Origin of the sequence: Tepidimonas alkaliphilus (assembly GCF_007556595.1) — a bacterium.
GTDB classification, from domain to species: Bacteria; Pseudomonadota; Gammaproteobacteria; order Burkholderiales; family Burkholderiaceae_C; genus Tepidimonas; species Tepidimonas alkaliphila.
The window spans coordinates 1-50,778 of sequence record NZ_VJNB01000015.1 but is presented as its reverse complement, the minus strand read 5'-3'; the positions used below and the strand labels follow the sequence as shown (position 1 = coordinate 50,778).

The 50,778-nt window shown below is 69.1% G+C and carries 47 protein-coding genes and 1 other RNA gene; 21 read left to right on the top strand and 27 right to left on the bottom strand.

Annotated features, from left to right (window positions below; all coding sequences use genetic code 11):
- Together Talka_RS11255 and soxB are read left to right on the top strand one after the other, a co-directional pair.
- Nucleotides 1-134, top strand: a 134-nt coding sequence (locus Talka_RS11255) for a thiosulfate oxidation carrier complex protein SoxZ (protein ID WP_185970029.1), incomplete at its 5' end; no start/stop codon positions are given.
- Between the two features lie 147 nt (nucleotides 135-281).
- Nucleotides 282-2,012, top strand: coding sequence for a thiosulfohydrolase SoxB (gene soxB / locus Talka_RS11250; protein WP_143891419.1), 1,731 nt, complete (start codon nucleotides 282-284; stop codon nucleotides 2,010-2,012).
- A 175-nt stretch (nucleotides 2,013-2,187) separates the two neighbouring features.
- Here the strand turns inward: soxB and Talka_RS11245 are convergent, their stop codons facing one another.
- From Talka_RS11245 to Talka_RS11235, 3 genes are all read right to left on the bottom strand, one after another.
- The gene (locus tag Talka_RS11245) at nucleotides 2,188-3,342 is read right to left on the bottom strand and encodes an alpha-hydroxy acid oxidase (protein ID WP_143891418.1); all 1,155 of its coding nucleotides are present in this window, start codon (nucleotides 3,340-3,342) and stop codon (nucleotides 2,188-2,190) included.
- Nucleotides 3,343-3,482: 140 nt separating this feature from the next.
- On the bottom strand, nucleotides 3,483-3,980 hold the full coding sequence (locus tag Talka_RS11240; RefSeq protein WP_143891417.1) for a hemerythrin domain-containing protein: 498 nt from the start codon (nucleotides 3,978-3,980) through the stop codon (nucleotides 3,483-3,485).
- A 74-nt stretch (nucleotides 3,981-4,054) separates the two neighbouring features.
- A complete protein-coding gene (locus Talka_RS11235) occupies nucleotides 4,055-7,123 on the bottom strand; it encodes a ribonuclease E/G (protein WP_143891416.1) in 3,069 nt (1,022 codons plus the stop codon).
- A 620-nt stretch (nucleotides 7,124-7,743) separates the two neighbouring features.
- On the opposite strand from Talka_RS11235, the gene Talka_RS11230 reads away from it, so the two are divergent.
- The 4 genes from Talka_RS11230 (at nucleotide 7,744) to ylqF (ending at nucleotide 10,868) form a co-directional block, all read left to right on the top strand.
- Nucleotides 7,744-8,733 carry an RluA family pseudouridine synthase gene (locus tag Talka_RS11230; RefSeq protein WP_246100671.1) on the top strand — a complete coding sequence of 330 codons (990 nt, stop codon included), beginning with the start codon at nucleotides 7,744-7,746 and terminating at the stop codon, nucleotides 8,731-8,733.
- 45 nt (nucleotides 8,734-8,778) lie between these two features.
- Nucleotides 8,779-9,081 carry an H-NS histone family protein gene (locus tag Talka_RS11225; protein ID WP_143891414.1) on the top strand — a complete coding sequence of 101 codons (303 nt, stop codon included), beginning with the start codon at nucleotides 8,779-8,781 and terminating at the stop codon, nucleotides 9,079-9,081.
- A gap of 107 nt (nucleotides 9,082-9,188) precedes the next feature.
- Nucleotides 9,189-9,893, top strand: a complete 705-nt coding sequence (locus Talka_RS11220) for an HAD family hydrolase (protein WP_143891413.1) — start codon at nucleotides 9,189-9,191, stop codon at nucleotides 9,891-9,893.
- Nucleotides 9,894-9,914: 21 nt separating this feature from the next.
- Nucleotides 9,915-10,868, top strand: coding sequence for a ribosome biogenesis GTPase YlqF (ylqF, locus tag Talka_RS11215; protein WP_143891412.1), 954 nt, complete (start codon nucleotides 9,915-9,917; stop codon nucleotides 10,866-10,868).
- Here ylqF and Talka_RS11210 read toward each other — a convergent pair.
- The 11 genes from Talka_RS11210 to Talka_RS11160 are packed head-to-tail and all read right to left on the bottom strand — an operon-like array spanning nucleotide 10,865 to nucleotide 21,435.
- Nucleotides 10,865-12,442 carry a cryptochrome/photolyase family protein gene (locus tag Talka_RS11210; RefSeq protein WP_143891411.1) on the bottom strand — a complete coding sequence of 526 codons (1,578 nt, stop codon included), beginning with the start codon at nucleotides 12,440-12,442 and terminating at the stop codon, nucleotides 10,865-10,867. The two genes, ylqF and Talka_RS11210, sit on opposite strands and share 4 nt — an antisense overlap.
- The gene (locus tag Talka_RS11205) at nucleotides 12,439-12,597 is read right to left on the bottom strand and encodes a DUF2256 domain-containing protein (RefSeq protein WP_143891410.1); all 159 of its coding nucleotides are present in this window, start codon (nucleotides 12,595-12,597) and stop codon (nucleotides 12,439-12,441) included. Before Talka_RS11205 ends, Talka_RS11210 begins: the two co-directional genes overlap by 4 nt.
- 8 nt (nucleotides 12,598-12,605) lie before the next feature.
- Entirely contained in the window at nucleotides 12,606-14,297 is a 1,692-nt protein-coding gene (locus Talka_RS11200) for a cryptochrome/deoxyribodipyrimidine photo-lyase family protein (RefSeq protein WP_143891409.1), read from the bottom strand.
- A gap of 9 nt (nucleotides 14,298-14,306) precedes the next feature.
- Nucleotides 14,307-14,765, bottom strand: a complete 459-nt coding sequence (locus Talka_RS11195) for a nuclear transport factor 2 family protein (RefSeq protein ID WP_143891408.1) — start codon at nucleotides 14,763-14,765, stop codon at nucleotides 14,307-14,309.
- 12 nt (nucleotides 14,766-14,777) lie between these two features.
- Nucleotides 14,778-15,548 carry an SDR family NAD(P)-dependent oxidoreductase gene (locus tag Talka_RS11190; RefSeq protein ID WP_143891407.1) on the bottom strand — a complete coding sequence of 257 codons (771 nt, stop codon included), beginning with the start codon at nucleotides 15,546-15,548 and terminating at the stop codon, nucleotides 14,778-14,780.
- Nucleotides 15,545-16,132, bottom strand: coding sequence for a DUF3833 domain-containing protein (locus Talka_RS11185; protein ID WP_143891406.1), 588 nt, complete (start codon nucleotides 16,130-16,132; stop codon nucleotides 15,545-15,547). Before Talka_RS11185 ends, Talka_RS11190 begins: the two co-directional genes overlap by 4 nt.
- The gene (locus tag Talka_RS11180; protein ID WP_143891405.1) at nucleotides 16,129-17,445 is read right to left on the bottom strand and encodes an MFS transporter; all 1,317 of its coding nucleotides are present in this window, start codon (nucleotides 17,443-17,445) and stop codon (nucleotides 16,129-16,131) included. The genes Talka_RS11185 and Talka_RS11180 overlap by 4 nt, the downstream gene beginning before the upstream one ends.
- Nucleotides 17,442-18,059, bottom strand: coding sequence for a chalcone isomerase family protein (locus Talka_RS11175; RefSeq protein WP_143891404.1), 618 nt, complete (start codon nucleotides 18,057-18,059; stop codon nucleotides 17,442-17,444). Before Talka_RS11175 ends, Talka_RS11180 begins: the two co-directional genes overlap by 4 nt.
- Nucleotides 18,028-19,284 (bottom strand): SAM-dependent methyltransferase, encoded by a 1,257-nt coding sequence (locus Talka_RS11170; protein WP_143891403.1) that lies wholly within the window; start codon nucleotides 19,282-19,284, stop codon nucleotides 18,028-18,030. The genes Talka_RS11175 and Talka_RS11170 overlap by 32 nt, the downstream gene beginning before the upstream one ends.
- Nucleotides 19,281-20,144, bottom strand: coding sequence for a DUF1365 domain-containing protein (locus Talka_RS11165; RefSeq protein ID WP_425472684.1), 864 nt, complete (start codon nucleotides 20,142-20,144; stop codon nucleotides 19,281-19,283). The genes Talka_RS11170 and Talka_RS11165 overlap by 4 nt, the downstream gene beginning before the upstream one ends.
- On the bottom strand, nucleotides 20,131-21,435 hold the full coding sequence (locus tag Talka_RS11160) for an NAD(P)/FAD-dependent oxidoreductase (RefSeq protein WP_143891401.1): 1,305 nt from the start codon (nucleotides 21,433-21,435) through the stop codon (nucleotides 20,131-20,133). Before Talka_RS11160 ends, Talka_RS11165 begins: the two co-directional genes overlap by 14 nt.
- Before the next feature lie 103 nt (nucleotides 21,436-21,538).
- Here Talka_RS11160 and Talka_RS11155 point away from each other — a divergent pair, with 103 nt between their 5' ends.
- On the top strand, nucleotides 21,539-22,516 hold the full coding sequence (locus Talka_RS11155) for a MerR family transcriptional regulator (protein ID WP_143891400.1): 978 nt from the start codon (nucleotides 21,539-21,541) through the stop codon (nucleotides 22,514-22,516).
- Between the two features lie 67 nt (nucleotides 22,517-22,583).
- Here Talka_RS11155 and Talka_RS11150 read toward each other — a convergent pair whose 3' ends face one another.
- Nucleotides 22,584-23,525, bottom strand: a complete 942-nt coding sequence (locus tag Talka_RS11150) for a LysR family transcriptional regulator (protein ID WP_143891399.1) — start codon at nucleotides 23,523-23,525, stop codon at nucleotides 22,584-22,586.
- Nucleotides 23,526-23,610: 85 nt separating this feature from the next.
- On the opposite strand from Talka_RS11150, the gene Talka_RS11145 reads away from it, so the two are divergent.
- The 9 genes from Talka_RS11145 to Talka_RS11105 all read left to right on the top strand — a co-directional run bounded on the left by Talka_RS11145 (nucleotide 23,611) and on the right by Talka_RS11105 (nucleotide 33,586).
- Nucleotides 23,611-24,357 carry an HAD-IA family hydrolase gene (locus tag Talka_RS11145; protein WP_246100670.1) on the top strand — a complete coding sequence of 249 codons (747 nt, stop codon included), beginning with the start codon at nucleotides 23,611-23,613 and terminating at the stop codon, nucleotides 24,355-24,357.
- Nucleotides 24,358-24,403: 46 nt separating this feature from the next.
- Nucleotides 24,404-25,486, top strand: a complete 1,083-nt coding sequence (locus tag Talka_RS11140) for a class 1 fructose-bisphosphatase (protein ID WP_143891398.1) — start codon at nucleotides 24,404-24,406, stop codon at nucleotides 25,484-25,486.
- A 47-nt stretch (nucleotides 25,487-25,533) separates the two neighbouring features.
- Nucleotides 25,534-26,418 carry a phosphoribulokinase gene (locus Talka_RS11135; RefSeq protein ID WP_143891397.1) on the top strand — a complete coding sequence of 295 codons (885 nt, stop codon included), beginning with the start codon at nucleotides 25,534-25,536 and terminating at the stop codon, nucleotides 26,416-26,418.
- A 59-nt stretch (nucleotides 26,419-26,477) separates the two neighbouring features.
- Nucleotides 26,478-28,514 (top strand): transketolase, encoded by a 2,037-nt coding sequence (gene tkt / locus Talka_RS11130; protein ID WP_143891396.1) that lies wholly within the window; start codon nucleotides 26,478-26,480, stop codon nucleotides 28,512-28,514.
- Nucleotides 28,511-29,236 (top strand): phosphoglycolate phosphatase, encoded by a 726-nt coding sequence (gene gph / locus Talka_RS11125; RefSeq protein ID WP_246100669.1) that lies wholly within the window; start codon nucleotides 28,511-28,513, stop codon nucleotides 29,234-29,236. The genes tkt and gph overlap by 4 nt, the downstream gene beginning before the upstream one ends.
- A 59-nt stretch (nucleotides 29,237-29,295) precedes the next feature.
- Entirely contained in the window at nucleotides 29,296-30,318 is a 1,023-nt protein-coding gene (gene gap, locus Talka_RS11120) for a type I glyceraldehyde-3-phosphate dehydrogenase (RefSeq protein WP_143891395.1), read from the top strand.
- Nucleotides 30,319-30,405: 87 nt separating this feature from the next.
- On the top strand, nucleotides 30,406-31,611 hold the full coding sequence (locus Talka_RS11115; protein WP_143891394.1) for a phosphoglycerate kinase: 1,206 nt from the start codon (nucleotides 30,406-30,408) through the stop codon (nucleotides 31,609-31,611).
- Between the two features lie 31 nt (nucleotides 31,612-31,642).
- Entirely contained in the window at nucleotides 31,643-32,710 is a 1,068-nt protein-coding gene (gene fba / locus Talka_RS11110; protein ID WP_143891393.1) for a class II fructose-bisphosphate aldolase, read from the top strand.
- A gap of 162 nt (nucleotides 32,711-32,872) precedes the next feature.
- Nucleotides 32,873-33,586, top strand: coding sequence for a Crp/Fnr family transcriptional regulator (locus Talka_RS11105; protein WP_143891392.1), 714 nt, complete (start codon nucleotides 32,873-32,875; stop codon nucleotides 33,584-33,586).
- Between the two features lie 9 nt (nucleotides 33,587-33,595).
- Here Talka_RS11105 and Talka_RS11100 read toward each other — a convergent pair whose 3' ends face one another.
- From Talka_RS11100 to gyrA, 9 genes are all read right to left on the bottom strand, one after another.
- Entirely contained in the window at nucleotides 33,596-34,744 is a 1,149-nt protein-coding gene (locus Talka_RS11100) for a lipopolysaccharide assembly protein LapB (RefSeq protein WP_143891391.1), read from the bottom strand.
- Nucleotides 34,734-35,039: a lipopolysaccharide assembly protein LapA domain-containing protein gene (locus tag Talka_RS11095; RefSeq protein ID WP_143891390.1), complete on the bottom strand. Its 306-nt coding sequence runs from the start codon at nucleotides 35,037-35,039 to the stop codon at nucleotides 34,734-34,736. Before Talka_RS11095 ends, Talka_RS11100 begins: the two co-directional genes overlap by 11 nt.
- Nucleotides 35,036-35,335 carry an integration host factor subunit beta gene (locus Talka_RS11090; RefSeq protein ID WP_143891389.1) on the bottom strand — a complete coding sequence of 100 codons (300 nt, stop codon included), beginning with the start codon at nucleotides 35,333-35,335 and terminating at the stop codon, nucleotides 35,036-35,038. The genes Talka_RS11095 and Talka_RS11090 overlap by 4 nt, the downstream gene beginning before the upstream one ends.
- Nucleotides 35,336-35,507: 172 nt before the next feature.
- Nucleotides 35,508-37,187, bottom strand: a complete 1,680-nt coding sequence (gene rpsA / locus Talka_RS11085) for a 30S ribosomal protein S1 (RefSeq protein WP_143891388.1) — start codon at nucleotides 37,185-37,187, stop codon at nucleotides 35,508-35,510.
- A 168-nt stretch (nucleotides 37,188-37,355) separates the two neighbouring features.
- Entirely contained in the window at nucleotides 37,356-39,386 is a 2,031-nt protein-coding gene (locus Talka_RS11080; protein WP_143891387.1) for a bifunctional 3-phosphoshikimate 1-carboxyvinyltransferase/cytidylate kinase, read from the bottom strand.
- 9 nt (nucleotides 39,387-39,395) lie between these two features.
- The gene (locus Talka_RS11075) at nucleotides 39,396-40,295 is read right to left on the bottom strand and encodes a prephenate dehydrogenase (protein ID WP_143891386.1); all 900 of its coding nucleotides are present in this window, start codon (nucleotides 40,293-40,295) and stop codon (nucleotides 39,396-39,398) included.
- A complete protein-coding gene (gene pheA / locus Talka_RS11070; RefSeq protein ID WP_143891385.1) occupies nucleotides 40,292-41,416 on the bottom strand; it encodes a prephenate dehydratase in 1,125 nt (374 codons plus the stop codon). The genes Talka_RS11075 and pheA overlap by 4 nt, the downstream gene beginning before the upstream one ends.
- Nucleotides 41,417-41,434: 18 nt before the next feature.
- A complete protein-coding gene (serC, locus tag Talka_RS11065) occupies nucleotides 41,435-42,577 on the bottom strand; it encodes a 3-phosphoserine/phosphohydroxythreonine transaminase (RefSeq protein ID WP_143891384.1) in 1,143 nt (380 codons plus the stop codon).
- Nucleotides 42,578-42,581: 4 nt separating this feature from the next.
- Nucleotides 42,582-45,206, bottom strand: coding sequence for a DNA gyrase subunit A (gene gyrA / locus Talka_RS11060; RefSeq protein ID WP_143891383.1), 2,625 nt, complete (start codon nucleotides 45,204-45,206; stop codon nucleotides 42,582-42,584).
- A 347-nt stretch (nucleotides 45,207-45,553) separates the two neighbouring features.
- On the opposite strand from gyrA, the gene ompA reads away from it, so the two are divergent.
- The 5 genes from ompA to Talka_RS11035 all read left to right on the top strand — a co-directional run bounded on the left by ompA (nucleotide 45,554) and on the right by Talka_RS11035 (nucleotide 49,512).
- On the top strand, nucleotides 45,554-46,231 hold the full coding sequence (gene ompA, locus Talka_RS11055; protein ID WP_143891382.1) for an outer membrane protein OmpA: 678 nt from the start codon (nucleotides 45,554-45,556) through the stop codon (nucleotides 46,229-46,231).
- A 128-nt stretch (nucleotides 46,232-46,359) separates the two neighbouring features.
- On the top strand, nucleotides 46,360-47,076 hold the full coding sequence (gene ubiG, locus Talka_RS11050; RefSeq protein WP_143891381.1) for a bifunctional 2-polyprenyl-6-hydroxyphenol methylase/3-demethylubiquinol 3-O-methyltransferase UbiG: 717 nt from the start codon (nucleotides 46,360-46,362) through the stop codon (nucleotides 47,074-47,076).
- Complete coding sequence (locus tag Talka_RS11045) at nucleotides 47,073-47,747, top strand: HAD family hydrolase (protein ID WP_246100668.1); 675 nt, start codon at nucleotides 47,073-47,075, stop codon at nucleotides 47,745-47,747. Before ubiG ends, Talka_RS11045 begins: the two co-directional genes overlap by 4 nt.
- A 15-nt stretch (nucleotides 47,748-47,762) precedes the next feature.
- Nucleotides 47,763-48,140, top strand: a transfer-messenger RNA (tmRNA) gene (gene ssrA, locus Talka_RS11040).
- A 145-nt stretch (nucleotides 48,141-48,285) separates the two neighbouring features.
- On the top strand, nucleotides 48,286-49,512 hold the full coding sequence (locus Talka_RS11035; protein ID WP_143891380.1) for a DesA family fatty acid desaturase: 1,227 nt from the start codon (nucleotides 48,286-48,288) through the stop codon (nucleotides 49,510-49,512).
- Between the two features lie 180 nt (nucleotides 49,513-49,692).
- Here the strand turns inward: Talka_RS11035 and rpmG are convergent, their stop codons facing one another.
- From rpmG to Talka_RS11020, 3 genes are all read right to left on the bottom strand, one after another.
- Nucleotides 49,693-49,863 carry a 50S ribosomal protein L33 gene (rpmG, locus tag Talka_RS11030; RefSeq protein WP_132963502.1) on the bottom strand — a complete coding sequence of 57 codons (171 nt, stop codon included), beginning with the start codon at nucleotides 49,861-49,863 and terminating at the stop codon, nucleotides 49,693-49,695.
- A gap of 26 nt (nucleotides 49,864-49,889) precedes the next feature.
- A complete protein-coding gene (gene rpmB / locus Talka_RS11025; RefSeq protein WP_132963501.1) occupies nucleotides 49,890-50,123 on the bottom strand; it encodes a 50S ribosomal protein L28 in 234 nt (77 codons plus the stop codon).
- Nucleotides 50,124-50,469: 346 nt separating this feature from the next.
- The coding region (locus Talka_RS11020; RefSeq protein WP_185970146.1) for an integrase core domain-containing protein at nucleotides 50,470-50,778 on the bottom strand (309 nt) is incomplete at its 5' end.

Here is a 50,778-nt window from a genome sequence, read left to right as displayed (position 1 = left end):
CCTGGAGCGGGGCGGTGTCGCAGAACCCGTTTTTGAGCTTTAAGTTCAAGGGCGCCAACAAGGGCGACAAGGTGGTGGTCAAGTGGACCGACAACAAGGGCGAGTCCCGCACCGACGAGGCCACCATCGCCTAAAGGCGCGGTGACCGCGGCACGCCACGCCGCCCCGCCGCGCCCGCCGTGGCGCGGCGGCTGGCCAAGGGCCAGTCAGCGCCATGCCGGTGGCGCGCTGGCTCTTTCTTTTTTCGTGCCTCCCTTTTCCCAACCCAGGAGTCCGTATCCATGAGTTTTAGCCGTCGTGAGTTCCTGCAAGTTCTGGCGGTGGCCAGCGCTTCCGGTATGGCCATCGCATCCGAAGACGCGCTGGCGGCCAAGCCTGGCGCCGGCGAGCGCCTCTACCACGTGCCCAAATACGGCAACGTGAGCTTTCTGCACTTCACGGACTGCCACGCTCAGTTGATGCCGATTTATTTCCGCGAACCCAGCGTCAACATTGGCGTAGGCGAAGCGTTTGGCCGTGCCCCGCACATCGTCGGCGAGCACTTGCTGAAATATTTCAACATCAAGCCGGGCACGGCGGCGGCGCATGCCTTTACCTACTTGAATTTTGAGCGCGCGGCCAAGACCTACGGCAAGGTGGGCGGCTTTGCCCATTTGCGCACGCTGGTCAAAATGCTCAAGGCCGACCGCCCGCACGCGCTGTTGTGCGACGGCGGCGACACCTGGCAAGGCTCGGCCACCTCGCTGTGGACCAACGCGCAAGACATGGTCGATGCCTGCAAGCTGCTGGGCGTCAACATCATGACGCCGCATTGGGAATTTACGTTTGGCGCCAAGCGCGTCAAGGAAGTAGTCGAAAAGGATTTCAAAGGCCACATCGATTTCGTCGCGCACAACGTCAAGACGGCCGATTTCGAAGAACTGGTGTTTGAGCCGTATGTCATCAAGGAGCAAAACGGCATTCCGGTGGCGGTGATCGGCCAGGCGTTTCCCTACACCCCGATTGCCAACCCGCGCTACATGGTGCCGGATTGGACGTTTGGCATCCGCGACGACCATTTGCAGAAGATGGTCGATGAGGTGCGGGCCAAAGGCGCCCAGGTGGTCGTCGTGCTGTCGCACAACGGCATGGACGTGGACATCAAGATGGCCTCGCGCGTGCGCGGCGTTGACGCGATCCTGGGCGGCCACACGCATGACGGCATGCCGGCGCCGGTGATCGTGAAAAATGCGGGCGGGCAGACGCTGGTCACCAACGCAGGCTCGAACGGCAAGTTCCTGGCGGTGTTGGACTTTGACGTGCGCGGCGGCAAAGTGCAGGGCTATCAATATCGGTTGCTGCCGGTGTTTGCCAACCTGCTGCCCGCCGACAAGGAAATGCAAGCCTACATTGACAAGGTGCGCGCGCCTTACAAAGACAAGCTGGAAGAAAAGCTGGCGGTTACCGAAGGCTTGCTGTATCGGCGCGGCAATTTCAACGGCACCTGGGATCAGCTCATCTGCGAGGCGTTGATGGAGGTCAAGGGCGCGGAGGCCGCGTTCTCGCCGGGCGTGCGCTGGGGCACCAGCCTGCTGCCGGGCGACGTCATCACCTACGAGCGCATGATGGATCAGATGGCCATCACCTATCCGACGACCACACTCAATGAGTTCACCGGCGCTCAGATCAAAGAGATCATGGAGGACGTGGCCGACAACCTTTTCAACCCCGACCCGTATTACCAGCAAGGGGGCGACATGGTGCGCGTCGGCGGCATCGAATACACGATTGACCCCGCTGCGCCGATGGGCCAGCGCATCCAGAACCTGATGATCCGCGGCAAGCCCATGGAGGCCGACAAGAAATACAAAGTGGCTGGATGGGCGTCGGTGCAAGAAGGCGTGCAAGGCACCGCCGAGCCCATTTGGGATGTGGTCAGCAAATACCTGCGCGACAAGAAGGTGATCGGCAAGCTCAAGCTCAACCAGCCCAAGCTGATCGGCATGGAGAAAAACCCCGGCGTGGCGCTGTGACCGCCGGGTGCCCTCGGCGCGGGGCTGCGCTCTGGTTGTCGGTGCGCAGCCGCCGTCGCTCCTGCCGTGCAGGCGGCGTGTGATCGAGACGCAACGAACCCAAAGCGAGCGCCCCCTTGGGGTCGCTCGTCGCTGTTGGGTATGGCGCTGAGGCTGTGGCCGCCGCGGGGTTCGCTCACGCGGTCGGGAAGGTGCCCGGGATCAGGATCGAGCGGTCCACCGTTTCGATGTCGGTGTGGCCGGTGAAGGCCATCGTGAGCTCCAGCTCCTTGTGGATGATCTCCAGCGCCTTGGTCACGCCGGCCTCGCCCATGGCGCCCAGGCCCCACAGGAAGGCGCGACCGATGTAGGTGCCCCGCGCGCCCAGCGCCCGGGCTTTGAGCACGTCCTGCCCGCTGCGGATGCCGCTGTCCATGTGCACCTCGATGCGGTCGCCCACCGCCTCGACGATGCGCGGCAGCGCGCGGATGGTCGATTCAGCGCCGTCGAGCTGGCGCCCGCCGTGGTTGCTGACGACCAGCGCGTCGGCGCCGCTTTCCACCGCCAGGCGCGCGTCCTCGGGGTCCATGATCCCTTTGAGGATCAGCTTGCCGCCCCAGCGGTTCTTGATCCACTCGACGTCGCGCCAGTTCAGCGTCGGGTCGAACTGCTGCTGCGTCCACGCCGACAGGCTGCTCATGTCGTCCACCCCTTTGACGTGGCCGACGATGTTGCCGAACTGACGGCGCGGCGTGCGCAGCATGCCCCAGCACCAGCGCGGCTTGGTGGCCAGGTTGAGCAGATTGGCCAGGGTCGGCTTCGGCGGCGCCGACAGGCCGTTCTTCAGATCCTTGTGCCGCTGGCCGAGGATCTGCAGGTCCAGCGTCAGCACCAGCGCGCCGCAGCCGGCGGCCTTGGCGCGGTCGATCAGGCGGCCGACGAAGTCGCGGTCGCGCATCACGTAGAGCTGGAACCAGAAGCCCGGCCCGGCGTGCTCGGCCACGTCCTCGATCGAGCAAATGCTCATGGTGGACAGCACGAACGGCACGCCGAAACGCTGCGCGGCGCGGGCCGCCAAAATTTCGCCGTCGGCGTGCTGCATGCCGGTTAGGCCGGTGGGCGCCAGCGCCACCGGCATCGCCACCGGCTGGCCGACCATCGTCGTGCGCGTGCTGCGCGGCTCCATCGGCACGGCCACGCGCTGGCGCAGCCGGATCGGCTGGAAGTCGTCCTGGTTGGCGCGGTAGGTGCTCTCGGTCCACGCGCCGCTGTCGGCGTAGTCGTAGAACATGCGCGGCACGCGCCGCTGCGCCAGGCGGCGCAGGTCTTCGATGCAGGTGATGACGGTCATCGCGGCGGATTCCTCCTGGAGACGTCGTGGAAAGGGTCATCGTAGCGCCGCCAGGAACCAGGGCGGCGTGAAAATCCACCGCGGTTCTTTGAAACTTGGCCCAACCCGTGGGGGCGTGGAAAGGCCAGGATGGCGGGTCGCTAGCGGCAGTGCACGCTGCCGCAGCCGGTCATCGTCGCTGGGCGCACCCGGCTAGGGTCCGCCAGCCGTTCAGTGCGCGAATCGAAGCCGACCGTGCGCATGTGCTGCGCCAGCCCGGCGTCCATCGTCTGCGCGTGCGTCGGGAACCACTCCGCCAGGGCCGCCGCCATGCGAGCGATGATGTCGGTGTCGCCGTCGAGGTAGTGGCGCTCCACCGCGCGCATCATGTCGAGGATCTCGCGGTGGTGGCGCGCGTGGCAGTTGTCCGGTGCGAAGCCGACTGCCACCATCCAGCGTTCCTCGCGCGCGAAGTGCGCCTCGGTGTGCGCGATCAGCGCGCGATAAGGCTCCAGCTGAGCCTGGGGCGGCAGCGCGCGCAGGGCCGCCAGCTGCGTGACGAACTCTTGATGGGTTTCGTCCATGCACGCATCGCCGGTGGCCAATTCGGCGCTCCAGGCAAGGGGCGGCACCTCAGGATGGGTTTCGATCTCGGCCATGGCGGCGGCTAGCGTAGGCGGATGGCGGGCGACAGGGCTTGACCTGCGTCAAGCCCCGTCCGTCCCGCGCTACGTCAGACGGCGTCAAACGGAAAGCGCATCGCGCGCAGGTCGCGCTTGGTCTCCACCAGCACCAGCGGGCCGTCATCCACTTGCACCGGGATGGGGCGCGGGCGCGGCGCGGGCGCTGGCGGCAGCTCGGCGGCGATGGCGGCCTGAGCCGCCGCGACACGCTCAGGGTCGGATTGGATCCACTCCAGACCCGCCGCTTGGGCCATGCGCCTCAGCGACTCCACCGGTAGCACATAGCCTGTTGAGGCGGTTGCCTCTACCGGCGCGGGTGAGGCCGCCACAGCGGCGGCTTCGGCCTGCACGCTCGCCGGGGCTTGAGCCGTCCCTTGGGCTTCGACGCTCTCTTGCACGGGTTGCACCGCAGCGTTCGCCTCAGGCTGGGACGCTGCCGGCTCTGCCGCAGCGTCCGCATGCTCGACCGGTCGCTCAAAATACGAGCGACGAGGATGGGCCGAGGCTTCCGCCGCCGCGGCGCCGACCGCCTCCGGGCTTGCGGCAGGCTGCTGCGAGTCCGCGGCGACGCTATCCGCAGCCTGGCGTTCACGGTTGCGTTCGCGTCCGTAACGTTCGCGCGGACGTCGCTCGCGTTCGACGGCGGGGCTGGCTGAAGGGGACGGCGACGCCGTCGCCGGCTCGGCGAACGTGTTGCCGGGCTGCGGCTGGAGCTGCGCGCTGGCCTCAGCGTTCGCTATAAGGGTCTCTGCGCTGCCGCTGGCCGAGGCAGGCTGCGCCGCCTCGGCGCCCGGGGCTGCTGTGCGCCCGCGACGACGCCGACGCCGGTCGCTGCGCGGGCGAGCGCTTTCCGCGCTATCGGGGGGCGCAGCGATGGGATCGGTGGTTGAGACGGCGGTCTCGTTCGGCACGCCGAGGGTGGAAGCCGTGGATGGCGCCCCGGCGCGGGCTGATTCGCTGCCAGGCGGCGCTGCGTCGTGTTCGGGCTGCGGGCGTGCTCGCCGCCGTTCGGGCCGCTCGCGCGCCGCAGCGGCTGCTGCGTCCGCCGTCGTTGCGTTGGCGCTCTCCGACGCCGTGGTTGGGGTCGCGCGGATCGGGCGCGAGGCGCGCTCCTCGCGCGCGGCGGGCGCCGGCGGCGCGTCGCGCCCAGCTCGCTCGGCCCGCGCCGCCGCGGGTTCGGGGCGCGGCGGTCGCGGTGAGCGCGGAGGACGAGCATGGCGCGGCGCAGCCGAGCTTGGGGCTGGCTTGGCCCCAACCGAGGGGGTCGGCGCCGTCGGTGAGGCTGGGGTCGCTGCTCCTGCGTCTTGGCCCGCCGGGTTGACCGCTTGCCAGCCGAACAGACGCCGCAGCCAAGCGAAAAAGCCCTTTTCGGCACGCTCGGCCGCGGCGGGCGGCGTGGCGGCCGCGGCGGCAGCAGGGGCAGGTGAGGGCGCAACCGGGGTCGCGTGAGAGGGGGCAGTCGCGCCGCGCTCGGGCAGCGCCACGGGTTCGGCGGCGCGTTGGCTGACCGGCGCTGGGGTGTCCGGCAGCACGCCCTTGATGATTGGCTCCTGCCGGTTGGTGCGCTCCTGGCTGCGCCGCGTCACCAGCGCCACGTCCTCGACGATGTCGGCCAGCTTGTAGCTGGCGTCCAGGTTGTCCAGGCGCGGGTCGTCGTGCTTCAGCCGCTCGAGCTTGTAGTTCGGCGTCTCCAGCGACTTGTTCGGCACCAGCAGCACGCTGATGCGCTGCTTGAGCTCGATCTTGGTGATTTCGACGCGCTTTTCGTTGAGCAGGAAGCTGGCCACATCGACCGGCACCTGCACCAGCACGGCGGCGGTGTTGTCCTTGAGCGACTCTTCCTGGATCACGCGCAGGATCTGCAGCGCCGACGATTCGGTGTCGCGGATGTGGCCCGAGCCGCCGCAGCGCGGGCAGGGGATGGAGGCGCCCTCCGACAGCGTCGGGCGCAGGCGTTGGCGGCTCATCTCCAGCAGGCCGAACTTGCTGATCGGCGCGAACTGCACGCGCGCGCGGTCCTGCTTGAGCGCCTCGCGCAGGCGGTTTTCGACCTCGCGGCGGTTCTTGCTGTCCTCCATGTCGATGAAGTCGATCACGATCAGCCCGCCGAGGTCGCGCAGCCGCGCTTGGCGCGCCACCTCGTCGGCGGCCTCCAGATTGGTGCGCAGCGCGGTCTCCTCGATGTCGCCGCCCTTGATGGCGCGCGCGGAGTTGACATCAATCGCCACCAGCGCTTCGGTTTGGTCGATCACGATCGCCCCGCCCGATGGCAGCGTCACCACACGGCTGTAGGCGGTCTCGATCTGGTGCTCGATTTGAAAACGGGAAAACAGCGGCGCGTGATCGCGGTAGCGCTTGACGCGGTTGACATACTCGGGCATGACGTGCGACATGAAGCCGCGCGCCTGCTCGTAGATGTCGTCGGTGTCGATGAGGATTTCGCCGATGTCGCTGTTGAAATAGTCGCGAATGGCGCGGATGACCAGCGTCGATTCCTGATAGATCAGCTCGGGCTTGGACAGCGCCTTGGCGGCGCTTTCAATGGCGTTCCACAGCTTAAGCAGGTAGTTGAGGTCCCATTGCAGCTCAGCGGCTTCCCGCCCGATGCCGGCGGTGCGCGCGATGATGGACATGCCGCTCGGATACTCGAGCTTATCCAAAATGGCTTTCAACTCGGCGCGATCTTCGCCTTCAATGCGCCGGCTGACGCCGCCGCCGCGCGGATTGTTGGGCATCAGCACCACGTAACGCCCGGCCAGGCTGATGAAGGTGGTCAGCGCTGCGCCTTTGTTGCCGCGCTCTTCTTTTTCCACCTGCACCAGCAGTTCCTGGCCTTCCTTGATGACGTCCTGGATGCGCGCCTGCGACGGCGGCACGTTGCCCTGAAAATATTGTTTGGAGATTTCTTTGAAGGGCAGGAAACCGTGGCGATCTTCGCCGTAATCGACAAAACAGGCTTCCAGCGACGGCTCCACGCGCGTCACCACGGCTTTGTAAATGTTGCCTTTGCGTTGCTCGCGTCCTTCGATTTCGACTTCGTAGTCCAGCAGTTTTTGTCCATCGACGATCGCCAGCCGGCGCTCTTCGGCCTGGGTGGCGTTGATCAGCATCCGTTTCATGGGTCTTGTTCCATCCGGTCTCGATCACCACAACGCGCCCTTCCAGGGGGCGCCCAAGGCCGCCAAGCTGCAAGCCGATCGAGCGAACAAGAATGATGAACGGCGCCGCGGGCCGCGCGCTGGCAAGATCCGTCAGGCGCAGCCTTGCGAGGCAGCGCGACCGGCGCTGCCAGTGCCCTGCGGGGACGGCGCTGGGAGCACGGTGAGCAAGAAGGACGGGCCGGGTAACAGCTTCACGGCAGGCACGTCGCGATGGTCACTGGGCATCCTCATGCAGCCGCCAAGGCTCGGTGGGCAGGCTGCATGTTCAAAATCCATCTGAAGTTCGCTGCGATAAGCGGCAGTTCGTCCGCTGTGGGCGGGTGCGCGGCGATCGGCGTCGTTTGAAGGGTAAGGCTCACGATCCTTGCGCAGGCCATCGCGCACGTGCAGACTGGCGGCCAACTCGGCCGGGCTGAGGGGTTTGCGCGGCGTAAACTAACTCGTTAAGCGCGTCAAAACGCTGGCGACCAAGTCGCAATCGGGAGACCCCTCAACCCTGCCTCACTTGGATTATAAACAGGCGCGCTGCTGAGCGTTGCGCTTCGGCGATGCTTGGCGTTTGTTCCTGGACGTGTGGCATGAATCAGCCTGCCCCTTCGGTTCGCTATTGGACGGTGGAAGCGGACTGCGCCGGTCAGCGGCTCGACAACTACCTGCTGCGCAGGCTCAAGGGCGCGCCCAAGTCGCTGATTTACCGCGTTATCCGCAGCGGCGAGGTGCGCCTCAATCAGGCGCGCGCGCGCGCCGACGCCCGGCTGCATGAGGGCGACCGTATTCGGGTGCCTCCGCTGCGCCTTCCTGAGACCGAGCAAGCGCCCGGGGCCGTGCACGTGCCGGCGCGCGAATTTGAGGTGCTGCACGAAGACGAATGGTTGCTGGCGCTCAACAAACCTGCGGGCGTGGCGGTGCACGGCGGCAGCGGCGTGGCTTATGGCGTCATCGAGCAATTGCGGCAAGCGCGTCCCGATTTGCCGATGCTGGAGCTGGTGCACCGCCTCGATCGCGAGACCAGCGGCGTGTTGCTGGTGGCCAAAAAACGCAGCGCGCTGCGGGCGCTGCAAGAGCAATTTCGGCAACGGCGCATCGGCAAGACTTACCTGGCCTTGGTGCAGGGCGCGTGGCCGGCGTCGCGCCGCTTGATCGATGCGCCGTTGCAACGCTACTTGCGGCCCGATGGCGAGCGGCGCGTGCGCGTGGTGGCGGCGGACGATCCGCAAGGGCTGTCGGCGATCTCCTTGGTGCGGCCGCTGGGGTCGGTGCAGCCGCCCGGCTCGTGTGGGGAGGCGGCGGCTTTGGGGTCCACGCTGCTGGCGGTGACGATCAAAACCGGGCGCACCCATCAGATCCGCGTGCACTTGGCGCATGCGGGGCATCCGATTGCCGGCGACGACAAGTATGGTGATTTCGCCTGGAACCGCGCATTGGCGCGCTGCGGGCTGTCGCGCATGTTTTTGCACGCTTGGAGGCTTGCGCTGCAACACCCTGTCGATGCGCGTCGCCTGACGCTGCAAGCGCCATTGCCAGCTGAATTGCAGCAATGGGGTGACGTAGCCCGTTTTTTGGATTAAAATACTGCGCACGGCTGTTTTGTTAACTTGATCAGGAACGTCCCAATGCCGACCTACGCCGAACTGAAAGCGCAAGCTGAGGCTCTGCTGCGCCAAGCCGAGCAAGTTCGTCAGCAAGAGCGCGCCGGCATCATTGCCGAGATTCGCGCCAAGATGGCCGAATATGGCATCACGCCCGAAGATTTGTCGGGCTCTGGGCGCAAGCGCGCCAGCCGCGCCAAGGCGCCGCCAAAATATCGCGGCCCCAACGGCGAGCTTTGGTCGGGCGGCCCTGGGCGCAAGCCTGAATGGGTGCGCCGCATTCTGGCCGCAGGTGGCGACATCGAGCAATATCGCATCGCGTCGTGATGTCGATGCGATGCGGCTGCTGAGCCGTGGTCGCAAGCCAAAAGCAACTTAAAACCAACGCAGGCGCCTTGTGGGCGCCTTTTCCATTTCGAGCTGCGGAGCAAGGGATGTCGGCTGACCAAGGCGAGGCGTCGTGGCCGCAAGCGTCCAACAGACTGGGGAGCCGTTTTGATTTGATCGTCTTTGATTGGGACGGCACGCTGTTTGATTCCACCGCGTTGATTGTGCAGTGCATCCAAGCGGCTGTGCAGGATGTGGGCGGACAAGTGCCGTCGCGTGAACGGGCAGCCTGGGTGATCGGTCTGGGGTTGGAGCAGGCTTTGGTGCAGGCGGCGCCGGATGTGCCGGCGCATCGGCACGCGCAACTGGTGCAGCGGTATCAATACCACTGGTTTGCCCGCCAGCACGAGGTGACGCTGTTTGACGGGGTGTTGCCGATGTTGCATGATTTGCGGGCACGCGGGCATCGGCTGGCGGTGGCCACTGGCAAAAGCCGTCGTGGGCTGGACGCTGCGTTGCGCAGCGTGGCGTTGCATGGCGTGTTTGACGCCACTCGCACGGCGGAGGAAACGGCCAGCAAGCCCCATCCGCAGATGCTGCTGGAGCTGATGAAGGAGCTTGAGGTGCCGCCCGAGCGCACGCTGATGATTGGCGACACCTCGCACGATCTCCAGCTGGCGCGCAACGCCGGCTGCGCTGCGCTGGCGGTCGGCTACGGCGCCCACGGGCATGATGAGTTGCTGGCGCATGCGCCACTGGCCCTGGTGCACTCCGTAGCGGAGCTGCACGCTTGGCTGCAGTCGCACGCGTGAACCCATGCGCGCTTACGACGGATGGATATTCAATGGTTCCCTGGCCACATGCACGCCACGCGCCGGGCGCTGCGCGAGCGGCTCCAAACCATCGATGTGGTCATCGAGCTGCTCGACGCACGCTTGCCCGGCTCCAGCGCCAACCCGTTGCTGGCGGAGCTGACGGCGGGCAAGCCGGTGCTAAAGGTGCTCAACAAAGAAGATTTGGCCGAGCCAGAGCTGACCGCGCGCTGGCTGGCGCGCTACCGGGCGCAAGATGGCACTGGCGCGCTGGCGCTGCATGCCCACACGCCCGGGCCAGCGCAGCTGCTGGTGCGAGCGTGCCGCTCCTTGGCGCCGCATCGCCGCGGCATGGCCAAGCCGCTGCGGGTGCTGATCGCCGGCATTCCCAATGTGGGCAAATCGACGCTGCTCAATACGCTGATCGGACGCAAGGTGGCCAAGGCTGCGGACGAGCCTGGGGTGACGCGCCACGAGCAACGAGTGGCCCTGGCCGATGACGTGTATCTGTTCGACACCCCAGGCTTGCTCTGGCCCAAAATCCTGTCGCCAGAAAGCGGCTGGCGGCTGGCCGCCAGCGGCGCCGTCGGGCGTAACGCCTGGGATGAGGAGGAGGTGGCGCTGGCGCTGCTGGCGTGGATGCAACAAACCCATCCCGAACGCCTGCAACAACGTTACCGGGCCTGGGTGAGCGAGCTGCAGGTGCGTGAGTGGCCAGCTCGCGCCTTGCTGGAGGCGATTGGGCGACGTCGCGGCGCGCTGCGACCCGGCGGCGTGGTGGATGGTCACAAAGCCGCCGAGGTGGTGCTGGCGGATTTTCGCGCGGGCGCGCTGGGGCGCTTGACGTTGGAGACGCCCGAGGCGTTTGAGGCATGGATGGCGCAAGCGCGTCAAGCGCAGGCCGAGCGCCAAGCGCAACGCGCGCGCCGCCGAGCCGCCCGGTCGGCGTTGGAGCCTCGCTCTGACGTTGCTTAATCCAGCTCGAGGAGCTGGAGCGCAGCTTGCGCCGTTTGGCGCACCGCGCGCCGCTCGTCGTCGGGCAGCTTGCGCCACTGGCGCACCATCATCGCCATGCGCGGGTGGGTGGCGAAGCGCGCTTCGTGCCGGGCGATGAAGTCCCAGTAGAGCGCGTTGAACGGGCAGGCATCGGCCCCGGTGCGGCGCCGGGGGTCGTAGCGGCAGCCGCGGCAGTGGTCGCCCATGCGCTGCAGGTAGGCGGCGCTGGCGGCGTAGGGCTTGGTGGCCATCAGGCCGCCGTCGGCCCACTGGCTCATGCCCAGCGTGTTGGGCGCCTCCACCCACTCGAAGGCGTCGATGTAAACCCCCAAATACCAGCGGTGCACCTCGGCCGGGTCGCAGCCGGCGATCAGCGCGAAGTTGCCGGTGACCATCAGGCGCTGGATGTGGTGGGCGTAGGCGTCGCGCAGCGTCTGGCCGATGGCGGCGCGCAGGCAGGCCAGATCGGTGTCGCCGTCCCAGTACCAGCGCGGCAGCGGCCGGGTGTGGGCCAGCGCGTTGCGTTCGGTGTAGCCCGGCATGTGCGCCCAGTAGATGCCGCGCACGTATTCGCGCCAGCCGAGGATCTGGCGGATGAAGCCTTCGACGCTGGCCAGCGGGGCGCAGCCGGCGCGCCAGGCGTCCTCGGCGCGGCAGATCACCTCCAGCGGGTGCAGCAGCTTGACGTTGAGCGCGAACGACAGCTGCGAGTGAAACAAGCGCGGGCGCCCCTCGGCCAGCGCGTCCTGGTAGGGGCCGAAGTGCGGCAGCGCCTGTTCGACAAAGGCGTCCAGCTGCGCGAGCGCCTCGGCGCGCGTCAGCGGCCACGGCAGCGCCGCGGCGGCGGGCTCGCCAACCGTGGCCACCCCGGCCTGCCGCACCATCGCCCACAGCGCGCGCACGTCGTGCCGCGGGCGGGGATCGGGCGGCTCGGGCGGCTGGCCGCGCCAGGGCTGGCGGTTGTCGGCGTCGAAGTTCCAGCGTCCGCCGGCGGGCTGCTCGCCGTTCATCAGCACGCCGTGTTCGCGGCGCAGCGCGCGGTAGAGGTGCTCCATGACCCAGCGCCGGCGCGCGCCGAGCCGACGCGTCACGCCGTCGCGCGGCAGCAGGAAGTGCCGCGTCTCCACCGCCCGCACCGGCAGCGGTGCCTGCTGCGCCCAACGGCGCAGCGCGGCATCCAGCCGCCATTCGTCGGGCTGCTGGTATTCCACCGCCTGCGCACCGTGCGCCTGCGCCAGCGCCTGCAGGTTGGCCACCACGTCCTGCCGGTTGTGCGGGTGATCCAGCGGGATGTAGCGCACGCGGTGGCCGCGCCGGCGCAGCGCGTTGGCGAACGAGCGCATGGCGGCGAAGATCGCCAGCACCTTCTGCGCGTGGTGGCGGGCGTAGTCGGTCTCGCTGCGCACCTCCATCATGACGTACAGCACGTCGGCGCGCGGCTCGCGCAGCCACGGATGGTCGAGGTCGAGCTGGTCGCCGAGGATCAGCCGCAGCGTCGGCGCGGTCACGCTGGCTGCCCCGGCGGTTGGCGCGGCAAGATGGGTGCCATTCATGCGTCGGACTCCTTGCGCGCGGCAGAGCGCTGGCGGCGGCAGCGCTCGGAGCAATAGACGACGCGTTCCCAGTCGCGCGCCCACTTGCGCCGCCACGCGAACGGGCGGCCACACACCGGGCAGGTCTTGGTCGGCAGGAAGGGCTTGCGGTGCATGGCGGGGCTCACCAGTCGAAGCCGAGCTGTTCGGGCACGCCCGGCGACGACGCGCGCGGGGCCGACCGGCGCACGGCGCGGGGCGGTGCTGTGCAGCGCTCCAGCCCGGTGTTCGGGTCGCGCGCCAAGGCCCCCGGCATGCCGCGGCGCGAGCCGTGCCGCTGCGCCACCATCCGCGCCTCGGCGTGCATCTCGGGGCGTTGGCGCCAGGCGTGCAGGCGCGCCTTGGCGGTGCGCAGGGCGGCCTCCAGCTCCACCGGAGGCTGCGGCCAGTCGGCGCCGACGCGCACGCCGCACGCCTGCTGCACGGCGGCCGGCATGCGCCACGGCTCAAACAGCCAGACATCCGGCACGCGCTGCAGCGCCGGGCACCACGTGCGCACGAACGTGCCGTGCGGGTCGTGGTCGAGCGCCTGCTTGACGGGGTTGTAAACGCGCGTGGCGTTGATGCCGGTGGTGCCGGACTGCATCTGCACCTGCGGCCAGTGGATGCCGGGTTCGTAGTCGAGGAACAGGCGCGGCAGCCACAGGCCGACCTCGCGCCAGTGCAGCCACAGCGGGTAGGCGGCCACCGACATCAGCATCGAGCGCATGCGAAAGTTCAGCCAGCCGTGGGCGCGCAGCATCGCTACGCAGGCGTCCACCATCGGCCAGCCGGTGCGGCCCTCGCGCAGCGCGGCAAAGCGTGCCTCGTCCCACTCGGCTTCGCGCAGGCCATCGTAGCCGCGGTGCAGGTTGCGCCACTCGAGCTGCGGCTCGCTTTCCAGCTTCTGGATGAAGTGGCAGTGCCAGTAGAGCCGGCTGGCCAACGCCCGCAGGCCGGCGCGCAGCCGCGGGGCCTCGGCATGCTCGGGGCCGCGGCGGTCGGCCAGCGCCTGCAGCCGCGCCTCGGTGGCCTGCACGACCTCGCGCAGGCTCAGCACCCCGTAGGCCAAATACGGCGACAGGCGCGAGCAGGCGCCCGGGGCGCTCAGCGGCGATGAGATGCCGCCGCGGTAGCGCGCCGCGCGCCGCTGCAGAAAGCCGTGCAGCACAGCCTCAGCGCGGGTGCGCCCGCCGCGCTGGCGCTGCGGCGGCTCCCATGGATCCAGGCCCAGCGCCGCGGCGTCAGGCCACGGGCCGGGGCGCAGCACGCTGTCGTCGCCGAGCCACCAGGCCAGCGGCCCGATGCCGGGCGGCGCCGCCCACGGCCATGCCGCGAACGTCAGCCGCGGCGGCGGCCACGGGGCCTGCGGCGCGCGCATCAGCCGCTCGCGCGCGGCCAGCCACTGGTCGCGATCGCGCAGGCCGCGCACGACGCCGAACGCCGGCACCTCGTGCAGCGTCACCCCGTGTGCGCGCGCCCAGCGCCGCACGGCGCGGTCGCGCGCGAACGTCCAGCCGTTGCCGGTTTCCTCGTGCGCGTGGATCGCCGCAAGGCCCGCGCGGCGGTGCAGCGCCGCCAGCACCGCCACCGCTTCGCCGACGGCCACGTGCAGCGCGGCGTGCGGCTGGCCGGTGGCGGCCAGCGCCGCGTCCAGCTCCAGCAGGCTTTCGCGGATGAAGCCCCAGTGCTGCGCGGCGGCGTCGGGCTGGCGCCACAGCCCGGGCTCGACGATGTAGAGCGCCAGCACCGGCCCGCGCGCCGCGGCGGCCGCCAGCGCCGCGTGGTCGTGCACGCGCAGGTCGCGCTTGAACCAGACCAGCTGCACCTCGCTCATGCCGGTGTTTCACCCCCGGTGCGCGCCGCCGGCCACGCGCGCGGCCAGCCAGCGCATCAGCGTGCCCAGCAGCGGCAGCTGGCCGTAGAGCTCCTCGGCGGCGTCCCAGTAGTCGCGGTGTTCGCTGATGCGCCCGTCGGCGTCGAAGCGCAAGTGCGTGGCGCCGCGGATGCGCCGTTCCTGCCGCTGCCCGCGCCAGCGGAACACGAGCGTCCAGGTGACGAAGCCCTGCGTGGCGTCGCCGAGCCGCTCGTGCACCACGAAGCGCGGCTCATCGAGCTGCGCGTACATGCGCACGAAGATCGCGCGGATCGCCGCGCGCCCCTGCACCTCGTGGAATGGGTCCTTGAAGCGCGCATCCGGCGCGTAGAGGGCGTCCAGCGCGTCGAGGCGGTCGGCGCTGAGCCGCTCGAACACGGCGGCGGCGCGCGCGGTCGGGTCGGGCGGGATGCGGGGCTCGGACGTCATAGCGGGGCGGGTTCACAGGCCGGTGGCGCGGCGCACCAGCGGGAAGTAAAGCCGGTACGGCAGGCAGCGCAACAGCCGCAGCGCGAGCGTGAAGCGCTTCGGAAAATGGATGTCGAACGCGCCGCGCGCCCAGCCGTCCAGCATGCGCTGCGCAGCCTGCTCGGGGGTGAGCAGCGCCGGCATGCGAAAGGTGTTGCGCGCCGTCAGCGGCGTGGCCACGAACCCGGGGTTGACGACGCTGACGCCGAGGCCGCGCGGGCGCAGGTCGAGGTAGAGGATTTCGGCCAGGTGGATCAGCGCTGCCTTGGTCGGCCCGTAGGCCAGCGCCTGCGGCAGGCCGCGCCAGCCGGCCACGCTGGCGATCAGGCTCAGGTGTCCGTGGCCCTGCGCCAGCAGCCGCGGCACCGCCGCGCCGACCACGTGCAGCGCGCCTTCGACGTTGACGCGCTGGTGGCGCAGCAGCTCGTCGAGGTCCAGCGCCGTGGCGCGCAGCGGCTGGTAATGCGCCGCGGCGTGCAGCACGACGTCCACCGGCCCTTCGGCCCACAGGCGCGCCGCCGCGGCGGCCACCGCGTCGCGGTCGGTCACATCCAGCGGCAGCGCCTGCCGCCGCGGCGCGGCGGCGGCCCAGGCCGCCAGCGCCTCGGCCTGCCGGGCGGAGGCGATGACGCGGGCGCCGCGCGCATGCAGCGCCTCGGCCACCGCGCGGCCGATGCCGCTGGAGGCGCCGACGATCCAGACGCGCTGTCCCTGCCAGTCGCGCAGCGGAGGGTTGGCGCTCATGGATCCAGCCGCGTGAACGACAGCGTCACCTCGCCGAGCCGGATGCCCCACTTGGACATCGTGGCGCGGTTGAGCATCGTGCGCTCGTCGATCAGGAACATCCAGTCGTCGAACTGCACCTCCCACACCCGCCCGTCCACCGGCAGGGCCAGCGTGTAACGCCAGTTCAGCGCGTTGCCGGCGGCCACCCCCTGCGCGGCGCCGACGACGTCGTCGGCGCGGCCCTCGTAGCGGCCGTCGCCGAGGTCGGTCAGGCGCCAGACGCGCCGCTCGGTGGCGCCGTCGCTGTAGGTAAAGCGCTCGTCCAGCACGCCGTCGCGCCCTTGCCACTGCGCGGTCATCTCGACGACGAAGCGCCGCCGCACGTGGCCGAAGCGGTCCTGGAACATGCCGTGCGCGACGAGGCGTCCGTTGAAGTAGGTCTTCAGGTCCAGCGCGGGGCGCTCGGCGGCGTACTGCTGCGGCGTCGGCGTGGCGCAGCCGGCCAGCGCCAGCGCAAAGGCCGCCAGGCCCAGCGCGGCGGCGCGTCGTCCGTGGTGTGGCCGGTTGGGGAGATCGGAGCAAGCGGTGGGGGTGGCGTTCATGACGGATGGACTCCACAGGCGGGGGTGGCCGCCGCGGTGCCGGCGGCGGGCGCAAGCGCCTCGCGGCGCAGCAGCGTGGCCAGCAGCGCCGCGGCCAGGAGCTTGAGCGCGCACGGCAGCACGGCGTAGGCGAGGGTGAGCGCCTGCAGGCCGACGGGGTCGGCGCCGCCCGGCTGGTAGCCGAGCCGCTGCAGCAGCGGCAGCGCCAGCCCCGCGGCCAGCGCGAGGTTGGCCTTGGCCAGCAGGCTCCACCAGCCGAAGTAGGCGCCGTCGTGGCGGCCACGCTCGCCGGCGGCGGCCACGACGCCGGCCAGCAGCGCCGGCGGCAGCGCCAGGTCGGCGCCAAGCGCCAGGCCCGACAGCGCGCAGATGACCGCAAACGCCGCCACGTCGCCGGCGCCGAGCGTGGCGGTCCAGGCAAAGCTGGCCACCGCCAGCAGCATCGCGAGCCCCCAGGCGCGCACGGCGCCGAGGCGGCGCACCAGCCGCAGCCACAGCGGCAGCCCCGCCGCCGCGGCGAGGAAATACAGCGCCAGCAGCGGCCCCTGCCAGGCGGTGGCCTGCAGCCGGTCGGCGATGAAGAACAGCGCCAGCGTGGCCGGGATGGCGCTGGCCAGGCCGCTGACGACGAACACCGCCGCCAGGCGCCGAAATGCCGGCTGCCGCCATGGATGGTCCCAACCGGCCTGCGGAGCCGTCGTCGATTCCGGCACCGATGTGGCTGGAGGTCGCGGCGCGCGCGCCAGCGCCGCCGTGCCCAGCGCCAGCAGCGCGGCCAGCAGCGCCAGCGTCGCGGACCAGCCGATCAGCCCCGGCAACAGCGAGGCCAGCACCACGCCGGCCAGCGCCAGCCCCTCGCGCCAGCCGGCCAGCCGCGCCTGCCGCGCGGTGTCGCCGCCCAGCCGCGCGGCCCAGCTCTGATGCACGATCGCCAGCGCGCTGTAGGCCAGCGTCGTGATCAGCAGCCCCGCGAGCGCCCAGGCCGCCAGCACGGGCAGCTCCAGCGCCGGCGGGCGCAGCAGCGCCGCCATCGCCAGCGCCAGCAGCGCGGCCAGCCCCGCCACGCGCCTCAACACCGCCGCCGAGCCGCCGCGCGCGAAGGCGCGGTCCCACGCTCGTCCAAGCCACGGGTCGGTGACGGCGTCGAACGCGCGGGCGGCCAGCAGCACAGCGCCCAGCCACGCCAGCGGCACCCCGAGCTGGGCATAGACGTGCGGCACGTGCACGTAAAGCGGCAGCGCCGCGAACGCCAGCGGCAACCCCAGCAGCCCGTAGCGCAGGCCGTCGGCGGGGGGCAGGGCCGCGCCGTTCATCGTGCCGCCGTGGGGCCGGAAAGTCCGAGCAGCGCCGCGCGCAGCGCCGGCTGCGACGTGGTCGGCGCCAGCCAGATGCCGAAGAAGCGCTCGGCAAAGCGCGGCTCTGCCAGCTCGCCCAGCGGCTGCGGCGCACCTCCCGCCCGCGCGAGCACGAAGCGCGCCCCGTGCGCCGGATCCCACAAGCCGGCGATGCGGTCGCCGTCGGCCACGTCCGGGAACAGCCGCTGCATCGCGGCCAGCCAGCGCGCCTCTTCGGCCGGCTCCAGCGGCCCGGCGCGGCGCATCTCCTCCAGCGAGCGCAGCGCGATGTCCCGGCCCCGGAATGAGCGCAAGTAGTGCAGCTCCAGCACCAGCGGCGTCTGGCCGAGCTGGGCAGGCTGCCAGCCGGGCGCGGCCCACAGCGTGGCGTGATAGACCGCCAACCCCAGAAAACGCAGCGTGCCGCGCCCTACCACCGCCGCCCCGGGCAGCAGCGCCGGGCCGAGGCCCTGCGTCTCGCCGGCCACCACGCGCGCCACGACCGCCGGGGTGGCCGCCGTCAGCGCCAGCGCCGCCGCGGTGTGCAGCAGCGCGCGCCGCTCACGCGCGCTCGAGCGTGACCTGCACCACATCGATGTCCCCGGCGTCGAAGCCGGCCTCGCAGTAGGCCAGGTAGAACGTCCATAGCCGCACGAAGCGCTCGTCGAACCCCTGCGCCCGCACGGCCTCACGCTGCGCGAGGAAGGCGCGCCGCCAGCGCCGCAGCGTCTCGGCGTAGTCGGCCCCGAAGGCCAGCTCGTCGCGCACCTGCAGGCCCGCGCGCGCCGCCTGGCGGCGGATCTCGCCGCGGCTGAGCAGGCAACCACCCGGAAAAACATACTGCTGGATGAAATCGGTGCCGCGCAGGTAGCGCTCGAACAACTCGTCGCGGATGACGATGGCCTGGATGCAGGCCCGGCCGCCCGGGCGCAGCAGGCGGCGCACGGCGTCGAAGTAGGCCGGCCAGTAGGCCTGCCCGACGGCCTCGATCATCTCGATCGAGACGATCGCATCGAACGGCCCGTCGGCGATGTCGCGGTAGTCCTGCAGCCGCAGCTCGACGCGCTCGCTCAGGCCCGCGTGCGCCAGCCGCCGCATGCCGTGCGCCAGCTGCTCGGTGGACAGCGTCACGCCGACCACGCGCGCGCCGAACTCGCGCGCTGCCATCTCGGCCAGCGCCCCCCAGCCGCAGCCGATCTCCAGCACCCGCGCCCCTTCGGTCACGCCGGCCTGCCGCAGCGCGCGGCGCATCTTGGCGCGCTGCGCCTGCTCCAGCGTCTGGCCAAAGTCGCCGCCGAACCATGCCGACGAGTAGGTCATCGTGTCGTCCAGCCACAGGCGGTAGAAGCCGTTGCCGAGGTCGTAGTGGGCGTGGATGTTGCGCCGGCTGCCGGCGCGGCTGTTGCGGCGCAGCCGGTGGCGCAGCCGGTACAGCAGCCGCCCGGCCCAGTGGCCGTGGATGGCCGCATCGATCTCGCGCCGGTTGGCCAGCATCACGCGCAGCAGCGCCGCCAGATCCGGCGTGCTCCAGAGACCGTCAAGGTAGCCCTCGGCAAAGCCGATGTCGCCGCGGCGCAGCGCGGCGGCGGCCACGCGCCAGTCGTGCAGTTCCAGCCGCGCGTGCAGCGCGGCCGGGGCGTGCGCCGCGCCGAAGCGCAGCGTCAGACCGTGCGGCGTGCGCAGCTCCAGCTGGCCGTGGCGCATCTGGCGCAGCAGCCGCAGCACGCTGCGTCCGGCCGCGGGGGCCTGGCGCAGCGCCAGTTGCCAGACGGTGGCATCGCCGCCGGGCGGCAGTGGAGGGGCGGACAGCAGGCTCATCGGACGGCTCCAGTAGGGTTGAGCGGGCTCTGGCGGGTCACCCACAGCGCCGGGGCGGGCGGCTTGGCGTGCACCGGCACGCCCTTGAGCCACAGGCGCAGCGCGTGCCAGTGGATGCGCGCGATCACCGCCGCGCTGTGCCAGCGGTGGCGCCACAGCAGCCGCGGCCAGTCGCCAGGTTCGGCGGGGCGCAGCGCGCCGCTGACGCTGGTGCGCAGCAGTGCGCCGGCCTGGTCGGCGTAGTCGATGCGCACCACCGTGCGCGGCTGCTCGCCGGCCCGCGCGTGCAGGAAGCGGAAGGCGTAGCCGCCCTCCACGCGGCAGAACGGCGAGACGTGAAACGCCTTCGGCGCGTGCAGCGTGGCGCCCCAGGCCGGACGATCCAGCACGTAGCAGTGGCGCTCGCCGAAGGTGTTGTTGACCTCGGCGACGATGGCGCGCAGCGTGCCGTCGGCGCGGTGGCAGTACCAGAAGCTGACCGGCTTGAACGCGTAGCCGAGCACACGCAGGTAGGTGTGCAGCCACACCGGCCCGTCGGCGTCGCGCACCCCGTGCGCGGCCAGCAGGGCGCGCAGCCACGCCAGCGCGCCGCCGGCGGCGGGGCCGCGGCCGTCGCCGTGGTCGGCGTCGAAGAACGCGATCGCGCCGCGGCGGTTCACGGCCAGACCGCTTGCCGCCGCGGCCTGCGGCAGCGCGTGCATCGGCAGCAGCGCGAACCACGTGCGGTGCTCGAAGCCGTGCGCGCGCGGGCGCAGCCGGTGGTGGCGCACCATGCCCTCGCCAATCCAGATGCGGTCGTCGCCCCAGGGCACGGCAGCCGTCGGCGCGTGCGCGAGCGGCGCAGACTCACGCAGCTGCACGCCAGCCCCTCCATGCCTTTTCGATGGCCTGCGCGGCCGCATCGCCGGCGCGCAGGCCATCCTCGTGAAAGCCGTATCCCAGCCACGCCCCCGCGAACCAGGTGCGTTGACGCCCCTGCAAGGCCGCGATTTGGCGCTGGGCCGCCACCGCGGCATGGTCGAACACGGGATGTTCAAATTCAACCTCGTCGATGACGCTGGCCGGATCGATCGGACGGACGGGGTTCAGCGTTTCGATCAACGGCGTGCGAAACGGCAACGGTTGCAGCGCGTTGAGCCAGTAGTGCAGGCACACCCGCGCCGCTTCGGTGCCGGCGTCGGCGGCGCGCTCGTAATTCCAGGCCGACCACACCGATCGCCGCTTTGGCATCACCGAAGTGTCGGTGTGCAGCACCGCCCGGTTGCGTTGGTAGCGGATCGCCCCAAGCAAGGCCCGCTCCTGATCGGTGGGCTGCGCCAGCAGCGCCAACGCCTGATCGCTGTGGGTGGCCAGCACCACCGCGTCGAAACGCGCTCGCCCTGCGTCGGTGATCACGGTCACGCCGGCTGGGTCGCGTTCGATGCGCCGCACCGGCGTGCGCAGCCGCGCATCCGCCAGCCGCGCCACGATGCGCTGCACATACTGCCGAGCTCCGCCGGGGATGGTGAACCATGTCGGGCGTCCGTAAACCTGCAGCAGTCCGTGGTTGTGACAGAAGCGAATCATCGTGCCGACGGGAAACGCCAGCATCTGCTCCGTCGGGCAGCTCCAAATGCAGCCCAGCATCGGCAGCAGATACCAATCGCGCAGCGCGCGGCCAAAGCCGTGACGATCCAAAAAAGCCCCTAAAGGCTCGGCCAAGGCCGCATCGTCGCCGCGCCGCGCCAGCGTGGTGCACAGTCGGTTGAAGCGCAGCAAATCGGCCAACATGGCCCAAAAGCGCGGTCGCACGAGGTTGCGGCGTTGCGCAAACACCGTGGCCAACGAGGCGCCACCCCATTCCAGCGCGGGCTGGCCGTCGGGGCCGGGCAGCTGCACCGAAAACGACATGGTCGAGGGCGCGGCGGGCACGCGCAGCTCTTCCAGCAGCGCCGTCAGCCCCGGGTAGGTGCGATGGTTGAACACCAAAAAGCCGGTGTCCACGCCGTGCGTCACGAGCTGACCGTCCTGGCCGGGCAGCGTCACATCGATGGTGCGCGTATGGCCGCCAAAGTGCTCACCGGCTTCCAACAGCGTGACATGGGCCCAGGAGCTGAGCCGATAAGCGGCAGCCAAGCCTGCGATGCCGGATCCCACAACCGCAAAGTTCATACGCGCTCCGGCCGGTGATGTCAAAAACCACCGTGTTTGTCCTAGACAAAACCATTGTATGCTGCTCGGACGTTTTTTGCATCGTTGAGGTTCCCCCTTTTTTATGCAGGAAGACCCCGCCGCCCAGGCGTCCCATGGGTCGGCTCATTGGACGATTGCCGACGTCGAACGTGAAACCGGCATTGGCAAGAACACGCTGCGCGTGTGGGAGCGCCGTTACGGCTTTCCCAGCCCAGCGCGCGACGCGCGCGGCGAGCGGCTGTATGACGAACACCAGCTGGCTCAGCTGCGGCTGATCCGGCGCTTGCTGGACACCGGACATCGGCCTCACCAGGTGGTCGGCTTGCCGCTGGCGGCTTTGCAGGCGCGGGCGCAGCAGGGGATGAACCCCACGCCCTCCACGGCCCGCTTGCGCCGCCAGCCGAGCGATGCACCCGCGGATCTCACCCCGTGGCTGATGCAGTTGCGCCAGAACCAGACCCCGCGCCTGCGCGCGGCGCTGCGGGCTGCGGTGCGCGAACAGGGGCTGGCCGCCGTCATCGAGACCTTGGTGGCGCCGCTATGCGTGGCCGTCGGTCAGGCGTGGGCGCAGGGCGAGCTCAGCGTGTATCAAGAGCACAGTTTCACCGAGGCGGTGCAAACCGTGCTGCGCGAGGCGATCGCGCAAGTGGAAGCGGCTGCAGCCGGCGCTTCGGGTTCGCCGCGCGTGCTGCTGACCACCCCGCCTGGGGAGCTGCACCAGCTCGGTTTGCTGATGGCCGAATGTTTTTTCGCGCTGGAGGGCTGCGACCGCTGGTCGCTGGGGGTTTCCACGCCGCTGGCCGACATCGCGGAAGCGGCGCAGCGCCTGCAAGTGGACGTAGTGGCGCTGAGCTGCAGCGCGCGCCTGCGTCGCCGCGAGGTGGTCGAGCCCGTCACGCAACTGCGGCAACGCTTGCCTGCCCGCGTGGAGCTCTGGGTGGGCGGTGCCGGCGCGGCGCGCCATGCGCGCGCGCTGCCGCCGCCGGTGGTCATGCTGCGGCAGGCAGCCGATGTGGCTGCTGAGGTGCGCCGCTGGCGCCAACGCCGCCACCTGCGCTAGTCCCCGATACGCAACCGGGGCAAGCAGCGCTGCGTGGCCTGACCACGGACTGGGCGGTGAGGCGGCCTCAGCCCGTGGGCTCCAGCGGCAGCAGCGCCCCGTAGCGCTCGGCCAAAAACGCCTCGCCCTGCTCCAGCACGAAGTAGCGAAATGCCTCGGCCGCGGGCGACAGCAGCTTGGCCAGCGTGTGCACCACGTGCCAGGCGCGCACCAGCGGCGTGCCTTCCACGTCCAGCCGCGCGATCAGGCCATGCTGCAGCTCCAGCTTGAGGGCGTGCAGCGACACGAAGCCCAGCCCCAGCCCCGCCATCACGGCCTGCTTGATGGCCTCGTTGTCCGGCAGCTCCATCGCAATGCGCAGCTCCAGCCCGTGGCGCTGCGCAAACTGTTCCAGCAGCGCGCGCGTGCCGGAGCCGCGCTCGCGCACGATGAACGGGTAGGGCGCCAGCGCCTCCGGCGCCGGGTGGCCGATGCGCAGCAACGGATGATCCAGCGGCGCGACGAACACGTGCGGGTGCGCGGCGAACGGCTCGGCGCGCACCGCCAGTTCCGACGGTGGGCGGCCCATCACCGCGGCATCCACTTCATTGGCTTGCAGCAAGCGCAGCAACTGTTCGCGGTTGCCGGTGACCAGCTTGATGTCCACCCCGCGGTGTTCTTGCTGAAACGCCGCCAGCAACGCCGGCAAAAAATATTGCGCCGAGCCGACCATGCCGATGGTGAGCTGCCCAGCCTCCAGGCGCTTGAGGCGCGCTGCGGTGTCCTCGGCGTCCTTCAGCGTGGCCAGCACCTTGCGCGCATAGACCAGCATGTATTCGCCGGCGGTGGTCAGCGACACACGACGCCCCTGGCGCTCAAACAGCGGCAGCCCGACGTGGCCCTCCAGCTCCTTGATCTGCATGGTGACCGCCGGTGGGGTCAGGTGCAGCGCCTCAGCCGCGCGCGAAAAGCTCAGGTGCCGCGCCACTTCGACGAAGATGCGCAGCTGGCGGAAAGTGGCATTGCGCATGGGCTTATTAAGGCATAGATGAACTTAAATAGAAGAAATCGTGAATTTACCTTATCAAAGCCGCTGCTTATAGTGAAGCCCTCGTATGGACGGGAGCCGCACCATGCTGGAGGCGCTGATCTTCGACGTCGATGGCACGCTGGCCGACACCGAGCGCGTGCATCTGGCCGCCTTCAACGCCGCCTTTGCCGCGGAGGGGCTCGACTGGCGTTGGGATGAAGCGCTCTACACCCGGCTGCTGCAGGTCTCCGGCGGCAAGGAGCGGATCCGCCACTATTGGCATGAAGTGCATCCCGACCGGCAAGACATCGACGGCACCGAACTCGCGGCGCTGATTGAGCGCTTGCACGAAGTCAAGACCGCGTTTTACGAGGAGGCGGTGCGCCAGGGCGCGGTGCAGCTGCGCCCCGGCGTGCTGGAGCTGATCGAGCAGGCGCGCCAGGCTGGCTTGCGGCTGGCGATCGCCACCACCACCTCGCCGGTCAACATTGCGGCGCTGCTGCGCAGCGCGATGGGACCGGACTGGCGGCTGGCCTTTGAGGTGGTGGAGGACGCCTCCACCGCCCCGCGCAAGAAGCCGCACCCGCAGGTCTATCTGCAGACGTTGGCGCGCTTGAACCTGCCGCCGGCGCGCGCGCTGGCGTTGGAAGATTCGGCCAACGGGCTGCAGGCGGCGCGCGCGGCGGGGCTGGCCACCGTCATCACGCGCAACGCGTTCACCGCGCACCACGACTTCAGCGGCGCGCTGCGCGTGCTGGATGACCTCAGCGGCATCGACCTGGACACCTTGCGACGTTGGCACGCCGAAGCCAGCGGGGCGCAGCCGTCTTGATGCTGATCCTTTCACGATTCGAAGAAATCCCGAGGAGAACGTCACCATGTCTCTGGCCCAACGCACCACGCTGACGCAGTTCCTGATCGAGCAGCGCCGCCGCTTCCCCAGCGCCAGCGGCGATTTCAACGCCCTGGTGCTGGACGTGGCGCTGGCGTGCAAGGCCATCGCCCGCAGCGTCGCCTTCGGCGCGCTGGGCGGCGTGCTGGGTGCGCAGTCCGGCTCGATCAACGTGCAGGGCGAGGAACAGAAAAAGCTCGACGTCATCAGCAACGAGCTGTTCGTGCGCGCCAACGAGTGGGGCGGCCACCTGGCCGGCATGGCCAGCGAAGAGATGGACGAGCCCTACAACATCCCCTCCATCTACCCGCGCGGCAAGTATCTGCTGGTGTTCGACCCGCTGGACGGTTCCAGCAACATCGACGTCAACGTCTCGGTCGGCAGCATCTTCTCGATCCTGCGCGCGCCGCAAGACGTCATCGACAGCGGCCGCGACGTGACGGCGGCGGACTTCCTGCAGCCGGGCTGCCAGCAGCTGGCCGCCGGCTATGCGCTCTACGGCCCCTCGACGATGCTGGTGCTGACGGTAGGCACCGGCGTGCACGGCTTCACGCTCGACCCCAACCTCGGCGAATTCTTCCTCTCGCACCCGGACATCCGTGTGCCCGAGGACACGCAGGAGTTCGCGATCAACGCCTCCAACAGCCGCTTCTGGGAGCCGCCGGTCAAGCGCTACGTCGATGAGTGCCTGGCCGGCAAGACCGGCCCGCGCGGCAAGGACTTCAACATGCGCTGGATCGCCAGCATGGTGGCCGAGGCGCACCGCATCCTGATGCGCGGCGGCGTTTTCCTCTACCCGCGCGACACCAAGGACCCGAGCAAGCCCGGGCGGCTGCGCTTGCTATATGAAGCCAATCCGGTTGGCTTCATCATGGAGCAGGCTGGCGGGCGCGCCAGCACCGGTCGCGAGCCGATCCTGACCGTGCAGCCGACCTCGCTGCACCAGCGCATCGGCCTGGTGTTCGGCAGCAAGAACGAGGTCGAGCGCATCGAGCGCTACCACCGCGAGCCGGCGCCGACCAAAGACGACAACCCGCTGTTTGGCGAGCGCTCGCTGTTTCGCGACTGAGTCCACGCCTTACCAGATTTGAAGCGACCCCGAGGAGAACTGTTGCCATGTCTGAAAAACACCCCATTATCGCCATCACCGGCTCTTCGGGTGCGGGCACTTCCACTGTCACGCGCACCTTTCAAAACATCTTCCGCCGCGAGGGGGTCAAGGCCGCCATCATCGAGGGCGACAGCTTCCACCGCTACGACCGCAAGGAAATGCGCCAGCGCATGGCGGAGGAGGAGGCCAAAGGCAACCGCCACTTCAGCCACTTCGGGCCGGAGGCCAACCTCTTTGAGGAGCTGGAAAACCTCTTTAAGACCTACGCCGAAACCGGCCGCGGGCGCTTTCGCAAATACCTGCACAGCGAGGAAGAGGCCGCGCCCTATGGGCAGGAGCCGGGCACCTTCACGCCGTGGGAGGACCTGCCGGAAGACACCGACATGCTGTTTTACGAGGGTCTGCACGGCGCGGTCGTCACCGACAAGGTCAACGTCGCGCAGTACCCGGACCTGCTGATCGGCGTGGCGCCCTCGATCAACCTGGAGTGGATCCAGAAGCTGATCCGCGACAAGACGCAGCGTCGCTACAGCCAGGAAGCGGTGGTGGACACCATCCTGCGCCGCATGCCGGACTACGTGAACTACATTTGCCCGCAGTTTTCGGTGACGCATGTGAACTTTCAACGGGTGCCGGTGGTGGATACTTCCAACCCGTTCATCGCGCGCGACATCCCCACCCCCGACGAGAGCGTGTGCGTGATCCGCTTCGCCAAGCCCAAGGGCATTGACTTTCCCTACCTGCTGTCGATGATCGACGGCTCGTGGATGAGCCGGGCCAACACCATCGTCGTGCCGGGCGGCAAGATGGAGCTGGCGATGCAACTGATCTTTACGCCGTTCATCTGGCGCATGATGGAGCGGCGCAAGCGCGCGTTGGGCCTGGCCTGAGGGCCACAGCCCCGCGGTGTTTTCTGGCCACGCCCTCACCTTATGGGATCGACCTTGAGATGAATCTGAGCGACCTTCCTCCCCGCGCCGCCCCGGCGCCTGAGCTGGCCCGCCGTATGGCCAACGCCATCCGCATGCTGGCGGTCGATGCCGTCGAGCAGGCCAAGAGCGGCCATCCCGGCGCCCCGATGGGCATGGCCGAGATCGCCGAGGTGCTGTGGAACCGTCACCTCAAGCACAACCCGGCCAACCCGGCCTGGGCCGACCGCGACCGCTTCGTGCTGTCCAACGGCCACGGCTCGATGCTGATCTACGCGCTGCTGCACCTGACCGGCTACGATCTCCCGATCGAGGAGCTGAAAGCCTTCCGGCAGCTGCACAGCAAGACCCCGGGCCACCCGGAGGTCGGCATCACCCCGGGCGTGGAGACCACCACCGGGCCGCTGGGGCAGGGCATCGCCAACGCGGTGGGCATGGCGCTGGCCGAAAAGCTGTTGGCCGCCGAGTTCAACCGCCCGGGCCACACCATCGTCGATCATTACACCTACGTGTTCCTCGGCGACGGCTGCATGATGGAGGGCATCAGCCACGAGGTCTGCTCGCTGGCCGGCACGCTGCGCCTATCCAAGCTCATCGCCATCTACGACGACAACGGCATCTCGATCGACGGCCACGTCGAGGGCTGGTTCGCCGACGACACGCCGGCGCGCTTCGAGGCGTACGGCTGGCACGTGATCCGCAACGTCGATGGCCATGACGCTGATGCGGTGGATGCAGCGATCCGGCTGGCCAAGGCGCAGGCGCGCCGCCTGGACGGCAAGCCGACGCTGATCTGCTGCAAGACCGTGATCGGCCAGGGCTCGCCGAACAAGGCCGGCACGCACGACGTGCACGGCGCGGCGCTCGGCGCGGCCGAGGTCGCCGCCACGCGCGCGGCGCTGGAATGGCCGCATGCGCCGTTCGAGATCCCGGCCGAGATCTACGCTGCCTGGGACGCGCGCGCCCACGGCGCGGCTACCGAGGCCGCCTGGCGCCAGCGCTTCGCCGCTTACGCCGAGGCGTATCCGGATCTGGCCGCCGAGTTCGAGCGCCGCATGCGCGGCGAGCTCAAGCCCGAGCTGGCCGAGCGCCTGCCGGCGCTGCTGGACGCGGCTGCTGCGCGCACCGACGCCGTGGCCACGCGCAAGGCCAGCCAGCTGGCACTCGACGCGCTCGCCCCGCTGATCCCGGAATTCTTCGGCGGCAGCGCCGACCTGACCGGCTCCAACCTGACCAACTTCAAGGGCTGCACGATCGCCGGGCGCGACCGCTGGGGCAACCACCTCAGCTACGGCGTGCGCGAGTTCGGCATGGCGGCGATGATGAACGGCATCGCGCTGCACGGCGGCTACCTGCCGTATGGCGGCACGTTCCTGACCTTCAGCGACTACAGCCGCAACGCCATCCGCATGGCGGCGCTGATGAAGCAGCGCGTCGTGCACGTGTTCACGCACGACTCCATCGGCCTGGGCGAGGACGGCCCGACGCACCAGAGCGTGGAGCACGTGCCGAGCCTGCGGCTGATCCCTAACCTCGACGTCTGGCGCCCAGCGGATGCGCTGGAGACGCTGGTGGCGTGGGCGGCGGCGGTGCAGCGCCGCGATGGTCCTTCGGCGCTGTGCCTGTCGCGGCAGAACCTGCCGGTGGTCACGCAGCGCGCGCACGCCGACGGCGCCGCGCGCGGCGGCTACGTGCTGAAGGACATGGACGGGGCGCGGGCGGTGATCGTGGCCACCGGCTCGGAGGTCTCGATTGCGCTCAAAGCGCAAGAGCTGCTGGCCGCCGAGGGTATTCCGACGCGTGTCGTCTCCATGCCCAGCACCACGGTGTTCGACCGTCAGGACGCCGCTTATCAGGACGCCGTGCTGCCGCCGGCATTGCCGGCGGTGGCGGTAGAGGCCGCGCACCCGGACTTCTGGCGCAAGTATGTGGGGCGCCGGGGCCGCGTGGTCGGCATCGACCGCTTTGGCGAATCTGCCCCCGGCACGGTGCTGTATGAGTTTTTCGGTCTGACCCCGGCCAAGGTGGCGCAGGCCGTGCGCGAGGTGCTGGCGTGAGCGCGCCGGCGCGCACCGCGCTGCCGTTCGACCTGATGCTGTTCGACCTGGACGGCACGCTGGTCGAGACCGCGCCGGAGATCGCCGACGCCGTCAACGACACGCTGACCGAGCTGGGGCTGCAGCCGGCCACGTTGGAGCAGGTGACGCGCTGGATCGGCCACGGCACGCGCGAGCTGCTGGTGCAGGCGCTGGCCGCGCGCCAGGGCCGCAGCGCCGACGCCGTGCGCGGCGATGCGGGTTTTGCGGCGGCGGAGGCGGTGTTCCAGCGCCACTACGAGGCGCGCTGCGGCACGCGCAGCCGCCCGTACCCCCACGTGGTGGAGGCGTTGCAAGCATTGCGCGCCGAAGGCGTGCGACTGGTCGTCGTCACCAACAAGGAGGCGCGCTACACCGCCCGCGTGCTGCAGGCGCATGCGCTCGAATCCCTGTTCGACCGTGTCATCAGCGGCGACACGCTGCCGGTCAAGAAGCCCAACCCGCTGGCGGTGACCGACAGCCTGCTACGCTTCGGGGTGGAGCGCAGCCGCGCGCTGCTGGTGGGCGACTCCTCCATCGACGTGACCACCGCGCGCCATGCCGGCATCGCCGTCTGGTGCGTGCCGTATGGCTACAACATGGGCGAGCCCATCGAAGCCTGCGCGCCCGATCGGGTGATCGCCGACTTCGGCGCGCTGATGCCCGCGGCGCTGCAGGCGGCGGTTACGGCGGTGGGCAGCTAGCGCCACCCCTTTCTCGTTTCCCCTTGGAATCCACACGACCCAAAAAGGAGAATCCATCCATGACCATCCGCGTCGGCATCAACGGTTTCGGCCGCATTGGCCGCATGGTGTTCCGCGCCGCGCTGCGCCATTTCCAGGGCGACATTGAGATCGTCGGCATCAACGACCTGCTGGAGCCGGACTACCTTGCCTACATGCTGAAATACGACAGCGTGCATGGCCGCTTCCAGGGCGAGGTCGCGGTGGAGGGCAACACCCTGGTGGTCAACGGTCGCCGCATCCGCCTGACCGCCGAGCGCGATCCGGCCAACCTGCGCTGGGGTGACGTCGGCGCCGACGTGATCATTGAATCCACTGGCATCTTCCTTGACGACGCCGGCGCGCGCAAGCACCTGCAGGCCGGCGCCAAGCGCGTCATCATGAGCGCGCCGAGCAAAGACGACACGCCGATGTTCGTCTATGGCGTCAACCACGGCAGCTACGCCGGTCAGGACATCATCTCCAACGCCAGCTGCACGACCAACTGCCTGGCGCCGCTGGCCAAGGTGGTGCACGACCAGTGGGGCATCAAGCGCGGCCTGATGACCACCGTGCACGCCGCCACCGCCACGCAAAAGACGGTCGATGGCCCCTCCAACAAGGACTGGCGTGGCGGCCGCGGCATCCTGGAAAACATCATCCCCAGCTCCACCGGCGCGGCCAAGGCGGTCGGCAAGGTGATCCCGAGCCTGAACAAGAAGCTGACCGGCATGGCTTTCCGTGTGCCGACCAGCGACGTCTCGGTGGTGGATCTGACCTGCGAGCTGGAAAAGCCCGCCACCTACGACGAGATCTGCGCCGCGATGAAGGCGATGGCCGCCAAGCCGGTGGCCGAAGGCGGCCTGGCCGGCGTGCTCGGCTACACTGAGGACAAGGTCGTGGCCACCGACTTCCGCGGCGAGGTCTGCACCAGCGTGTTCGATGCCGAGGCCGGCATCCAGCTCGACCCGACCTTCGTCAAGCTAGTGGCCTGGTACGACAACGAGTGGGGTTACTCCAACAAGTGCCTGGAGATGGCCCGCGTGGTCGGCCGCTCGCTGTGAGGCGCCTGCGCTGCCAACCTGTCCGACGATTGCTCGTCCAACGCCCCGGCCCGTGCGCCGGGGCCGCCTGAGCCGGAGCCCGAACCGATGGACTTCATCCGCTTTGCCGATTTGTGCGCCCAGGGCCAGGCCCGGGGCAAGCGCGTCTTCATCCGCGCCGACCTGAACGTGCCGCTGGCCTTCGAGGACGGCGTGGCGCGCATCACCGAGGACACCCGCATCCGCGCCTCCGTGCCGGCGATCCGCATGGCGCTGGAGGCCGGCGCCGGCGTCATGGTCACCTCACACCTGGGCCGCCCGACCGAGGGCCAGCCCAAGCCCGAGGACACGCTCGCCCCGGTGGCCGAGCGCTTAAACGAGCTGCTCGGCCAGCCGGTGCCGCTGATCCAGCGCTGGGTCGATGGCGGCTTCACCGTGGCGCCGGGTCAGGTGGTGCTGCTGGAAAACTGCCGCCTCAACAAGGGCGAGAAGAAGAACAGCCCGGAGCTGGCGCGCAAGATGGCCGCGCTGTGCGACATCTTCGTGCACGACGCCTTCGGCACCGCGCACCGCGCCGAGGCCAGCACCTATGGCATTGCCGAGCACGCGCCGGTGGCCTGCGCCGGGCCGCTGCTGGCCGCCGAGATCGACGCCATCTCGCGCGCGCTGGAACAGCCGGCGCGCCCGCTGGTGGCCATCGTGGCCGGCTCCAAGGTCTCGACCAAGCTGACCATCCTGCAGTCGCTGGCGCAGAAGGTTGACCGCCTGATCGTCGGCGGCGGCATCGCCAACACCTTCATGCTGGCCGCGGGCCTGCCGGTCGGCAAGAGCCTGGCCGAGCCTGATCTGGTCGGCGAGGCCAAGGCCGTCATCGAGGCGATGAAGGCGCGTGGCGCCGAGGTGCCGATCCCGGTCGACGTCGTCGTCGCGCCGGAGTTCAAGCCGGATGCGCCGGCCACCGTCAAGGCCGCTGCCGAGGTCGGCGCGGATGACATGATCCTGGACATCGGCCCGCAGACCGCGGCGCAGCTGGCCGCGCTGCTGGAAAGCGCCGGCACCATCGTCTGGAACGGCCCGGTGGGCGTGTTCGAGTTCGCCGCGTTCGAGAACGGCACGCGCACGCTCGCGCAGGCGATCGCACGCTCCAAGGCGTTTTCGATCGCCGGCGGCGGCGACACGCTGGCGGCGATCGCCAAGTACGGCATCGAGTCCGACGTCGGCTACATCTCCACCGGTGGCGGCGCCTTCCTGGAGGTGCTGGAGGGCAAGACCCTGCCGGCGTTTGAAATTTTGCAACGCCGCGCGCGCGGCTGATCGCACGCGGTTTTTCCCGAGGAGCTAGGCCATGGCACTGATCACTTTGCGTCAATTGCTGGATCACGCCGCCGAGCACGGCTACGGCGTGCCGGCGTTCAATGTCAACAACATGGAGCAGATCCACGCCATCATGCAGGCGGCGGCGGCCACCCGCAGCCCCGTCATCTTGCAGGCGTCAGCGGGGGCGCGCTCCTACGCGGGCGAACCGTTTTTGCGCCACCTGGTGCTGGCGGCGGTCGAGCAATACCCCGACATCCCGATCTGTCTGCATCAAGACCACGGCACCACGCCGGGGGTGTGCATGCGCTCGATCCAGTCGGGCTTTACTTCGGTGATGATGGACGGCAGCTTGCGTGAGGACGGCAAGACCCCGTCCGACTACGACTACAACGTGCGGGTGACCCGCACCGTGGTGGACATGGCGCATGCTTGCGGCGTCTCGGTGGAGGGCGAGCTGGGGTGCCTGGGCAGCCTGGAAACCGGCAAAGCCGGCGAGGAGGATGGCATCGGGGCCGAGGGCACGCTGGATCATTCGATGCTGCTCACCGACCCGAACGAGGCCGCCGACTTCGTGCAGAAGACCCAGGTGGATGCGCTGGCCATCGCCATCGGCACCAGCCACGGCGCCTACAAATTCACGCAAAAGCCCACCGGCAAGGTGCTGCGCATCGACCGCGTCAAAGAAATTCACGCCCGCATCCCCAACGTGCATTTGGTCATGCACGGCAGCTCCAGCGTGCCGGAAGACTGGCTGGCCATCATCAACACCTATGGCGGCGACATGGGCACTACCTACGGCGTGCCGGTGGAGGAGATCGTCGAGGGCATCAAGCACGGCGTGCGCAAGGTCAACATCGACACCGACTTGCGCATGGCCGCCACCGGCGCCATCCGCAAGTTTTTGGCCGAGAACAAGAAGGAATTCGACCCGCGCAAATTCCTCAAGGAAGCCACCAAGGCCATGAGCGGCATCTGCAAGGCCCGCTACGAAGCGTTTGGCTGCGCGGGCATGGCCGACCGCATCGGCAAGATCTACAACCTGGAAGCGATGGCCAAGCGCTACGAAAAAGGCGAGCTTGCCGCTCAAGTGGCGTAAATGGCCGCCCGGCGCGCGGCCCCTTTTAGGGGTCGGTGCGTAGCCGCCAACGGCGCCGACTCCAACCCCGCCCGCGTGGCGGGGTTTTTATTGGCGTGATGCGGGCACTTTGGGCTCCCAAGTGAGTCCAATACGAGCTTGATCGACGACAATTCAGCTCGCATGATCCCCATCAAGACCGAATCAGCCTGGCGCGGCACCGCGGATTGCAAAGCGTGCGGCATCCGCGACATGGTGTTGTTTGCCGATTTGAACGAGCAGGATTTCAACCTCATCCATGCGCCGATCGACGACCTGGTCTATGGTGTCGGGCAGTCGCTCTACGCCGAGGCGGCGCCGGCGCACAGCGTCTTTACGCTGCGCAGCGGCTTGATCAAGCTGGTGCGCAGCACCCCCGACGGGCGTCAGCGCGTGCTGCGCGTCCTGCGGCCTGGGGATGTGGTGGGCATCGAGGCGCTGGCCGGGCCGCGCTACGACAGCGAGGCCGTGGCTCTGACCGAAGCTTCGGTGTGCCGCATCCCGGTGGACGTGATCCACCGGCTGGCGCAGCACTCGCCGCGCTTGCACATGCGCCTGCTGCAAAAGTGGCAGGCGGCGCTGCGCGAGGCCGATGACTGGCTGGCGGCGCTCAACTTCGGCACCGCGCGCCAGCGCGTGGCCAACTTTGTGCTCAAAATGCGCCACGCCACCGACCCCCAGGTTGTCACCTTGTTTTCACGCGAGGACATGGGCGCGATGCTCGACCTGAAGCTGGAGACGGTGAGCCGCGAAGTCAGCGCCCTGGTCAAAGCCGGCATTCTGGAGCCGCTGGATCGCATCGGACGGCTTTACCGCATTGCCGATGAAGCGGCCTTGCAAGCCCGCATAACCGGCTGAGGCGCGCGCTCATAGCTCTTCGACGCGCCGGGGCGGGTAGGTGTCCCAACCCTGGCATCCGGGGCAGTGCCAAAAATAGTGCTGCGTCTCAAAGCCGCACGCGACGCAGCGGTAACGCTTCAGCGGCTCGCAGGCGCGCTGCAACGCCTGACGCACCATCGGCTCGACATTCGGGTCGCCCAACGGAACCCCGGCCAGCCACAGGTTGGCCGCTACCAAAGAGGGCGCGTGGCGCAGGTGCTCGACGTAGCGCTGGCGCGCTGCGCTGAGTTCGTCTTCCAGCGCGGCCAGCGCTTGCGTGACGTCCACCGAAGGTGGGTGCTGCTCGGCCCACGTTTGCAGCTGCACGCGCACCTCGCGTTGACGTCCCGCAGCGGCAGCGGTCTGGGCCAGCGGGTGCGCCACCAACGGCACGTGGCTGGGTGCATGCCGCACCAGTGCCAGCAGGGCCTGCAGCGCCCCTTCGGTTTGCCCTAGCGCCTGGCGCAGCTCGGCCAAGGCGACCCAGGCGCGCGGCGATTCGGGGATGCGCTGCACCAAGGCTTCCAGCAGCGCCAGCGCTTCGCCGTGCCGTTGCTGGCGCTGCAAGGCGGCAGCCTGCTCACAGATGTGGTGCGCGCGCCGCAGCCGAAAACTGCCGTGTTCGCGCCCTTCCAGGGTTTCAGCCATCTCGGCGGCGCGCGTCCAGTCCCGTCCTCGCTCATACACGTGCAGCAGCGCCAACCGCGCATCGGTGTCGAAGCGCGTCTGCAGCAGAGCCCGAAACGCCGCTTCGGCGCGATCCAGCAAGCCGGCTTTCAGAAAGTCATGCGCCAGCGCGTGCTGAGCACGCTCGCGTTCGGCGGCGCCCAAATCGGCGCGCGCCAGCAGATGCTCGTGCACGCGCACTGCGCGCTCATAATCGCCGCGACGCCGAAACAAAGCGCCCAACGCGAAGTAGAGCTCGGCGGCATCGGGGTCGTGCCGCACCGCTTCCACGAAGGCGTCAATCGCTTGATCTTGCTGTTCGTTGAGCAGGTGCTGCAGGCCGCGAAAATAGGCGCGCGGCGCGCGTCGCCCTTCCAGCCGCCAGTGCCGCAAATCCAGCCGCGAGGCCAGCCAGCCCAAGCCAAACGCCACTGGCAGCGCCCACAGCAACCAGCCGAAATCAAACGGCATCGGGCCAATCCGTCTCGCTGCGCCGACCTTCGAGCGAGGCTGAGGTTGCTGGACTGGGGCTCGGGGCGACCGTTTCGCGGCGGGCCAGCCGCCGCGCGCGCCACCACATCGGCGCCATCACCGCCATGCCCAACAGCACGCCCAACAGCAGCACGATCAACAGAACGAGCGCCAGCGGCCCCTCCCAGCGGGTGCCAAAGAGGCCGTGCACCACCACCGGCGCGGTGTTGTTCAACGCCAGTGCAAAGATCAAAAAGAAAAAGGCGGCCCGCAGCAGCCAACGCAAGGCATTCATGGCAGCTTGGGGTGAGCGGCCCGATCCACCGCGTCGCGCAGCGCCTTGCCGGGCTTGAAGTGCACCCCGCGTCGCAGGGGCACCTCCACTGCGGCGCCCGTGCGCGGATTGCGGGCTTGGCGCGGCTCGCGTTCGTGCACGCTGAAGCTGCCGAAGCCGCGCAGTTCAATACGCTGGCCGGCTGCCAGCGCCGCCGCCATGGTTTGCAACAGCGTCATCACCACGGCCTGAGCGTCGGCTGCCGTCAGGTGAGGGCAACGCTCAGCCAGCGCTTCAATCAAATCGCTGCGGTTCATGCGGCGGATTATGCCCAACACGACCCGCCGATTCGCCGCTGCAGTGACTCTTGCAGCGTGCAGACGACAGGGGCCAACGAACAAGCCCGTCGGGCTTGCGAGCCGCGACGGGCTTAATGGCGATGCAAGCGCTCCAGCGCGCCGCGGCAAGCGCGGCGCAGCTCGGACGCTGTCAATTGTTGCTGCTGTCGAGCTTGGCGCGCAGCAGCGCGCCCAGGTTGGTGGTGCCGGCGTTGCCAGCGTGTTGCGCCAGGCTGGCCATCGCCTCCTGCTGGTCAGCGGCGTCTTTGGCCTTGATCGACAGCTGGATGCTGCGGTTTTTGCGATCGACGTTGATGATCACGGCGGTCACCTCGTCGCCGACCTTCAGCACGTTGCGCGCGTCCTCGACGCGGTCACGCGAGATTTCGCTGGCGCGCAGGTAGCCGGTGACGTCGTTGCCCAAGTCAATCTCGGCGCCCTTGGCGTCCACGCTCTTGACGGTGCCGGTGACGGTGGCGCCTTTGTCGTGGATGGCCACGAAGGTGGTGAACGGGTCGGCGTCGAGCTGCTTGATGCCCAGGCTGATGCGCTCGCGCTCGACGTCCACGCCCAGCACGACGGCCTCGACCTCCTGGCCTTTCTTGAAGTTGCGCACCGCGACCTCGCCGGGCTCGTTCCACGACAGATCCGACAGGTGCACCAGACCGTCGATGCCGTTTTCCAGGCCGACGAAGATGCCGAAGTCGGTGATCGATTTGATCGGGCCTTTGACACGGTCGCCCTTGCGGTGCGTATCCGCAAATTCCTGCCATGGGTTGGGCTTGCACTGTTTCATGCCGAGGCTGATGCGGCGCTTGTCCTCGTCGATGTCCAGCACCATGACCTCGACCTCGTCGCCGATGGCCACCACCTTGTTCGGCGCGACGTTCTTGTTGGTCCAGTCCATCTCGGAGACGTGCACCAAGCCCTCGATGCCGGGCTCCAGCTCGACGAAGGCGCCATAGTCGGCGATGTTGGTGACTTTGCCGAACAGGCGGGTGCCGGCGGGGTAACGCCGCGCCACGCCCAGCCACGGGTCGTCGCCCATCTGCTTCAGGCCCAGGCTGACGCGCTGGCGCTCGGGGTCGAACTTCAGCACCTTGGCCGTGACCTCCTGGCCGACTTGCACCACTTCGTTCGGGTGGCGCACGCGGCGCCAAGCCATGTCGGTGATGTGCAGCAGGCCGTCGATGCCGCCCAGGTCGATGAAGGCGCCGTATTCGGTGATGTTCTTGACCACGCCGGTGACGATGGCGCCTTCCTTGAGGGTTTCCAGCAGCTTGGCGCGCTCTTCGCCCATGCTGGCTTCAATGACGGCGCGGCGGCTCAGCACCACGTTGTTGCGCTTGCGGTCGAGCTTGATGACCTTGAATTCCATGGTCTTGCCCTCGTAAGGCGTCAAATCCTTGACGGGGCGGGTGTCCACCAGCGAGCCCGGCAGGAACGCGCTGATGCCGTTGACCATGACCTTGAGGCCGCCCTTGACCTTGAACGTGGTGGTGCCGGTGACGAATTCGCCGGACTCCAGCGCCTTTTCCAGCATCATCCAGGCCGCCAGGCGCTTGGCTTTTTCGCGCGACAGGATGGTGTCGCCGTAGCCGTTTTCGACAGCCTCCACAGCCACGGCCACGAAGTCGCCTTCCTGCACTTCGAGCTCGCCCTGATCGTTTTTGAATTCCTCCACCGGAATGTAGGCTTCGGACTTCAGGCCGGCGTTGACGACCACGTAGTTGGGGTCGATGCGCACAACCTCGGCGGTGATGACTTCGCCCACACGCAGGTCGGCACGTTGAAGCGACTCTTCGAACAGGGCGGCGAACGATTCAGACATGTAGTTTCCTGTGAACAACCGCCGCTTGCGGCGGCGGGCTAAGCGGTCACCCGGCTTGAGGCGCGGGTGGGTTGGGTTGAACATCCCTCCGTTGCGGGCGGCTCTCTTGCTGCCTGCGAATGAGAGGGGCCTTCATCAACAGACAAACATCGACAGCCGCCCGGGGTTTCATACCTCGAACGGCCGCCGCTGCGCCCACCAGCCAAGCACCGCCTCGACCGACTCCTCGATCGTCTGGTGCGTGTTGTCGAGCAGCAGCGCATCCTCGGCCGCCGCAAGCGGCGCCACGCTGCGCGCGCGGTCGCGCGCATCGCGGGCCTCGAGCTCGGCCAAAAGACTTTCAATGCTAGCATGTTCGTTGCGCGCGCGCAACTGCTCGTGGCGCCGCTCGGCGCGCGCGCGGGCGCTGGCGGTCAGGAACACCTTCAGCGCCGCGTCCGGAAAGATCACCGTGCCCATGTCGCGCCCGTCGGCCACCAGCCCCGGCAGGCGGCGGAAGGCCCGCTGCAGCGCCAGCAGCCCGGCGCGCACCGCCGGCACCGCCGAGACGCGCGAGGCCGCCGCGCCGGCCTCCTCGCTGCGCAGTTCGGTGGTGACGTCTTCCTGCCCGAGCCAGACGCGCCCGCCGTCGAAGCGCGCCGGCAGCGTGCGCGCCAGCTCCCCCAGCCGCGCCTGCACCGCCTCGTCCTGCAGCGCCGCGGCGTCGGTGGGCACGCCGGCGCGCGCCGCCGCCAGCCCCACCAGCCGGTACAGCGCGCCCGAGTCCAGCACGTGGTAGCCGAGCCGCCGCGCCAGCGCCGCCGCCAGCGTCCCCTTGCCGGAGGCGCTGGGCCCGTCGATGCAGATCACCGGGATGTCGGTGGGGTCGGCCTCGACCACCTGCCACAGCGTCTCGAAATAGTCCGGGAAGGTCTTGGCGACGCACCGGGGGTCGAGGATGCGCACCGGCTGGCGCGCCGGATTGAACGCCGCCAGCGACCCGCACATCGCCATGCGGTGGTCGTCGTAGGTGTGCAGCGCGGCGGCGCGCCAGCCGTTGGCCGGCAGCGGGTGCACGCGCAGCCAGTCCGGCCCCTCTTCGACGGTGGCGCCGAGCCGGCGCAGTTCGGCGGCCATGGCGGCGATGCGGTCGGTCTCCTTGACGCGCCAGCTGCCGATGCCGCGCAGGGTGCTTGGGCCGTCGGCGTAGAGCGCCAGCACCGCCAGCGTCATCGCGGCGTCGGGAATCGCATTGCAGTCCAGATCGAGCGCGCGCAGCGGCCAGGCGCCACGGTGCACGTGCAGCCGGTTGGCCTCGCCTTCCACCACCGCGCCCATCGCGCGCGCCGCGTCGGCAAACGCCACGTCGCCCTGGATCGAGGCCAGCCCCACGCCTTCGATCGTCACCGGCTGGGCCGTGGCCGCCAGCGCCCCGGCGGCGATGAAGTAGCTGGCCGCGGAGGCGTCGCCCTCGACGTGCACCTCGCCCGGCGTGACGTAGCGCGCGCCAGCCGGGATGGTAAAGCGCCGCCAGCCGTCGCGCTGCACCGCCACGCCGAAGCGCGCCAAGAGCTTGAGCGTCATCTCGACGTAGGGCTTGGAGATCAGCTCGCCCGCCACCTCCACGGTGACCGGCTGCGCCTGCGCCACCAGCGGCAGCGCCAGCAGCAGCGCGGTGAGGAACTGGCTGGAGACGTCGCCGCGCACGCGGATCGGGGCTTCCAAGTGCAGCGCCGCCGGGCCGCGCACGCGCAGCGGCGGGTAGCCTTCCTGCCCCAGGTGATCGACGCCGGCGCCGAGCTGGCGCAGCGCCTGCACCAGGTCGCCGATCGGCCGCTCGTGCATGCGCGGCACGCCGCGCAGCTCAAAGTGGCCACCCTCGCGTGCGGCCAGCAGCGCCAGCGCCGCCGTCAGCGGGCGCATGGCGGTGCCGGCGTTGCCGAGGAACAGCGCCGCCTGCCGCACCGGCAGCCGCCCGGCGAGGCCCGTCACCGCCACCGTGGTGGCGTCGAGCCGCTCCAGACCGCAGCCCAGCGTCTGCAGCGCCTCGAGCATCACGCGCGTGTCGTCGGAGTCCAGCAGGTCGCGCACGACGGTGCGACCGGCGCTCAGCGCCGCCAGCAGCAGCACGCGGTTGGAGATGCTCTTGGAGCCGGGCAGGCGCACGGTGCCGCCGGCGCGGCGCAGCGGGGGCAGATCGAGGAAGGGGATGTCGTACATCGGCTTGTTTCAGGGGCTGGGGGGCGCGCCGGCCGGCGCCCAGGCGCGGCGCACGCGGCTGGCCTCGTCGATCAGCAGCCGCAGCCGCGCCGGCTCCGCCAGCGCCGCCTCGAAAGCGTCCAGCGCGGCGCGAAACGCCGCCGCCTGCGCGCGCACCTCGGCGGCGTTGGCGTGCAGGATGTCGCGCCAGACGTCGGGGTCGCTGGCGGCGATGCGCGTAAAGTCGCGAAAGCCCGGCCCGGCCAGTTCCAGGAAGCGCGCCCCGTCGGGCTGCTGCGCCAGCGCGTGCACGGCGGCGAACGCCAGCAGGTGCGGCAGGTGGCTCACCGCGGCCAGCGCCGCATCGTGCGCCTGCGGCGTCATCGTGCGCACGCGCGCGCCCACGGCCTCCCACAGCGCCTGCGCGCGCCGTTGCGCGTCGGCGGCGGTTTCCGGCAGCGGTGTGACGATCACCTGCGCGCCGCGGTAGAGCTCGGCGCAGGCGTGCTCGACGCCGGCCTTTTCCTTGCCGGCGATTGGGTGCGCCGGCACGAAGCGTGCCAGCCGCGCCGCATCCAGCGCCGCGCGCGCCGCGGCCACGACGTCGGCCTTGGTGGAGCCGACGTCCATCAGCAGCGCGTCGTCCGCCAGCGCCGGGGCGAGCGCGCGCAGCGTCGCTTCGGTGGCCGCCACCGGCACGGCCAGCAGCACCACGTCGGCGCCGCGCGCGGCGGCCGCAGGGTCGTCGGTGGCCTCGTCCACCACGCCCAGCGCCACGGCGCGCGCGCGCGCCTCGGCCGAGCGGGCCACGCCGACCGCCTGCTGCAGGAGACCGCGGGCGCGCAGCGCGCGCGCGAACGAGCCACCCATCAGCCCGCAGCCGATCACCGCCAGGCGCCGCACCGGCGCCGCAGCCGCCGCGCCGCTCATGATTCCGACACCGGGTAGGCCCCGAGCATCTTGTAAAACGCGCACAGGCCCTGCAGCTCCTGCAGCGCCGCGGCCACGTGCGGCTGCGAGGGGTGGCCAGCGATGTCGATGTAGAAGTAATATTCCCATTGCCCCGACTTGGCCGGGCGCGACTCGAAGCGCGTCATCGAGACGCCGTGCTCCTTGAGCGGTTTGAGCAGGTCGTGCACGGCGCCGGGGCGGTTCGGCACCGAGACGACGATGCTGGTGCAGTCGCGTCCGCTCGGCCCGGGCATGGCCATCGTCTGCGGCAGGCAGATGATGGCAAAGCGCGTGCGGTTGTAGGCTTCGTCCTGGATCGCGTGCGCCACGATGTGCAGCGCGTACTGCGCCGCGGCGCGCTCGCTGGCCAGCGCCGCCCACGCCGGGTGGGTGGTGGCAAGCCGCGCCCCTTCGGCGTTGCTGGCCACGGCGCGCCGCTCGGCGTGCGGCAGGTGCGCCGACAGCCACCCCTGGCACTGCGCCAGCGCCTGCGGGTGCGCCATCACCACCTCGATGCCCTCCAGGCTGGGCACCTGGCGCAGCAGGTTGTGGCGCACCAGCAGGCTGATTTCGCCGACGATGTGCACTGGCGAGCGCAGGAACAGATCCAGCGAGCGCGCCACCACGCCCTCGGTGGAGTTTTCCATGCCGACGACGCCAAACTGCGCCGTGCCCGCTGCGGTGGCGTGGAACACTTCGTCGAAGCTCGGGCAGTGAATCAGCTCGGCGGCGCTGCCGAAGTATTCGATCGCGGCCTGCTCGCAGAACGTGCCTTCGGGGCCGAGCACGGCCACCCGCATCGGCGCCTCCAGCGCCAGGCAGGCCGACATGATCTCGCGCCAGATCGCCGCCACGTGGCGGTTGTGCAGCGGGCCCGGGTTGGCAGCCTCGATGTTGGCGATCACCTGCGCCGCTCGGTCGGGTCGAAAAAACGGCGAGCCTTCGGCGCGTTTCAGTTCGCCAACCTGCTGCGCGATGCGCGCGCGCTCATTCAGCAAACGCAGCAGCTCGCGGTCGAGGGCGTCGATCTGGTCGCGCAAGGCGCGCAGCGCCGGGCTGGCCTGGGGCTGTGGAGGCGGGGCAGGGCTGGGCGTCGTCATCGGCGCGGGTTTCCTCTTTTACGCGCTGCGCTCGAACTCGCGCAAGTAATCCACCAGGGCCTGCACGCCCTCGATCGGCATGGCGTTGTAGAGGCTGGCGCGCATGCCGCCGACCGACTTGTGGCCCTTCAGTTGCAGCAGCCCGCGCTGCTGCGCGCCACGCAGGAAGGCGGCGTTGCGCGGGTGCGCCGGGTCCTTCAGCGGCCGGCCGTCGTCGCCGCGCAGGAAGAACGGCACGTTCATGCGCGAGCGGCAGGCCGGATCCACGAGGTTGACGTAAAGCTGCGAGCCATCGATGGCCTCGTACAGCAGCCGCGCGCGCTCGATCGCGCGCGCCTCCATCGCCGCCACGCCGGTGAGCTCACCTTCGCGTTGCGCGGCCACCCACTGGAACACCAGGCCCGCCACGTAGATGGCCCAGGTCGGCGGCGTGTTGACCATCGACTGCTGCTCGGCCAGCACGCGGTAGTCGAACACGCTCGGGCAGATCGGCAGCGCGTGGCCGAGCAGATCCTCACGCACGATGATGAGCGTCAGCCCCGCCGGGCCGATGTTCTTCTGCGCCCCGCCGAACGCCAACCCCACGCGGCCCCAGTCGATCGGGCGCGACAGCACGTGGGAGGAGAAGTCGATCACCAGCGGGGCGTCGCACCCCAGCGCCGCCAGATCGGGCAGCTGGTGAAATTCGACGCCGTGGATGGTCTCGTTGCTGCACAGGTGCACGTAGGCGGGGTTGGCGCGCAGCCGCCACGTGGCCGGATCGGGGATGGCGGTGTAGCCGCCGTCGGCGCCGCTGGCGGCCACCTGCACGTCGGCGTAGCGGCGCGCCTCCTGCGCCGACTTCTGGCTCCACGCGCCGGTGACGACCACATCCACCGCGCGCTGCGGATGGCGCCCGGCGAGGTTGAGCGGCACCATCGCGTTGTGCGCCAGCGCGCCGCCCTGGCTGAACAGCACCTTGAAGTGGTCGGGGATGGCCAGCAGCGCGCGCAGATCGGCTTGCGCCTGCTCGAGGATCTCGCCGAATTCGCGGCCACGGTGGCTCATCTCCATCACGCCCATGCCGCAGCCGTGCCAGTCCAGCATCTCGGCGGCGGCCTGGCGCAGCACCGCCTCGGGCATGGTGGCCGGGCCGGCGGAGAAATTGAACGGGCGCGCCATCGGCTCAGCCCTCCGCGGGGGCGGGTTCGCCGCCTTCGTCCTCGTCGCCGGCGTCGGCGATACGCTGCAGACCGCTCAAGCGGTCGCCATCATCCAGGCTGATCAGCGTGACCCCCTGCGTGGCGCGGCCCATCTCGCGGATCTCGGCCACGCGCGTGCGCACCAGCACCCCACGGTCGGAGATCAGCATGATCTCGTCGTCCGGGCGCACCAGCGTAGCGGCCACCACCTTGCCGTTGCGCTCGCTGGTCTGGATGGCGATCATACCCTTGGTGCCGCGCCCGTGGCGGGTGTATTCGACGATGGGGGTGCGCTTGCCGTAGCCGTTTTCGGTGGCGGTCAGCACGCTCTGCGTCTCGTCCTCGGCCACCAGCAGCGCGATCACCTGCTGACCGTCCTCCAGCGTCATGCCCTTAACGCCGCGCGCCTGCCGGCCCATCGGGCGCACGTCGTTCTCGTCGAAGCGCACCGCCTTGCCGGCGTCCGAAAACAGCATCACGTCGTGCCGCCCGTCGGTCAGCGCTGCGCCGATCAGGTAGTCACCCTCGTCCAGATCGACGGCGATGATGCCGGCCTTGCGCGGGTTGCTGAATTCCTCGAGCGGCGTTTTCTTGACCACGCCCTGCGCGGTGGCCATGAAGACGTAGTGATCGGCCGGGAAGCTGCGGAACTCGCCGGTCAGCGGCAGCACCACGGTGATCTTCTCGCCGTCGGCCAGCGGGAACATGTTGACGATCGGCCGCCCGCGCGCGCCGCGCCCGCCGGCGGGCACCTCCCACACCTTGAGCCAATAGACCCGCCCGCGGTTGGAAAAGCACAGCATCCAGTCGTGCGTGTTGGCGATGAAGAGCTGGTCGATCCAGTCGTCGTCCTTGGTGGCGGCGGCCTGCTTGCCGCGACCGCCGCGGCGCTGCGCGCGGTATTCCGACAGCGGCTGCGCCTTGACGTAGCCGGCGTGCGACAGCGTCACCACCATGTCCTGCGGCGCGATCAGGTCCTCGGTGTCGAGCTCCTGCGCATCGGGCTCGATCTGGCTGCGGCGCTGGCCCTGCGGGGTCTGGCCGAACTCGGCGCGGAGGGCGCGCAGCTCCTCGGCGATGATCGCCGTGACGCGCTCGGGCTTGGCCAGGATGTCGAGCAGGTCGTCGATCTGCGCCATCACCTCCTTGTATTCGGTGACGATCTTGTCCTGTTCCAGGCCGGTCAGGCGCTGCAGCCGCATCTGCAGGATCTCCTGCGCCTGCGTCTCCGACAGCGCGTAGAGCCCGTCGGCCTGCAGCCCGTAGGCGCGCGCCAGCCCCTCGGGGCGGTAATCGTCGGCGTTGACCGTGCCGCCGTCGGCGCGCGCGCGCGTCAGCATCGCGCGCACCAGTTCGCTATCCCAGCGGCGCGCCATCAGCTCGGCCTTGGCCACCGGCGGGGTGGGGCTTTCGCGGATGATGCGGATGAACTCGTCGATGTTGGCCAGCGCCACCGCCAGCCCTTCCAGCACGTGGCCGCGCTCGCGCGCCTTGCGCAGCTCGAACACCGTGCGCCGCGTCACCACCTCGCGCCGGTGCTGCAGGAAGATGTCGAGCAGATCCTTCAGGTTGCACAGCCTGGGCTGGCCATCGACCAGCGCCACCATGTTGATGCCGAAGGTGTCCTGCAGCTGCGTGTGCTTGTAGAGGTTGTTGAGGACGACCTCGGGCGCCTCGCCGCGCTTGAGCTCGATCACCACCCGCATGCCGGACTTGTCGGACTCGTCCTGGATGTGGCTGATACCCTCGATCTTCTTGTCGCGCACCAGCTCGGCGATGCGCTCCAGCAGCACCTTCTTGTTGACCTGGTAGGGCAGCTCATCGACCACGATGGCCTGGCGCTGGCCGCGGTCGATGTCCTCGAAGTGGCAGCGCGCGCGCATCACCACGCGCCCGCGCCCGGTGCGGTAGCCCTCGCGCACGCCCTGGATGCCGTAGATGATGCCGGCGGTCGGAAAATCCGGCGCCGGGATGAAGGCCATCAGGTCATCCACCGTCGCCTCGGGGTGGGCCAGCAGATGCAGGCAGGCGTCCACCACCTCGTTGAGGTTGTGCGGCGGGATGTTGGTGGCCATGCCCACCGCGATGCCGGCCGAGCCGTTGACCAGCAGGTTTGGCAACCGCGCCGGCAGCACCAGCGGCTCGCGCTCGCTGCCGTCGTAGTTGGGGCCGAAATCGACCGTTTCCTTGTCGATGTCGGCCAGCATCTCGTGCGCGATCTTGGCCAGCCGGATCTCGGTGTAGCGCATCGCGGCGGCGGCGTCGCCATCGACCGAGCCGAAGTTGCCCTGGCCGTCGATCAGCATGTGGCGCAGGCTGAAGTCCTGCGCCATGCGCACGATGGTGTCGTAGACCGCGCTGTCGCCGTGCGGGTGGTATTTACCGATGACGTCGCCGACGATGCGCGCGGATTTCTTGTACGGCCGGTTCCAGTCGTTGCCCAGCTCATGCATGGCATACAGCACGCGCCGGTGCACGGGCTTCAGGCCATCGCGGGCGTCGGGCAGCGCGCGCCCCACGATCACGCTCATCGCGTAATCGAGGTAGCTGCGGCGCATCTCCTCTTCGAGGCTGACGGGCAGGGTTTCGTGGGCGAATGGAAAGGTCATGAATGCAACCTGCGCCGGCTATTCAAGAAGCGGCAATGCCGCCAACGGGTCGCGCCTGGTTCCGTATCCGCCAGGGGCGAGCCGGCCATCGAAAATGATCCAAACAGATTCTACCGAGGCGCTGAGGGCCGTCCCGCGCCCCCCGGGTCGAGGCGCAGGCTGACGGATCGCCCCTGGGTGTGTCGCATGGCGGCAACATCCCACGGCCAAGCCGTCGCTTGAGATGCCGCAGGCGGCTTGGGTGCGCGTGTCGGTTGTGGCAGAATGGAACCAAGAGCGCAAAGATCCGTCTATGGAATGCGGATCCGCGATCTGTCTCCGCGTTGACCCATACCTAGAGGAACCCCATGAACAAGCTCACCAAGATTGCCGCGCTGTTCGCCTCGGCTGCGATGGCCTCGGCGGCAGGCGCCCAGACTGTTGACAACTGGCGCAACGGTTCGGGCGACCTGGTGTGGAAAAACGGCACCAACGAGCTGTGCTGGCGCAACAGCGCGTGGACGCCGGCCACCGCCGCTCAGGGCTGCGACGGTGCCATCACGCCGGCACCGGCACCGGCGCCGGCGCCGGCTCCAGCCCCCGCCCCTGCGCCGGCTCCAGCCCCCGCTCCGGCTGCGGCGGCACCAGCTCCGGCTCCGGCGCCGGAGCCGGCGCCTGCTCCCGCTGCGGTCGCGCCGGCCAAAGTGACCTACGCCGCCGACGTGTTCTTTGACTTCGACAAGGCGGTGCTCAAGCCCGAAGGCAAAGCGCGGCTGGATGACCTGGTTGAGAAAATCAAGTCCATCAAGCTGGAAGTGGTGATCGCGGTCGGCCACACCGACTGGACGGGCCCGGAAGCCTACAACCAGAAGCTTTCGGTGCGCCGCGCCGAAGCGGTTAAGGCTTACCTGGTTAGCAAGGGGGTCGATGCCAACCGCATCTACACCGAAGGCAAAGGCGAGACTCAGCCGGTGGCCGACAACCGCACCCGCGAGGGTCGCGCCAAGAACCGTCGGGTGGAGATCGAGGTCGTCGGTACGCGCTGATCGGGTTGGCGCCCGCGCCCATGCCCTTGGCGGGTACGGCCGTTTCCCTGTGACGAAAGCCCCGCAAGGGGCTTTTGTCGTTTCCGCGGCCCCGTGCGCGGGGGCGGGGCTGCCGCGATAATCGAGCCATGGAAGCGAAGCTGAACGCCGATGCGGCCGAACTGGCCAAGTTCTCGGATCTGGCCCACCGCTGGTGGGATCCGGCGGGTGAGTTCCGCCCCCTGCACCAGATCAACCCGCTGCGTCTGGGTTGGATCGAGGAGCTGGCGGGCGCGCTGAGCGGACGCGATGTGCTTGACGTCGGCTGCGGCGGCGGCATTTTGGCCGAGGCGATGGCGCGCCGCGGCGCGCGCGTGCTGGGCATCGATCTGGCCGACAAGCCGCTCAAAGTGGCGCAGTTGCACGCGCTTGAGCAGGGAGTGACGGGGCTGCAATATCGCGCTGTTGCGGTGGAAGAACTGGCGCAGCAGCAGTCCGCCTCGTTCGACATCGTCACCTGCATGGAAATGTTGGAGCACGTGCCGGACCCGGCCTCGGTGGTGGCGGCCTGCGCGGCGCTCGTCAGACCTGGCGGCTGGGTGTTTTTCTCAACGCTGAATCGCAACCCCAAAGCATTCTTGCTGGCCATCGTAGGGGCGGAATATGTGCTGCGGCTGCTGCCGCGCGGCACGCACGAGTATCGCCGCTTCATCCGCCCCCGGGAATTGGCGCAGTGGGTGCGGCTGGCGGAATTGGAGGTGAAACAGCTAAAGGGGTTGACTTACAACCCGCTGACGCGTCGATTTGCCCTGACGGCGGACACCAGTGTCAACTATTTGATGGCCGCGCGCCGGGAGGCGGCGTGAGCGCGCGCTGGCGCGGCGTGCGCGCGGTGCTGTTCGACCTGGACGGCACGCTGCTGGACAGCGCCCCGGATCTTGGCCACGCGGCCAACGTGCTGCGGCAGCGCCGCGGCCTGCCCCCGCTGCCGCTGGAGGTGTACCGCCCGCGCGCCAGCAGCGGCGCGCGCGGCATGCTGGCGGTGGCGCTCGACCTGCACCCCGGGGACGACGCCTTCGAGGCGGCCAAGGCCGAATACCTGGCGGTGTACGAGGAGGTGATGCTGCGCGCCACGGCGCCGTTCGACGGTGTGCCGCAGCTGGCGCAGGCGCTGGATGGCGCCGGCCTGCCGTGGGGCGTGGTGACCAACAAGGTGGAGCGCTTCGCGCTGCCGATCGCCGCGCGCGTGGATCCCTTGCCGCGGGCGGCCGTCGTCATCGGGGGCGACACCACCCCGCATCCCAAGCCGCACCCCGCGCCGTTGCTGGAGGCGGCCCGCCGTTTGGGTGTGGAGCCAGCCGCGTGCATTTACGTGGGCGACGACGAGCGCGACATCGTCGCTGGCCGCGCTGCGGGCATGCGCACGGTGGCGGCGCGCTACGGCTATTTGGGTCTTGAGCCGGATGTGGCCGCCTGGAGCGCCGATGCGCACATCGACCATCCTGCCGAGCTGTTGAACTTTCTGGATTTGTCCTAAACTAACAGGTTTAAGGGGGCTGCACCGGTTTCGACGTGGGTGCAGACCTGCCGCAGGGCATGCCGAGGTGCTGTCACCTCGCTAAACCACAGCAGCAAATTAACTGCGAACGACGAACGTTTCGCTCTCGCCGCCTGATCGCGGTGAGCCTTGCACCGGTCGGCCGATAGACCGGGCTGGAGGGGCCGTAAGGCCCTGACGGCAGCAAGGGCGCTTCAATCGGCTGGTCGCGCCGCGGGCAACCTGTGGCGCGACGAGACCTAAGGTTGCTGGTTCCGCGCGCAGCGTGCCGCTGCGCGGCGCGCGGGACGAGACTCCATACAGACGGCTACGCATGTAGAACTGCGCAGGAAAGGCCTGCGGACGGCGGTTCGACTCCGCCCAGCTCCACCAAACACCCGCCAGTTCCGCCACCCTGCGGGCGATGTTTGATCGCGATCATCCCCGCCCCGGCGTCGTTGCCCCTACAATGCGCCATCCGCACGATTCCTCACCGGTGCGGGTATGGGTTGGAGTTGAGGACGTTTAAAGGGTTTGCATGTTGTTCGATCAAACGGGCTGGGATGCCTTGCTTGACTTTCTGGCCCAGGGGCTTGCCGGCGCCTCGTGGTGGCAAATGTTGCTGTTCACGCTGGCGATGACGCACATCACCATCGTCAGCGTCACGCTGTATTTGCATCGCCATCAAGCGCACCGGGCGCTGGATCTGCATCCAGCCGTGGCGCACTTCTTTCGCTTTTGGCTGTGGCTGACCACCGGCATGGTGACCAAAGAATGGACGGCCATTCACCGCAAGCACCACGCCAAGTGCGAGCAGGAGGGCGACCCGCACAGCCCGCAAGTGTTCGGCATCCGCAAGGTGCTGTGGCAGGGTGCCGAGCTCTACCGCGCCGAGGCGAAGAACGAGGAGACGCTGCGCCGCTACGGCCACGGCACGCCGGACGACTGGATCGAGCGTCACCTGTATGCGCGTCACTCGCGCCTCGGGGTGAGCCTGATGCTGATCCTGGACGTGGCGCTGTTTGGGGCGGCCGGCTTGGCGGTGTGGGCGGTGCAGATGGCGTGGATTCCGTTTTGGGCCGCCGGCGTCATCAACGGCATTGGCCACTACTGGGGCTACCGCAACTTCGAGGCGCCCGATGCCAGCACCAACGTGTTCCCGTGGGGGGTGATCATCGGCGGCGAGGAGCTGCACAACAACCATCACACCTTCCCCACTTCAGCGAAGTTTTCGGTCAAGCCGTATGAGTTTGACCTCGGCTGGCTCTACATCCGGGCGCTGGCCGCGCTGCGTCTGGCGCGCCCAAAGAAAGTGCCGCCTAAGCTCGCGTTCGGCCAAGTCAAGCCGGTGCCCGACGAGAAGACGCTGGAGGCCATCATCGCCAACCGCTACGAAGTGATGGCGCGCTACGCGCGCGAGATGCGCGCTGCGGTGCGCGCCGAGTGGGCGACGCTGCGCGCCCAAGTCGGCGACGAGTCGCTGTTGAAGCTGGCGCGGCGCTGGCTGCACCGTGACGATGACAAAGTGCCGGCGTCGGTGCGCGCGCGGCTGCAGCAGCTGCTGGGTCACGCGCCGAGCTTGGCGACGATGCACGCGATGCGCGAAGAATTGCGCCGCCTGTGGTCGGATGCGGCGCTGTCGCGCGAGCAGATGGCGCGCGAGCTGCAGGCGTGGATCCAACGCGCCGAGCAAAGCGGCATCGAGGCGCTGCATCGCTTCGCGCAGCGCTTGCGCGCGGCGCAGCTGGCGCCGACGGCGCCGTAAAGGCGGGACTGGTGATCTATCGCGCAGCGGAAAACGGCGGCAGGGTTGGCCGCTGTTCTTGTTTGAACGGGCTCGCGATGCCGGCGCGGTAGCGACATCGACCAAGCAAAAACCGCCAGCGACGGCTGGCGGTTTTTTGATATTGCGACTGCGGCACGCCGATACGGGCGTGGCTGGCGCTTACTTCAGCTTGGCTTCTTTGTATTCCACGTGCTTGCGCGCCACCGGGTCGTATTTCATGAACGACAGCTTGTCCGGCGTCGTCTTTTTGTTCTTGGTCGTGGTGTAAAAGTGACCGGTGCCTGCGGTCGATTCCAGTTTGATCTTTTCGCGTCCGCCTTTGGCCGCCATGATGAGCTCCTCGTCTTGCTGTGCGTTTAAGCTTGACCGCGGGCGCGCAGGTCGGCCAGCACCGCTTCAATTCCGACTTTGTCAATCAAACGCAGCGCCGCGCCCGATACACGCAGGCGCACCCAGCGCTTCTCGCTTTCGATCCAGAACCGCCGCGTCTGCAGGTTCGGCAGAAAGCGGCGCTTGGTTTTGTTGTTGGCGTGGGAGACGTTGTGCCCCACCATGGGCTTTTTGCCCGTCACTTCGCACACACGTGCCATGATGCTGGTCACTCCATTGAAGATTCCGCGGCCAAGGCCCAACGGTAACCCTAGGCCGCACCTCGCCCGCGTCCTGTGCTGTGCCGCCTGCCACACGTGGAGTGCCTCGTCTGGACAATACACGGCGTGTGGACGGCTCCGGCTCGCGGGCGGCCAAATTGCCGCGGCCGTCTGACCGCGGCAAAAGCGCCATTATACCAGGTTTCCCATGCTGGTGGGTTGCACTCTCTTGGGAACGTCTGCACAACCCACTCCTGACCAGGTAGCATGACGCCTGTGAGGAAGCACAACGCAGGAGCGCCGCCAATGAAGCAAGCCAGTCTCGGAGCCGGGTTTAACTGTACTCTTAACCTTCTTGGGTTGCAGTTGTTGACTCGTCGGCAGGCTCCTGTCGGACCTGCTGCACGAAGCGCTGCACGGTCTGGTACGGGGTGCGACCGTTGTTGCGGTAGCCCAGGTGCGGCCGCTCATGGTTGTCGTGGTGCAGCCAGGCATCCAGGTCGCGCTGCAGTTCGACGAGCTCCGTGCAGACCTTCTGGCGCAGCGCGACACGGAAGAACTCATCGGGCACGCTGCGGTGCAAGCGCTCCACGAACCCGTTGGTTTGTGGCCGGCGCACCTGGGTGCGGCGATGCTCGATGTCGTTGAGCTGCAG

Coding starts and splice junctions, on each gene's coding strand:
- soxB (WP_143891419.1), top strand. CDS start 282: ATGAGTTTTAGCCGTCGTGAGTTCCTGCAAGTTCTGGCGGTGGCCAGC.
- Talka_RS11245 (WP_143891418.1), bottom strand. CDS start 3,342: ATGACCGTCATCACCTGCATCGAAGACCTGCGCCGCCTGGCGCAGCGG.
- Talka_RS11240 (WP_143891417.1), bottom strand. CDS start 3,980: ATGGCCGAGATCGAAACCCATCCTGAGGTGCCGCCCCTTGCCTGGAGC.
- Talka_RS11235 (WP_143891416.1), bottom strand. CDS start 7,123: ATGAAACGGATGCTGATCAACGCCACCCAGGCCGAAGAGCGCCGGCTG.
- Talka_RS11230 (WP_246100671.1), top strand. CDS start 7,744: ATGAATCAGCCTGCCCCTTCGGTTCGCTATTGGACGGTGGAAGCGGAC.
- Talka_RS11225 (WP_143891414.1), top strand. CDS start 8,779: ATGCCGACCTACGCCGAACTGAAAGCGCAAGCTGAGGCTCTGCTGCGC.
- Talka_RS11220 (WP_143891413.1), top strand. CDS start 9,189: ATGTCGGCTGACCAAGGCGAGGCGTCGTGGCCGCAAGCGTCCAACAGA.
- ylqF (WP_143891412.1), top strand. CDS start 9,915: ATGGATATTCAATGGTTCCCTGGCCACATGCACGCCACGCGCCGGGCG.
- Talka_RS11210 (WP_143891411.1), bottom strand. CDS start 12,442: ATGAATGGCACCCATCTTGCCGCGCCAACCGCCGGGGCAGCCAGCGTG.
- Talka_RS11205 (WP_143891410.1), bottom strand. CDS start 12,597: ATGCACCGCAAGCCCTTCCTGCCGACCAAGACCTGCCCGGTGTGTGGC.
- Talka_RS11200 (WP_143891409.1), bottom strand. CDS start 14,297: ATGAGCGAGGTGCAGCTGGTCTGGTTCAAGCGCGACCTGCGCGTGCAC.
- Talka_RS11195 (WP_143891408.1), bottom strand. CDS start 14,765: ATGACGTCCGAGCCCCGCATCCCGCCCGACCCGACCGCGCGCGCCGCC.
- Talka_RS11190 (WP_143891407.1), bottom strand. CDS start 15,548: ATGAGCGCCAACCCTCCGCTGCGCGACTGGCAGGGACAGCGCGTCTGG.
- Talka_RS11185 (WP_143891406.1), bottom strand. CDS start 16,132: ATGAACGCCACCCCCACCGCTTGCTCCGATCTCCCCAACCGGCCACAC.
- Talka_RS11180 (WP_143891405.1), bottom strand. CDS start 17,445: ATGAACGGCGCGGCCCTGCCCCCCGCCGACGGCCTGCGCTACGGGCTG.
- Talka_RS11175 (WP_143891404.1), bottom strand. CDS start 18,059: ATGTGGTGCAGGTCACGCTCGAGCGCGCGTGAGCGGCGCGCGCTGCTG.
- Talka_RS11170 (WP_143891403.1), bottom strand. CDS start 19,284: ATGAGCCTGCTGTCCGCCCCTCCACTGCCGCCCGGCGGCGATGCCACC.
- Talka_RS11160 (WP_143891401.1), bottom strand. CDS start 21,435: ATGAACTTTGCGGTTGTGGGATCCGGCATCGCAGGCTTGGCTGCCGCT.
- Talka_RS11155 (WP_143891400.1), top strand. CDS start 21,539: ATGCAGGAAGACCCCGCCGCCCAGGCGTCCCATGGGTCGGCTCATTGG.
- Talka_RS11150 (WP_143891399.1), bottom strand. CDS start 23,525: ATGCGCAATGCCACTTTCCGCCAGCTGCGCATCTTCGTCGAAGTGGCG.
- Talka_RS11145 (WP_246100670.1), top strand. CDS start 23,611: ATGGACGGGAGCCGCACCATGCTGGAGGCGCTGATCTTCGACGTCGAT.
- Talka_RS11140 (WP_143891398.1), top strand. CDS start 24,404: ATGTCTCTGGCCCAACGCACCACGCTGACGCAGTTCCTGATCGAGCAG.
- Talka_RS11135 (WP_143891397.1), top strand. CDS start 25,534: ATGTCTGAAAAACACCCCATTATCGCCATCACCGGCTCTTCGGGTGCG.
- tkt (WP_143891396.1), top strand. CDS start 26,478: ATGAATCTGAGCGACCTTCCTCCCCGCGCCGCCCCGGCGCCTGAGCTG.
- gap (WP_143891395.1), top strand. CDS start 29,296: ATGACCATCCGCGTCGGCATCAACGGTTTCGGCCGCATTGGCCGCATG.
- Talka_RS11115 (WP_143891394.1), top strand. CDS start 30,406: ATGGACTTCATCCGCTTTGCCGATTTGTGCGCCCAGGGCCAGGCCCGG.
- fba (WP_143891393.1), top strand. CDS start 31,643: ATGGCACTGATCACTTTGCGTCAATTGCTGGATCACGCCGCCGAGCAC.
- Talka_RS11105 (WP_143891392.1), top strand. CDS start 32,873: ATGATCCCCATCAAGACCGAATCAGCCTGGCGCGGCACCGCGGATTGC.
- Talka_RS11100 (WP_143891391.1), bottom strand. CDS start 34,744: ATGCCGTTTGATTTCGGCTGGTTGCTGTGGGCGCTGCCAGTGGCGTTT.
- Talka_RS11095 (WP_143891390.1), bottom strand. CDS start 35,039: ATGAATGCCTTGCGTTGGCTGCTGCGGGCCGCCTTTTTCTTTTTGATC.
- Talka_RS11090 (WP_143891389.1), bottom strand. CDS start 35,335: ATGAACCGCAGCGATTTGATTGAAGCGCTGGCTGAGCGTTGCCCTCAC.
- rpsA (WP_143891388.1), bottom strand. CDS start 37,187: ATGTCTGAATCGTTCGCCGCCCTGTTCGAAGAGTCGCTTCAACGTGCC.
- Talka_RS11080 (WP_143891387.1), bottom strand. CDS start 39,386: ATGTACGACATCCCCTTCCTCGATCTGCCCCCGCTGCGCCGCGCCGGC.
- Talka_RS11075 (WP_143891386.1), bottom strand. CDS start 40,295: ATGAGCGGCGCGGCGGCTGCGGCGCCGGTGCGGCGCCTGGCGGTGATC.
- pheA (WP_143891385.1), bottom strand. CDS start 41,416: ATGACGACGCCCAGCCCTGCCCCGCCTCCACAGCCCCAGGCCAGCCCG.
- serC (WP_143891384.1), bottom strand. CDS start 42,577: ATGGCGCGCCCGTTCAATTTCTCCGCCGGCCCGGCCACCATGCCCGAG.
- gyrA (WP_143891383.1), bottom strand. CDS start 45,206: ATGACCTTTCCATTCGCCCACGAAACCCTGCCCGTCAGCCTCGAAGAG.
- ompA (WP_143891382.1), top strand. CDS start 45,554: ATGAACAAGCTCACCAAGATTGCCGCGCTGTTCGCCTCGGCTGCGATG.
- ubiG (WP_143891381.1), top strand. CDS start 46,360: ATGGAAGCGAAGCTGAACGCCGATGCGGCCGAACTGGCCAAGTTCTCG.
- Talka_RS11035 (WP_143891380.1), top strand. CDS start 48,286: ATGTTGTTCGATCAAACGGGCTGGGATGCCTTGCTTGACTTTCTGGCC.
- rpmG (WP_132963502.1), bottom strand. CDS start 49,863: ATGGCGGCCAAAGGCGGACGCGAAAAGATCAAACTGGAATCGACCGCA.
- rpmB (WP_132963501.1), bottom strand. CDS start 50,123: ATGGCACGTGTGTGCGAAGTGACGGGCAAAAAGCCCATGGTGGGGCAC.